At 68.2% G+C, this 56,576-nt stretch carries 53 protein-coding genes (1 of these 53 running past the window's edge); 30 read left to right on the forward strand and 23 right to left on the reverse strand.

Going from position 1 to position 56,576, the window contains the following annotated elements:
- Positions 1–234 precede the first annotated feature (234 nt).
- On the reverse strand, positions 235–1,128 hold the full coding sequence (locus DS843_RS15140) for an IclR family transcriptional regulator (RefSeq protein WP_149469730.1): 894 nt from the start codon (positions 1,126–1,128) through the stop codon (positions 235–237).
- Positions 1,129–1,295: 167 nt separating this feature from the next.
- Between DS843_RS15140 and DS843_RS15145 the strand changes: the two genes are divergently transcribed.
- The 7 genes from DS843_RS15145 to DS843_RS15175 all read left to right on the forward strand — a co-directional run bounded on the left by DS843_RS15145 (position 1,296) and on the right by DS843_RS15175 (position 10,037).
- The gene (locus tag DS843_RS15145) at positions 1,296–2,066 is read left to right on the forward strand and encodes an enoyl-CoA hydratase/isomerase family protein (protein WP_149469731.1); all 771 of its coding nucleotides are present in this window, start codon (positions 1,296–1,298) and stop codon (positions 2,064–2,066) included.
- 121 nt (positions 2,067–2,187) lie between these two features.
- Positions 2,188–3,261 carry a polyamine ABC transporter substrate-binding protein gene (locus DS843_RS15150; RefSeq protein WP_149469732.1) on the forward strand — a complete coding sequence of 358 codons (1,074 nt, stop codon included), beginning with the start codon at positions 2,188–2,190 and terminating at the stop codon, positions 3,259–3,261.
- Positions 3,262–3,291: 30 nt separating this feature from the next.
- Positions 3,292–4,395, forward strand: coding sequence for an ABC transporter ATP-binding protein (locus DS843_RS15155; protein ID WP_149469733.1), 1,104 nt, complete (start codon positions 3,292–3,294; stop codon positions 4,393–4,395).
- Positions 4,392–6,161 carry an ABC transporter permease subunit gene (locus DS843_RS15160; RefSeq protein WP_149469734.1) on the forward strand — a complete coding sequence of 590 codons (1,770 nt, stop codon included), beginning with the start codon at positions 4,392–4,394 and terminating at the stop codon, positions 6,159–6,161. The genes DS843_RS15155 and DS843_RS15160 overlap by 4 nt, the downstream gene beginning before the upstream one ends.
- Before the next feature lie 59 nt (positions 6,162–6,220).
- Positions 6,221–7,750: an AMP-binding protein gene (locus DS843_RS15165; RefSeq protein WP_149469735.1), complete on the forward strand. Its 1,530-nt coding sequence runs from the start codon at positions 6,221–6,223 to the stop codon at positions 7,748–7,750.
- 113 nt (positions 7,751–7,863) lie between these two features.
- Positions 7,864–9,567: a methyl-accepting chemotaxis protein gene (locus tag DS843_RS15170; RefSeq protein ID WP_149469736.1), complete on the forward strand. Its 1,704-nt coding sequence runs from the start codon at positions 7,864–7,866 to the stop codon at positions 9,565–9,567.
- A gap of 116 nt (positions 9,568–9,683) precedes the next feature.
- Positions 9,684–10,037 carry a DUF1285 domain-containing protein gene (locus tag DS843_RS15175; RefSeq protein ID WP_149469737.1) on the forward strand — a complete coding sequence of 118 codons (354 nt, stop codon included), beginning with the start codon at positions 9,684–9,686 and terminating at the stop codon, positions 10,035–10,037.
- Positions 10,038–10,109: 72 nt separating this feature from the next.
- On the opposite strand, the gene DS843_RS15180 is transcribed toward DS843_RS15175, so the two are convergent.
- Positions 10,110–11,603: an acetyl-CoA hydrolase/transferase family protein gene (locus tag DS843_RS15180; RefSeq protein ID WP_149469738.1), complete on the reverse strand. Its 1,494-nt coding sequence runs from the start codon at positions 11,601–11,603 to the stop codon at positions 10,110–10,112.
- A 275-nt stretch (positions 11,604–11,878) separates the two neighbouring features.
- On the opposite strand from DS843_RS15180, the gene DS843_RS15185 reads away from it, so the two are divergent.
- From DS843_RS15185 to DS843_RS15235, 11 genes are all read left to right on the forward strand, one after another.
- The gene (locus DS843_RS15185; RefSeq protein ID WP_149469739.1) at positions 11,879–13,057 is read left to right on the forward strand and encodes a pyridoxal phosphate-dependent aminotransferase; all 1,179 of its coding nucleotides are present in this window, start codon (positions 11,879–11,881) and stop codon (positions 13,055–13,057) included.
- A gap of 213 nt (positions 13,058–13,270) precedes the next feature.
- Positions 13,271–14,605 (forward strand): MdtA/MuxA family multidrug efflux RND transporter periplasmic adaptor subunit, encoded by a 1,335-nt coding sequence (locus DS843_RS15190; protein WP_149469740.1) that lies wholly within the window; start codon positions 13,271–13,273, stop codon positions 14,603–14,605.
- Between the two features lie 28 nt (positions 14,606–14,633).
- Entirely contained in the window at positions 14,634–17,735 is a 3,102-nt protein-coding gene (locus DS843_RS15195; protein ID WP_149469741.1) for an MdtB/MuxB family multidrug efflux RND transporter permease subunit, read from the forward strand.
- Positions 17,732–20,992 carry an efflux RND transporter permease subunit gene (locus DS843_RS15200; RefSeq protein ID WP_149469742.1) on the forward strand — a complete coding sequence of 1,087 codons (3,261 nt, stop codon included), beginning with the start codon at positions 17,732–17,734 and terminating at the stop codon, positions 20,990–20,992. Before DS843_RS15195 ends, DS843_RS15200 begins: the two co-directional genes overlap by 4 nt.
- Before the next feature lie 187 nt (positions 20,993–21,179).
- Positions 21,180–22,658 carry an efflux transporter outer membrane subunit gene (locus DS843_RS15205; protein WP_149469743.1) on the forward strand — a complete coding sequence of 493 codons (1,479 nt, stop codon included), beginning with the start codon at positions 21,180–21,182 and terminating at the stop codon, positions 22,656–22,658.
- A gap of 228 nt (positions 22,659–22,886) precedes the next feature.
- Complete coding sequence (locus DS843_RS15210; RefSeq protein ID WP_149469744.1) at positions 22,887–24,560, forward strand: FAD-dependent oxidoreductase; 1,674 nt, start codon at positions 22,887–22,889, stop codon at positions 24,558–24,560.
- 137 nt (positions 24,561–24,697) lie between these two features.
- Positions 24,698–26,227: a PAS domain-containing sensor histidine kinase gene (locus DS843_RS15215; RefSeq protein WP_286192116.1), complete on the forward strand. Its 1,530-nt coding sequence runs from the start codon at positions 24,698–24,700 to the stop codon at positions 26,225–26,227.
- Positions 26,214–26,924 (forward strand): response regulator transcription factor, encoded by a 711-nt coding sequence (locus tag DS843_RS15220; protein ID WP_286192117.1) that lies wholly within the window; start codon positions 26,214–26,216, stop codon positions 26,922–26,924. Before DS843_RS15215 ends, DS843_RS15220 begins: the two co-directional genes overlap by 14 nt.
- Positions 26,925–27,078: 154 nt before the next feature.
- Positions 27,079–27,459, forward strand: coding sequence for a response regulator transcription factor (locus tag DS843_RS15225; protein WP_149469745.1), 381 nt, complete (start codon positions 27,079–27,081; stop codon positions 27,457–27,459).
- Between the two features lie 188 nt (positions 27,460–27,647).
- Positions 27,648–28,373 (forward strand): helix-turn-helix domain-containing protein, encoded by a 726-nt coding sequence (locus DS843_RS15230; RefSeq protein WP_149469746.1) that lies wholly within the window; start codon positions 27,648–27,650, stop codon positions 28,371–28,373.
- A 101-nt stretch (positions 28,374–28,474) separates the two neighbouring features.
- Entirely contained in the window at positions 28,475–28,849 is a 375-nt protein-coding gene (locus tag DS843_RS15235) for a response regulator transcription factor (RefSeq protein WP_149469747.1), read from the forward strand.
- A gap of 8 nt (positions 28,850–28,857) precedes the next feature.
- Here DS843_RS15235 and DS843_RS15240 read toward each other — a convergent pair whose 3' ends face one another.
- Both DS843_RS15240 and DS843_RS15245 read right to left on the reverse strand, forming a co-directional pair.
- Complete coding sequence (locus tag DS843_RS15240; RefSeq protein WP_149469748.1) at positions 28,858–29,040, reverse strand: hypothetical protein; 183 nt, start codon at positions 29,038–29,040, stop codon at positions 28,858–28,860.
- Positions 29,041–29,125: 85 nt separating this feature from the next.
- Entirely contained in the window at positions 29,126–29,410 is a 285-nt protein-coding gene (locus tag DS843_RS15245) for an HU family DNA-binding protein (RefSeq protein ID WP_014241890.1), read from the reverse strand.
- Positions 29,411–29,588: 178 nt separating this feature from the next.
- On the opposite strand from DS843_RS15245, the gene DS843_RS15250 reads away from it, so the two are divergent.
- From DS843_RS15250 to DS843_RS15260, 3 genes are read left to right on the forward strand one after another with little or no spacing between them, the layout of a single operon-like run.
- Positions 29,589–30,122, forward strand: a complete 534-nt coding sequence (locus DS843_RS15250; RefSeq protein WP_149469749.1) for a sigma-70 family RNA polymerase sigma factor — start codon at positions 29,589–29,591, stop codon at positions 30,120–30,122.
- A 2-nt stretch (positions 30,123–30,124) separates the two neighbouring features.
- A complete protein-coding gene (locus DS843_RS15255; protein WP_149469750.1) occupies positions 30,125–30,997 on the forward strand; it encodes an anti-sigma factor family protein in 873 nt (290 codons plus the stop codon).
- 46 nt (positions 30,998–31,043) lie between these two features.
- On the forward strand, positions 31,044–31,766 hold the full coding sequence (locus DS843_RS15260) for a Bax inhibitor-1/YccA family protein (protein WP_149469751.1): 723 nt from the start codon (positions 31,044–31,046) through the stop codon (positions 31,764–31,766).
- Between the two features lie 80 nt (positions 31,767–31,846).
- On the opposite strand, the gene DS843_RS15265 is transcribed toward DS843_RS15260, so the two are convergent.
- Together DS843_RS15265 and oxlT are read right to left on the reverse strand one after the other, a co-directional pair.
- On the reverse strand, positions 31,847–32,305 hold the full coding sequence (locus tag DS843_RS15265; protein ID WP_149469752.1) for a hypothetical protein: 459 nt from the start codon (positions 32,303–32,305) through the stop codon (positions 31,847–31,849).
- A 139-nt stretch (positions 32,306–32,444) separates the two neighbouring features.
- Positions 32,445–33,779, reverse strand: a complete 1,335-nt coding sequence (gene oxlT, locus DS843_RS15270) for an oxalate/formate MFS antiporter (protein ID WP_149469753.1) — start codon at positions 33,777–33,779, stop codon at positions 32,445–32,447.
- 750 nt (positions 33,780–34,529) lie between these two features.
- On the opposite strand from oxlT, the gene napE reads away from it, so the two are divergent.
- Genes napE through DS843_RS15300 form a run of 6 tightly spaced genes read left to right on the forward strand, consistent with a single transcriptional unit; the run spans position 34,530 to position 39,315 of the window.
- Positions 34,530–34,778, forward strand: coding sequence for a periplasmic nitrate reductase, NapE protein (napE, locus tag DS843_RS15275; protein WP_149469754.1), 249 nt, complete (start codon positions 34,530–34,532; stop codon positions 34,776–34,778).
- Between the two features lie 13 nt (positions 34,779–34,791).
- Positions 34,792–35,319 (forward strand): ferredoxin-type protein NapF, encoded by a 528-nt coding sequence (gene napF / locus DS843_RS15280; RefSeq protein WP_149469755.1) that lies wholly within the window; start codon positions 34,792–34,794, stop codon positions 35,317–35,319.
- Complete coding sequence (locus DS843_RS15285; RefSeq protein ID WP_149469756.1) at positions 35,309–35,623, forward strand: chaperone NapD; 315 nt, start codon at positions 35,309–35,311, stop codon at positions 35,621–35,623. The genes napF and DS843_RS15285 overlap by 11 nt, the downstream gene beginning before the upstream one ends.
- A gap of 30 nt (positions 35,624–35,653) precedes the next feature.
- Entirely contained in the window at positions 35,654–38,146 is a 2,493-nt protein-coding gene (gene napA, locus DS843_RS15290) for a periplasmic nitrate reductase subunit alpha (RefSeq protein WP_149469757.1), read from the forward strand.
- 15 nt (positions 38,147–38,161) lie between these two features.
- On the forward strand, positions 38,162–38,644 hold the full coding sequence (locus DS843_RS15295; protein ID WP_149469758.1) for a nitrate reductase cytochrome c-type subunit: 483 nt from the start codon (positions 38,162–38,164) through the stop codon (positions 38,642–38,644).
- Positions 38,641–39,315, forward strand: a complete 675-nt coding sequence (locus DS843_RS15300; RefSeq protein WP_149469759.1) for a cytochrome c3 family protein — start codon at positions 38,641–38,643, stop codon at positions 39,313–39,315. The genes DS843_RS15295 and DS843_RS15300 overlap by 4 nt, the downstream gene beginning before the upstream one ends.
- 53 nt (positions 39,316–39,368) lie before the next feature.
- Here the strand turns inward: DS843_RS15300 and DS843_RS15305 are convergent, their stop codons facing one another.
- The 9 genes from DS843_RS15305 to cyoA form a co-directional block, all read right to left on the reverse strand.
- Positions 39,369–39,653, reverse strand: coding sequence for an HU family DNA-binding protein (locus DS843_RS15305; protein WP_014241890.1), 285 nt, complete (start codon positions 39,651–39,653; stop codon positions 39,369–39,371).
- Positions 39,654–39,819: 166 nt separating this feature from the next.
- Positions 39,820–40,173 carry a hypothetical protein gene (locus tag DS843_RS15310; protein WP_149469760.1) on the reverse strand — a complete coding sequence of 118 codons (354 nt, stop codon included), beginning with the start codon at positions 40,171–40,173 and terminating at the stop codon, positions 39,820–39,822.
- Between the two features lie 135 nt (positions 40,174–40,308).
- Complete coding sequence (locus DS843_RS15315) at positions 40,309–40,842, reverse strand: response regulator transcription factor (protein WP_149469761.1); 534 nt, start codon at positions 40,840–40,842, stop codon at positions 40,309–40,311.
- Entirely contained in the window at positions 40,832–42,106 is a 1,275-nt protein-coding gene (locus DS843_RS15320; protein ID WP_149469762.1) for an ATP-binding protein, read from the reverse strand. Before DS843_RS15320 ends, DS843_RS15315 begins: the two co-directional genes overlap by 11 nt.
- 183 nt (positions 42,107–42,289) lie before the next feature.
- The gene (locus DS843_RS15325; RefSeq protein WP_149469763.1) at positions 42,290–43,024 is read right to left on the reverse strand and encodes an SURF1 family protein; all 735 of its coding nucleotides are present in this window, start codon (positions 43,022–43,024) and stop codon (positions 42,290–42,292) included.
- Entirely contained in the window at positions 43,021–43,392 is a 372-nt protein-coding gene (gene cyoD / locus DS843_RS15330) for a cytochrome o ubiquinol oxidase subunit IV (RefSeq protein WP_149469764.1), read from the reverse strand. Before cyoD ends, DS843_RS15325 begins: the two co-directional genes overlap by 4 nt.
- On the reverse strand, positions 43,389–44,027 hold the full coding sequence (gene cyoC, locus DS843_RS15335; RefSeq protein WP_149469765.1) for a cytochrome o ubiquinol oxidase subunit III: 639 nt from the start codon (positions 44,025–44,027) through the stop codon (positions 43,389–43,391). The genes cyoD and cyoC overlap by 4 nt, the downstream gene beginning before the upstream one ends.
- Before the next feature lie 3 nt (positions 44,028–44,030).
- Positions 44,031–46,037 carry a cytochrome o ubiquinol oxidase subunit I gene (gene cyoB / locus DS843_RS15340; protein WP_149469766.1) on the reverse strand — a complete coding sequence of 669 codons (2,007 nt, stop codon included), beginning with the start codon at positions 46,035–46,037 and terminating at the stop codon, positions 44,031–44,033.
- 25 nt (positions 46,038–46,062) lie between these two features.
- The gene (cyoA, locus tag DS843_RS15345; protein WP_149469767.1) at positions 46,063–47,238 is read right to left on the reverse strand and encodes a ubiquinol oxidase subunit II; all 1,176 of its coding nucleotides are present in this window, start codon (positions 47,236–47,238) and stop codon (positions 46,063–46,065) included.
- Between the two features lie 210 nt (positions 47,239–47,448).
- Between cyoA and DS843_RS15350 the strand changes: the two genes are divergently transcribed.
- Positions 47,449–48,768 (forward strand): MFS transporter, encoded by a 1,320-nt coding sequence (locus tag DS843_RS15350; RefSeq protein WP_149469768.1) that lies wholly within the window; start codon positions 47,449–47,451, stop codon positions 48,766–48,768.
- 43 nt (positions 48,769–48,811) lie between these two features.
- Here the strand turns inward: DS843_RS15350 and DS843_RS15355 are convergent, their stop codons facing one another.
- Together DS843_RS15355 and DS843_RS15360 are read right to left on the reverse strand one after the other, a co-directional pair.
- Positions 48,812–49,162, reverse strand: coding sequence for a type II toxin-antitoxin system RelE/ParE family toxin (locus DS843_RS15355; RefSeq protein ID WP_149469769.1), 351 nt, complete (start codon positions 49,160–49,162; stop codon positions 48,812–48,814).
- Positions 49,163–49,165: 3 nt separating this feature from the next.
- Entirely contained in the window at positions 49,166–49,417 is a 252-nt protein-coding gene (locus DS843_RS15360; protein WP_149469770.1) for a type II toxin-antitoxin system ParD family antitoxin, read from the reverse strand.
- 196 nt (positions 49,418–49,613) lie between these two features.
- Between DS843_RS15360 and DS843_RS31210 the strand changes: the two genes are divergently transcribed.
- On the forward strand, positions 49,614–49,781 hold the full coding sequence (locus DS843_RS31210; protein ID WP_167525318.1) for a hypothetical protein: 168 nt from the start codon (positions 49,614–49,616) through the stop codon (positions 49,779–49,781).
- Between the two features lie 29 nt (positions 49,782–49,810).
- Here the strand turns inward: DS843_RS31210 and DS843_RS15365 are convergent, their stop codons facing one another.
- From DS843_RS15365 to DS843_RS15390, 6 genes are all read right to left on the reverse strand, one after another.
- Positions 49,811–50,719: an NAD(P)H-hydrate dehydratase gene (locus DS843_RS15365; RefSeq protein ID WP_149469771.1), complete on the reverse strand. Its 909-nt coding sequence runs from the start codon at positions 50,717–50,719 to the stop codon at positions 49,811–49,813.
- Positions 50,716–51,480, reverse strand: a complete 765-nt coding sequence (locus DS843_RS15370) for a histidine phosphatase family protein (RefSeq protein ID WP_149469772.1) — start codon at positions 51,478–51,480, stop codon at positions 50,716–50,718. The genes DS843_RS15365 and DS843_RS15370 overlap by 4 nt, the downstream gene beginning before the upstream one ends.
- 83 nt (positions 51,481–51,563) lie before the next feature.
- A complete protein-coding gene (locus tag DS843_RS15375) occupies positions 51,564–51,938 on the reverse strand; it encodes a hypothetical protein (protein ID WP_149469773.1) in 375 nt (124 codons plus the stop codon).
- Between the two features lie 104 nt (positions 51,939–52,042).
- Positions 52,043–53,794: a sensor domain-containing diguanylate cyclase gene (locus DS843_RS15380; RefSeq protein ID WP_149469774.1), complete on the reverse strand. Its 1,752-nt coding sequence runs from the start codon at positions 53,792–53,794 to the stop codon at positions 52,043–52,045.
- Between the two features lie 109 nt (positions 53,795–53,903).
- Positions 53,904–55,892: a BCCT family transporter gene (locus DS843_RS15385; RefSeq protein ID WP_149469775.1), complete on the reverse strand. Its 1,989-nt coding sequence runs from the start codon at positions 55,890–55,892 to the stop codon at positions 53,904–53,906.
- Between the two features lie 96 nt (positions 55,893–55,988).
- The gene (locus DS843_RS15390; RefSeq protein ID WP_149469776.1) at positions 55,989–56,225 is read right to left on the reverse strand and encodes a hypothetical protein; all 237 of its coding nucleotides are present in this window, start codon (positions 56,223–56,225) and stop codon (positions 55,989–55,991) included.
- Between the two features lie 105 nt (positions 56,226–56,330).
- Between DS843_RS15390 and DS843_RS15395 the strand changes: the two genes are divergently transcribed.
- A protein-coding gene (locus DS843_RS15395; RefSeq protein ID WP_149469777.1) for a lysylphosphatidylglycerol synthase domain-containing protein crosses the window boundary here: on the forward strand, positions 56,331–56,576 show its 5' portion. The gene runs 1,416 nt beyond the window's last position; only the first 246 of its 1,662 coding nucleotides appear in the window; the start codon lies at positions 56,331–56,333; the stop codon falls past the right edge of the window.

Genomic DNA, 56,576 nt, shown 5'->3' on the forward strand with positions numbered 1-56,576 from the left:
GGACCGCTGCCCGTTCCGCGCTGCGCTACCGGGGTCCGGTGCGGCGCGTCGGGGCGCTGTATCTAGAAGCTTCGACTTGCTCTGTCAAGCCTTTGTTTTCACGCCGGCCAAACTTTACTTCGTCTCACCTTCGGCACTTCTGCCGTTCCCTTGCCGCCGTCCCGCTTCTCAGCGGCCCCGGCGTCGTGGGAGCCGGGTTATAGGCCGCTCGGCCGAGCCCGGCAAGCGCTTTTTTCAGCGATGAGCGATTTTTCTCGGCGGGGCCGGGCGGCCGATGGTGGAGATCGACGCGGCGGCGGCGACGACTAGGGGAGCAAAGCGCTCCTCCGCCTCCTGCGGGGTGAAGCGGGAGCGTGAAACGGCGATGTTGATCGCCCCGATGGGCGCCCCCGCCGGATTGACGATGGCCGCCGCCAGCGACAGGTCGCCGTGGTAGTATTCCTCGAAGGCGGTGGCGTAGCCGAGACCGGCGCTCCGCTCGATCTTCGCCAGCAAATCCTCCCGCCGCCAGGTGGTGTTCGGCGTGTAGGGGTGCAGGTCCATGCGGTCGAGCCGGTCGCAAACCTCCTCCATCGGCATCCGCGACAGCATCGCCACCCCCGGCGCCGTGCAGTAGGCCGGCATCCGCATGCCGATGACGACGTCGGTGTTGAGCACATGGCGGCTCATGAAGCGCGACACGAAGACGATCTCCGTGTCGTCCAACTCCGTCAGGTTGATGGTTTCCTCGGTCGTCTTGCTGAGGTGCATCAGATACGGCATCGAGCGTTCGAGCAGCCCGTTGCCGCGCAGATAGTGGTGGCCGAGGTCCAGCGTCTTGACCGTCAGTTCGAACCGCTTCGTCTCCGGGTCCTTGCGCAGGTAGCCCAGCCTTTCCAACGTGTGGGTGAAACGCTGCGCCGCGCTTTTGTCCATGCCGACGATGGTCGCGATCTGGGTCAGACTCATCGCCGGGCGCGCGGCGTCGAACGCGTTCAGGACACGGAACGCCTTTTCCACGGACATCACCATCAGGGGATCGCCACTGCGGGCGGCGCCTTCCTCCTTCACCGGGGCGTCGCCGGAAGGCGCGTCGCCGGGGGGGAAATCCGTGTCGGACGGTCGGGAAGACGGACGGCGCGGGGCCATGGCGATCGGTCCTGTGGTTCGTGTGCGAGAGATACCGTTGACAGCCCTAACAAAGCAAGCCAAGCTATTCAATACATCGTATCGCATATCAATACGACGCGCAGCCCGACGAGGCGACGGATCGCCAGCACAAGGCGCGCGGAAGACCCGCTTACAGGAGTAGACCTGTGTTCAAATTCATCCTCACCGAGGTTCGGGGTCCGGTCGGCATCATCACGCTGAACCGCCCGGAGATCCTGAACGCCTGGAACAGCGCGATGCGCGACGAGCTGATCGTCGCCTTCGACCAGTTCGAGGGTCAGGACGGCGTCCGCGCGATCATCCTCACCGGGGCGGGCGACCGTGCCTTCGGCGCCGGGCAGGACCTGAACGAGACCAAGACCTTCGACGCCGACCGCGCCGAGGAATGGGTGGCGGAGTGGGAGCGGCTCTACCACCGCATGCGCACCCTCTCGAAGCCGTTGATCGTCGCGCTGAACGGCGTCGCCGCCGGCTCCGCCTTCCAGGTCGCTCTGCTCGGCGACTTCCGCGTCGGCCATGCCGGTGTGCGCATGGGCCAGCCGGAAATCAACTCCGGCATCGCCAGCACCACCGGTCCCTGGATCATGAAGGAGATGATCGGTCTGGCCCGCACCATCGATCTGACCCTATCGGGCCGGCTGATGGACGCGGAGGAATGCCACCGCATCGGCCTCATCAACCGCATCGTCCCGCAGGACCGCGTGATGGCCGAATCCCTGGCCCTGGCCGAGGAGCTGGCTGCCAAGCCGCCGGTCGCCATGCGGCTGGACAAGCAGCGCTTCCGCGAGATGACCGAGGCCGGCTTCCGCGACGCCCTGGCCGCCGGGGTGCGCATCCAGCGCGAGGCCTACGCCTCCGGCGAACCGGCCCGGATGATGGAGGAGTTCCTCGCCAAGCGCGCCGCGAAGCGCGCGTAATCGCGGCTTAATTCCCAGACGTTATTCCAGGGGCGCAACGAACCGCCCGACCATGCCGCATAAAGCGCGCCCACCCGCCGGGATAGAAGAGACAGCCCGGCCAAAGAACAGGGAGTTTCACATGCGTAAGACCTCCGGCTTCTCCATGGACCGCCGCAGCCTGATGAAGGGAGCCGCCGGCGTGGCGCTGGGCGCCACCCTGCCCGCCGGGCTGCTCCGCCCGGCCATCGCCGCGACCCAGATCACCGTCGCCGATCCCGGCGGCCCCTACAGCCCGGCCTTCCGCAAGGCCTTCTACGACCCGTTCGAGAAGGCCACCGGCATCAAGGTCGTCAACGTCGCCCGCGAGGCCGAGCCGACCGCCCAGTTCAAGGCCATCGTGGAAACCAAGTCCTACACCTGGGACGTCTGCACGCTGACCCTCTCGGCCCGCGACATCCTGATGAAGCAAAACCTTCTGGAGCCGCTGAACTTCGCGGCGGCGGACGTGCCCGGCCTGATGCCGGACTCGCTGACCAGCCATTGGATGGGCACCGACGTCTATTCGACCATTCTCGGCTACCGCGCCGACAAGTTCGCCTCCAACGCGCCGCAGAGCTGGGCCGATTTCTGGAACGTCGAGAAGTTCCCCGGCCGCCGCTCGCTGCGCAAGAACCCCATCGACACGCTGGAGCAGGCGCTTCTGGCCGACGGCGTGCCGCTCGACCAGCTCTACCCGCTCGACGTCGACCGCGCCTTCAAGGCGCTGGACCGCATCAAGCCGCACATCGCCGTCTGGTGGACCGGCGGCGCCCAGTCCAGCCAGCTCATCCAGAGCGGCGAGGTGGACATGATCGCCCTGTGGAACGCCCGCGCCCAGGCGGTGATCGACGGCGGCGCCCCGGTGAAGATCAACTGGAACCAGGGCCTCTACTCGATCGAAGGCTGGGGCATCCCGCGCGGCAACCCGCGTGCCGACGCCGCGCGCCAGTTCATCAAGTTCTGCGCCGACCCGTCCCGTCAGGCCGTCTTCACCGAGGTGCTGGCCTACGGCCCAACCAACCTCGACGCCTACAAGAGCATCCCGAAGGAGCGCGCCCAGGCGCTGCCCACCTATGAAGAGAACCTGAAGGTGATGACCATCGCGAAGGAGGATTGGTGGGGCGCCAACCGGTCGAAGATGAACGAGCGCTTCAACGCCTGGATTCTCGGCTAAGCCCGCCCGACGGAAAGGAGACCCGCCGCCATGCTCTCACCGCTCGCACGGGCGCGCACCGCGCCGGTTCAGGCCGGGGCCGCCGCCACGCCGAAACTGCTGGTCGATGGCCTGACCAAACGGTACGGCGCCATCACCGCGCTGGAACCCACCCGCCTGGAGGTTCCGGCGGGCGAGTTCCTGACGCTGCTCGGCCCGTCCGGCTCCGGCAAGACCACGCTTCTTCAGATGATCTGCGGGCTGGTGGAGCCGAGCGGCGGGCGCATCCTGATCGACGGGCAGGACGAGACCCGGACCCCCGTTCACAAGCGGGACATCGGCCTCGTCTTCCAGCATTACGCCCTGTTCCCGCATCTGACGGTGGCCGAGAACATCGGCTTTCCCCTGCGCATGCGCGGCGTCGCCGCGTCCGACCTGGAGCGGCGCGTCAAGGAGGCGCTGGAGATGGTCCATCTCGGCCATCTCGCCGGGCGCTTCCCGAAGGAGCTGTCCGGCGGGCAGCAGCAGCGCGTCGCGCTGGCGCGCTGCTTCGTCTACCAGCCCTCGGTCATCCTGATGGACGAGCCGCTGGGCGCGCTCGACAAGAAGCTGCGCGAGCACATGCAGTACGAGATCAAGCGCCTGCACCGTGAGACGGGCGCGACGATCATCTATGTTACCCATGACCAGGAGGAAGCCCTGGCCATGTCGGACCGCATCTGCCTGATGAACCACGCGCGGATCGAGCAGATCGGCACCCCGCACGACATCTACGCCCGCCCGAAGACCGCCTTCGCGGCGGACTTCATCGGCGTGTCGAACATCTTCCGCGGTCAGGTCCGGCGCGACGGGACCGGAGCGCCGATGCTGGTGACCGGCAACGGCAGCTTCCTCCTGTCCGCCGACACGCCGGACCGTCCGGACGGCGCGCTGGTCGTCCGTCCCGAGCAGCTCGACATCGACGGCGAGGGCGACAACGAGGTGCGGGGCGAGGTGGTGGACACCGTCTATGCCGGGTCCGAGACCCGGGTGCTGGTGTCGCTGGGCGGCGAGGAGACGATCACCGTCCGCTTGCGCCGCGGCACCGCTCCGCCGCGGCTGGGCGAGGTGGTCGCGGTGCGCTGGCGGGCCGACGCCGGGGTGCTGGTGTCATGAGCGCCGCGACCCTGCATCACGACGGCGCCTTCGCGGCGGCGCGGCGGAAGCTGCGCTTCGGCCCGCTGTGGCTGGCGGCCCCCGGCCTCGCCTTCCTCGCCATCTTCTTCCTGTTCCCGGTGCTGCGGCTGCTCGGCCTCAGCGTCCAGGACCTGGAGACCTCGGCCTGGACCGGCGACCATTACGCCCGCATCGTCGCCACGGACGTCTATTTCCGCGTCCTGATGAGCACCTTCCGCATCGCCGGGCTGACCGCCCTGCTGTCGCTGCTGTTCGGCTACCCGCTGGCCTATTGGCTGGCGCAGTTGCCGGAGCGTCAGCGCGGGCTGGCGATCCTGGCGGTGATGGTGCCCTTCTGGACCAGCTATCTGGTGAAGACCTTCGCCTGGATGGTCATCCTGGGGCGGACCGGCGTCATCAACCAGATCCTGTCCGGCACGGGAATGCCGCCCCTGCCGCTGCTGCACAACGAGTTCGGCGTGATGGCCGGCATGGTCCACGCCATGCTGCCGCTGGCCGTGCTGACCATGCTGCCGGTGATGACCACCATCGACCGCCGTCTGGTCCAGGCGGCGGAAACCTTGGGCGCGCCGCCGGCCAACGCCTTCTGGCTCGTCTACTTCCAGCTCTCCTTGCCCGGCGTGGCGGCGGCGGGGCTGCTGACCTTCATCTCCTCGCTGGGCTTCTTCATCGTGCCGGCTCTGCTCGGCGGGCCGCAGCAGACCATGCTGGCGCAGCTCATCATCACCCAGATCCAGGAGATGCTGAACTGGGCCTTCGCGGGGGCGCTCGCCACCTTCATGCTGGTCGCGGCTCTGGTCACCTGCTGGGTCTACGACCGGCTGTTCGGCCTGTCCTCCCTGTCGGGAGAAAGCTCCGGGCGGGCCGGCGGCGGCCAGGGCCGTCTGCGCGGCGCCGGGATGACCGTCCTGTCGGCGCTCGCCAAGGCGTCGAACGCGGTGGGCGGTCCGGTGGGGCGCCTGCTGGGGCCGAAGATGATGGACCGGCTGCTGCCGCTCTACTCCGCCCTGGTGATCGTCTTCCTGGTCGCCCCGGCGCTGGTCGTTGTTCCCATCGCCTTCACCACCTCGCCCTTCCTCGACTTCCCGCCGCCGGGCTATGGGCTGGAGTGGTTCCGGGTCTACTTCAACTCCGACCTGTGGGTGTCGGCGACGATCCGGTCGTTCGTGGTGGCCTTCGCCACGGCGATCCTGGCGACGCTGGTGGCCGGTCTGGCCGCGCTGGCGCTCGCCCGCTCCTCCTCGCGCTGGCGGGGGGCGATCTTCGCCTTCTTCCTGGCGCCGATGATCGTGCCGCGCATCGTCATCGCGGTCGGGCTGTTCTACCTGTTCGCCCAGATCGGGCTGGTCGCCACCGACCTCGGCCTCATCATCGGCCACACGGTGCTGGCCCTGCCCTTCGCCTTCGTTGCCATCTCCGCGGTGGTCAAGGGGCACGACTGGCGGCTGGACCAGGCGGCGGCGACGCTGGGGGCGAACCGCTTCAAGACGCTGATGCTGGTCACCGTTCCGCTGATCCGCGGCGGTCTGGTGGCGGCGTTCCTGTTCGCCTTCATCACCTCCTTCGACGAGCTGACCGTGGCGATCTTCGTCAGCGGCGGCGTCAAGACCACGCTGCCCAAGCAGATGTGGGACGACATGATCCTGCAATTGAACCCGACGCTGGCCGCCGTGTCCGTCGTGGTCTTCGCGATCGTGATGGCCCTGCTGCTGATCGCGGAATGGCTGCGCCGTCCGGCGCGGTGATCCGCGGCAACCCCTTTCGGCCGTAACCAACCGACCAAACGCATTCGAGACCACGCATCATGTCCGATTTCGAAGAAGGGTTCGTCCGCCTGTTCACGCAGGCGGCCCGGACCGGACGCGCCCGCCTGTTCGCCCGCTTCAACGGCGAGGCGCTGAGCTTCGCCACGCTCGACCGCCAATCCGACGGCGTGGCGGCGGAGCTGCGGCGGCTGGGGCTGAAGCCCGGCGACCGCGTGGCGCTGATGCTGCGCAACAGCCCGCTGGTGCTGTCCACCCTGTTCGGCCTCGCCAAGGCGGGGCTGGTCTGGGTGCCGATCAACGCCCAGCAGCGCGGCGAGGGCCTGCGCTACATCATCGAGCATTCGGAACCCGGCGCCATCATCGCCGAGGCCGAGTTCCTGCCGGTGATCGCGGAGACCGGGGCGGTGCCCGCGGGCACGCCGCTGATCGTCCAGGGCGATCCGGCGGCGGCGCTGCGGCTGGAGACCCTGCTGGAATCCGGCGCGGCCTTCGAGGAGGCTCCGCCCGCCCCCGACGACGTCTTCGCCATCATGTACACCTCCGGCACCACGGGGCGGCCCAAGGGCGTGCTGGTGTCGCACCGCATGATGCGGCTGGCCGGCGAGGCGGTGGCCCGCGTCTCCGCCGCCCGCGACGGCGACGTGCTGTTCGTGTGGGAGCCGCTGTACCACATCGGCGGCGCCCAGATGATCGTCATGCCGCTGATCCGCGCCGTGTCGCTCGCCATGGTGGACCGTTTCAGCGCCAGCCGCTTCTGGGATCAGGTGCGGGAGTATGGGGCGACCCACATCCACTATCTGGGCGGAATCCTGCAGATCCTGCTGAAGCAGCCCGTCTCCCCGCGCGACCGCGACCACCCCGTGCGCATCGCCTGGGGCGGCGGTTGCCCCAAGGAGACCTGGACGCCCTTCGAGGAGCGGTTCGGCGTGCAGATCCGCGAATGCTACGGCATGACCGAGGCGTCGAGCATCACCACCTGCAACGACGAGGGCGTGGTCGGCGCGGTGGGCCGCCCGATGCCCTGGTTCACCGTGGAACTGCTGGACGGCGAAGGCAAGCCGGTGCCGAAGGGCGAGCGGGGCGAGATCGTCGTCCGCACTGACCGGCCCGGCGCCATCTTCGCCGGCTACTTCCGCAACCCGGAGGCGACGGCCCGCGCGCTGAAGGACGGCGCCCTGCACACCGGCGACCTCGGTTCGCTCGACGACAGCGGCACGCTGCTGTTCCACGGGCGGATGACCGACAGCGTGCGGTGCAAGGGCGAGAACGTCTCGGCCTGGGAGGTGGAGCATGTCGCGGCCACCCACCCCTCCGTCGAGGACTGCGCCATCATCGGCGTCGCCGCCGATGTCGGCGAGCAGGACATCAAGCTGTTCGTGAAGCCAAAGGCCGGGGCGACGCTGGACATCCCGTCCCTGTCCGGCTGGCTCGGACGGCAACTCGCCCCCTATCAGAACCCCCGTTACATCGCGGTGGTGGAGGAGTTCGAGCGGACCCCCAGCCAGCGCATCATGAAACACAAGCTGTCCCCGGCCTTGGACGGCTGCTGGGACCGGCTGGCCCACTGACGGTGCGTCCCAACTTCCCCCGCGAGCCAACCCGGCCCGCGGGGGCTTTTTTTGGGGCCGGTTCCGCTCCTGCCGCTCCTTTGATCGAGCCTGCCTGACTGAAAGCCCTGGACATGCCGCTGCACCGCTGGTTCTCGAACCGCAAGTTATTGCACAAGATTCTGGTTCCGGTTCTCCTCCTGATGATCGTCATGGGCAGCGTCGTCTGGACCGCCCGGAGCGCGATCTCCGAACTGACCGGTTCCACCGCCCGCATCACCGATCTGGTCGCCGACCGGCTCGGCGCGGCGATCGCCGTCCAGTCGGCCCTCGGCGACGCGATGGACACCGAAGCGAACGCCATCGTCGCCCCGTCCCGCGAAGCCATCGACGCCGCCGACGCGCAGCTCAAGGCCAACATCGCCAAGGCGACCGCCGCCATCGACACGCTGGCGGCGGCCTACGACGATCCGGCGCAGCGCGAGAGCATCCAGGCCATCAAGTCCATCGTCGCGGAGTATGAGCGCGTCGCCCGGACGACCGTGGAACTGGCCCGCATCTTCGACACCGACGGCGCCATCCGCGTGTCCATCGACGTGGGCCGCCCAGTCCGGCAGAAGCTGACCGCGGCGCTGGGCGAGCGGGTCGAGCAGAGCATGGCGGAAACGCGGGAGGCCGAGCGGCGCGCCACCGCCCTGTCCGAACAGGTCATGACGCGGCTCTACATGGTCGCGGGCGCCGGATTGCTGTTCGCCTTCGGCCTGCTGGGGTCCATCGTCCTGATCTTCGTCGTGCGTCCGTTGAACCGCCTGACGTCGGAGATGACCTCCATCGCCGCCGGGGACCTGACCGTCGCCATCCAGGGCACGGAGCGCTCGGACGAGGTCGGCCTGCTCGCCCGCGCGCTTCAGGTCTTCAAGAGCAACGGGCTGGACATGCGGCGCCTCCAGGAGGAGAGCGACGCACAGAAGCGCCGGATGGAGGACGACCGCCGGGCCGCCATGCTCGCCCTGGCCGACCAGTTCGACGCGAACGTGCAGGGTGTGGTTCAGGCCGTGGCGCTGGCCGCCCGCCAGCTTCAGAGCAACGCGCAGACGATGACCGGCGCCGCCGAGACGACGACGGAACAGGCCTCCTCGGTCGCCGCCGCGACGGAGCAGGCGTCGGCGAACGTCGCGACCGTCGCCGCGGCGTCGGAGCAGTTGGGAAGCTCCATCGGCGAGATCGGGCGTCAGGTGAACGGCGCGGCGACGGTCGCCCGCGACGCGGTGGCCGAGGGGGAACGGACCAACGCGCTGGTGGAGCGGTTGTCCACCGCCGCCCAGAAGATCGGCGACGTCGTCAACCTGATCCAGAACATCGCCTCCCAGACCAACCTGCTGGCGTTGAACGCCACCATCGAGGCGGCGCGCGCGGGCGAGTCCGGCAAGGGCTTCGCCGTGGTGGCGGGCGAGGTGAAGGCGCTGGCCACCCAGACCTCGCAGGCGACCGAGGAGATCGCCAGCCAGATCACCGAGATCCAGGCGATCACCGAAGGCACCGTGACGGCCATCCGCAAGATCGCCCGGACCATCGCCGACGTGGACGCCATCGCCGGTGCCATCGCCGCCGCGGTGGAGGAGCAGACCGCCGCAACGCACGAGATCGGCCGCAACATCCAGCAGGCGGCCCAGGGCACCCGGCTGGTCTCCGGCAACATCGGCGGCGTCAGCCAGTCGGCCACCGACGTGCGCGCGGCCGCCGCGGAGGTGCTGGACGCCGCGACCGGCCTGTCCCGCGATTCCGACCTGCTGCGCGACGAGATCCAGGGCTTCATCGCCCGCGTCCGCGCCGGCTGACGTCTGGGCAAATGCGTGGCTCCCGCGTGACCATTTTTGCGCCACGCGGGGGCAGCGCCCCCGACGGCGGATTTCGTGGTAGGATGGCGGTCCACAGTCGGAAGCCTTTGGAACCCATGTCGAGCCTGTCCAGCGGCCTCAACGCCCTCATCGCCACGGTCCTGCGCAGCCACCCGTCGCTGCGGGTGCTGCCGGTGTCCCGCTACACCCAGGATCAGGCCGCCGCCTACGCCGCCGTCAACGGGCGGGCCATCGCGCACGCCGTCGACGGGCGGGGGCGGCAGTCGCTTCTGGTCGCCCTGACCGGGCTGGATTACGTCAGCGTCTGCGACCTCGACCACGACCTGACGGTTCCCGCCGAACAGCCGGTGTCGCTGGTCGTGCCCGAGCTGCGCGGCGGGCTGCTCGCCCGCTTCACCCCGCGCACCGCCGGGGACGTGTGCCGGATCGTCGAGGCCGTCTGCCCCTGATCCGGCGCAACAGTCCTCGCGTTGGGCGCCCACCCAACCCTCCCCCACTTCGCGGGGGAGGGCATTGGGACCTCAGGCGGGCTGCATGCTGCCCGTCTGCTGGAAGCGCAGGTGCCAGGAGAAGGCCTCCTCCAGCAGGTGCGGCGTGTGGCCGCCGCGCTGGAGCGCACGGCGGTGATAATCCATCGCCAGCTCGCGGTAGCTGGGATGGACGCAGTTGCGGATGATCGTCTCCGCCCGCTCCCGCGGGGCGAGGCCGCGCAGGTCGGCCAGACCGGTTTCCGTCACCAGAACGTCCACGTCATGCTCGTTGTGGTCGGTGTGGGTGACCATCGGCACGACGCTGGAAATTTTCCCATCCTTCGCCAAAGACTTGGTGACGAAGATGGCGAGGTGGGCGTTGCGCGCGAAGTCGCCGGACCCGCCGATGCCGTTCATCATCTGCGTGCCGTTGACGTGGGTGGAGTTCACGTTGCCGTAGATGTCGCACTCCAGCGCCGTGTTGATGCCGATCACGCCCAGCCGGCGGATGACCTCCGGATGGTTGGAGATTTCCTGCGGGCGCAGCAGCAGCCGTCCCTTGTAGCTCCCGATCCTTGGCAGGACCTCTGCGTATTTCCCGGCGCTCAGCGTGATGGAGGAGCCCGACGCGAAGGTCAGCTTGCCCGCGTCGAACAGTTCGAAGGTGCTGTCCTGGAGGACCTCGCTGTACATGGTCAGGTCGTGGAACGGGCTGTCGATCATGCCGTGCAGCACGGCGTTGGCAATGGTCCCGATCCCGGCCTGGAGCGGATTCAGCGAGCGGCCCAGCCGGCCCTGCCGCACCTCGCGGTCGAGGAACTCGATCAGGTGGCCGGCGATGTCCTTCGTCTCCCCGTCCGGCGGCAGGATGGTGGCGCTGCTGTCCTGCTTGCGCGTCACCACGATGGCCGCGATCCTCGACGGGTCGATGGGGATGTAGGGCAGCCCGGCGCGGCTTTCCGCCGTCACCACCGGGATCGGCTCGCGGAAGGGGCGGCGCGTCGGGATGTAGACGTCGTGCATCCCCTCCAGGTCGAGCGGCTGGGTCAGGTTCAATTCGACGATGACCTTCTCCGCCAGGATGGCGAAGGTCGCGGAGTTGCCGATGGAGGTGGTCGGGACGATCCCGCCCGTCTCCGTGATCGCGCAGGCCTCGATCACCGCCACGTCCACCGGACCCATCTGGCGGGAGCGCAGAAGCTCCACCGTCTCCGACAGGTGCTGATCGACGAACATCACCTCGCCGCGGTTGATCGCCTTGCGCAGCACCGGGTCGGCCTGGAACGGCAGGCGGCGGGCCAGCACCCCGGCCTCCGTCAAAATCCGGTCCACGTCGTTGCCGAGCGAGGCGCCGGTCATCAGCGTGATCTTCAGGCGCTCCGTCGCGGCGCGTTCGGCCAGCGCCAGCGGAACCGCCTTGGCGTCCCCGGCGCGGGTGAAGCCGCTCATGCCGATGGTCATGCCGTCGCGGATCAGCAGAGCCGCCTCTTCCGGCGTCACCACCTTTCCCCACAGGGACTTCAGGCGAATACGGTCGCGGTACATGGTTGTCCTTTGAACATTCTCGGGCGTTTGCGGCGGCGTTTGCGGCGGATGATCCGCTCGTTTTGTCGTTGCAGGCAGTCATAAGACCCCGTTTCGCAGCGCTGCAATTGCCCGTCCAACATATCAGGGCGACCTAATGGGCATGAATGGCCGCCCTGCGCCGCCGCTTCCGAACGCCCGGTTGTGCCCCGGCACCGCCCTGGGGCATATGGATGAGTCTTCCCGCCGCGAGCCGTTTGCGGCCAATGAGAAGTCCATTCAGGGAGTTTCCGCCGATGCGTTTCTCGTCCCTCACCGACCGCATCCGCGGCGACCGCGTCGCGGCCTGGGACATCCATTTCGCCGCCTGGGCCGCCAAGGGGCGCGGCGAGGACGTGATCGTGCTGAGCGTCGGCGACCCGGATTTCGACACGCCGGCCCCGGTGCGGGACGCCGCCATCGCCGCCCTGCACGCCGGGGACACCCACTACACCCCCATTCCGGGCCGGCCGGAGCTGCGCGCCGCACTCGCCCGCGACGTCGCCCGCCGCACCGGCCTGCCGGTCGAGCCGGAGAACGTCATCGTCTGCGCCGGGGCGCAGAACGGCCTGTTCAACGCCACCCTCTGCCTCGTCGAGGCGGGGGACGAGGTGCTGGTGCCGGAGCCGATGTACCTGACCTACGAAGCCTGCGTCCGCGCGTCGGGCGCCGCGCTGGTCCCGGTGGCCCCGGACGCCGCCACGCTGCGGCTGGACCCGGCGGCGCTGGCCGCCGCGGTCACCCCGCGCACCCGCGCCATCTTCCTGGCGACCCCCGCCAACCCCACCGGCATCGTGATGTCCATGGAGGAACTGGAGGCCGTGGCCGACCTCGCCCGCCGCCACGACCTGTGGGTGGTCGCCGACGAGGTCTACGCCAGCCTGACCTTCGACCGTCCGCACATAAGCATCGCCACCCTGCCCGGCATGGCGGAGCGCACCGTGACCATCAACAGCCTGTCCAAGTCGCACGCCATGACCGGCTGGCGCGCCGGCTGGGTGGTCGCCCCGGCACCGCTGGTCGCCCATATGGGCACGCTGGCGCTGTGCATGCTCTACGGACTGCCGGGCTTCGTGCAGCAGGCGGCGCTGGTCGCCGTCGAGCAGGGCGACGAGGCGGTGGCGGCGATGCGCGAGGGCTACCGCCGCCGCCGCGACATCGCGCTGGAGGCGCTCGGCTCCGTTCCCGGCCTGCGCTGCCTGAAGCCGGAGGCGGGCATGTTCATGCTGGTGGACGTGCGCGGCACCGGCCTTCCGACCATGGAGTTCGCGTGGCGGCTGTTCCGCGAGACCGGCGTGTCGGTGCTGGACGCCGGCGCCTTCGGCCCGGCGGCGGCGGGCTGCGTCCGCCTGTCCTTCGCGGTCGGCGAGGCCGAGCTTGCCGAAGCCTGCCGCCGCATCGCCGCCTTCGTGACGGGGTTGGAGGGGGTGCTCTGATGACATAGCCCTCTCCCCGGAGGGGAGAGGGGACTCTCGACGCCCCCTCGACTCTGTTACCGAGCGTTACAAATCTAACCCCTTCTGGACATATTCCGCGCGCGGCGCCGTGATAGCGTCCCGCCGGGATCGGGGCCCGGGATCGGAGCTGGGCCGCCGGCCTCCCTCCCGACGCGACTTTCCGGACGACGCCCGCAGGCGATGAAGGACCCGATGGATTTGGATACGCCCCTCAAACCGCCCCCCGCGCCCGGGACGGACAACCCCGCCACGGCAGCACCGGAGTCCCGCAGGGACCAGCGGACCGGCGCGCCGAAGCGCCGCTCGATCCTGGGCCGGGTGGTGGCGTGGCTTGTGGTGCTGTCCCTGATCGGCGGCGGGGTGTGGTGGTTCGCCTTCCGCCCGGCGCCGGAGATGGCGGCGCGCGGCGGCCCCGGCGGCTTCCGGCCCGGCATGCCGACCGCCTCGCCGGTGGTGACCGCCACGGTGGAGAAGGGCGACATGCCGATCCGGCTGAACGGGCTGGGCACCGTCTCGTCGCTCGCCACCGTCACGGTGCGCCCGCAGGTCGGCGGGCAGCTCACCCAGGTCGCCTTCACCGAAGGGCAGACCGTGCAGAAGGGCGACTTCCTGGCGGAGGTGGACCCGCGCCCCTTTCAACTCGCCGTCGAGCAGGCGGAGGCCCAGCTTCTGCGCGATCAGGCGCTTCTGAAGAACGCCCGGCTGGACCTGGAGCGCTACCGGCTGCTGGTCAAGCAGGACTCCATCGCCAAGCAGCAGCGCGACACCCAGGAATCGCTGGTCCAGCAGTATGAAGGCACGGTGAAGGCCGATCAGGTCGCGGTGGAGAACGCCAAGCTGAACCTGTCCTACACCCGCATCACCGCACCCGTCTCGGGCCGCGCCGGGCTGCGGTTGGTCGATCCCGGCAACTACGTCACGGCGGGGGAGGCCGGCGGCATCGTCGTCATCACGCAAGTGCAGCCGATCTCCGTCCTGTTCACCCTGCCGGAGGACAACATCCCGGCCATCATGAAGCGGCTGCGCGACGGGGCGCACCTGCCGGTGACCGCCTACGACCGGACGCGCGACCGCGTGCTGGCGACCGGCACCCTGACCACGGTGGACAACCAGATCGACGTGACCACCGGCACGGTCAAGCTGCGCGCCCAGTTCGACAACGCCGACCAGTCGCTGTTCCCCAACCAGTTCGTCAACGTCCAGCTTCTGGTGGACACGCTGGCCGGTGTGCCGATGGTCCCGGTGGCCGCGGTGCAGCGCGGCGCGCCCGGCACCTACGTCTATGTGGTGAACCGCGAGGACAGCACGGCTTCGGTCCGCCCGGTGACGCTCGGTCCCAGCGACGGGGCGAAGACCGTGATCACCAAGGGCCTGCGCCCCGGCGAGACGGTGGTGACGCAGGGTGCCGACCGGCTGCGCGAGGGCGCGAAGGTCGCGGCGACCGATGGTTCGGCCCAGCCGGCGGCCCCCGCACCGTCCAGCGAGGGGCCGCGCCCGCAACGCCGCCCCCAGCGCAACGCATCGTGACGGCGGCGCAGCGCGGCGGACCTTCCCCATGAACATTTCCCACCCCTTCGTCGTCCGCCCGGTCGCCACCTCGCTGCTGATGCTGGCGATCCTGCTGGTCGGGGCGGTGTCCTACCGCTTTCTGCCGCTGTCGGCGCTGCCGGCGGTGGAATACCCGACGATCCAGGTCCAGACCTTCTTCCCCGGCGCCAGCCCGGAGGTGATGACGTCCTCCGTCACCGCCCCGCTGGAACGCCAGCTCGGCCAGATGCCGGGGCTGGTCCAGATGTCCTCGGTCAGCGCCGCCGGGGCGTCGGTCATCACGCTCCAGTTCGGGCTGGAACTCAGCATCGACATCGCGGAGCAGGAGGTGCAGGCGGCCATCAACGCCGCCGGCAACCTGCTGCCCTCCGACCTGCCGGCCCCGCCGATCTACGCCAAGGTCAACCCGGCGGACGCGCCGATCCTGACGCTGGCGCTGACCTCCAAGACCCTGCCGCTGACCCAGGTGCAGGATCTGGCGGACAGCCGCTTCGCCCAGAAACTCTCGCAGCTTCCCGGCGTCGGTCTGGTCAGCCTCAGCGGCGGGCACCGGCCCGCGGTGCGCATCCGCGCCAATGTCCAGGCGCTGGCCGCCTATGGCCTGAACATCGACGACCTGCGCAGCACCATCAACACGGCCAACGTCAATTCGCCGAAGGGCACCATCGACGGGCCGACCCGCAACTACACCATCAACGCCAACGACCAGCTCCGCCGGGCCGACGAGTACAAGGACCTCGTCATCGCCTACCGCAGCGGCGCCCCTGTGCGCCTGTCCGACGTGGCCGACGTGCTGGACAGCGCCGAGAACACCCGGCTGGGCGCCTGGATGAACGACACGCCCGCCATCCTCCTGAACATCCAGCGCCAGCCCGGCGCCAACGTGATCGAGGTGGTGGACCGGGTGAAGGAGATGCTGCCCAACCTGACCGCCGCCCTGCCGGGCTCCGTCGAGGTCGCCGTCCTGACCGACCGCACCGTGACCATCCGCGCCTCCGTCGAGGATGTGCAGACGGAGATGATGGTGGCCATGGGGCTGGTGGTCCTGGTGATCTTCCTGTTCCTGCGCAACATCCCGGCGACGGTGATTCCCAGCCTGTCGGTGCCGCTGTCGCTGGTCGGCACCTTCGCGGTGATGTATCTGGCGGGCTTCAGCCTGAACAACCTGTCGCTGATGGCGCTGACCGTCGCGACCGGCTTCGTCGTGGACGACGCCATCGTGATGATCGAGAACATCGCCCGCCATGTGGAACGCGGCGAATCTCCGCTCCAGGCCGCGCTGAAGGGATCGAAGCAGATCGGCTTCACCATCGTGTCGCTGACCGTCTCGCTGATCGCGGTGCTGATCCCGCTGCTGTTCATGGGCGACGTGGTGGGCCGGCTGTTCCGCGAATTCGCCATCACGTTGGCCGTCACCATCCTGATCTCCGCCGTCGTCTCGCTGACGCTGGTGCCGATGCTCTGCGCCAAGCTGCTGCGCCACCGCGAGCCGCGGGAAATGTCCGCCATCGCCCGGCGCAGCGAGGCGTGGTTCGACGCGGTGATCGCCGGCTATGGCCGCACTTTGCGCTGGGTGCTGGACCGTCAGGGGGCGACGCTGCTGGTAGCTGCCGGGACGCTGGCGCTGACGGTGGTGCTCTACGCCGCCATCCCCAAGGGCTTCTTCCCGGCGCAGGACACCGGCCTGATCCAGGGCGTGACGGAGGCCACCCAGTCCGTCTCCTACGCCGCCATGGCGGAGCGGCAGCGGGCGCTGGCGGTGGAGGTGCTGAAGGACCCCGACGTGGTCAGCCTGTCCTCCTTCATCGGGGTGGACGGCACGAACACCACCATGAACAGCGGGCGCTTCCTCATCAACCTGAAGCCGAAGGAGGAGCGGACGGACCATGTGGCCGACATCATCCGCCGCATCCGCCACAACACCGCCCAGGTTCCCGGGATCGAGCTGTTCATGCAGCCGGTGCAGGACCTGACCATCGACGCCACGGTCAGCCGCACCCAGTACCAGTTCGTCCTTGAGGACGCGAACCCCGACGAACTGCGCGTCTGGGCGCCGAGGCTGCTCGGCCGGCTGGCCGAACTGCCGGAGATCACCGACGTCACCAGCAACCTTCAGGAAAAGGGCCTGTCGGCCGCCATCACCATCGACCGCGACACCGCCGCGCGCTATGGCGTCACCACGGCGGCCATCGACAACGCGCTCTACGACGCCTTCGGCCAGCGCATCGTCTCCACCATCTTCACCCAGGCCAACCAGTTCCGCGTGATCCTGGAGGCCGACCCGGACCGCATGTCGGTGGACGAGCTGCTGACCTCCATCCACCTGCCCTCGGCGGGCGGCGGGCAGGTGCCGCTGGCCGCCTTCGCGCGGATGGAGGTGCGCAACGCGCCGCTCCAGATCAACCATTACGGCCAGTTCCCGGCGGTCACCGTCTCCTTCAACCTCGCGCCGGGGGTGTCGCTGGGCGCCGCGGTCGAGGCCATCGAGGCGGCGGAGCGGGAACTCGGCCTGCCGGCCAGCGTGCTGACCCGCTTCCAGGGCGCCGCGCTGGCCTTCCAGGCGTCGCTGGGCAACCAGCTTCTGCTGATCCTGGCGGCCATCGTCACGATGTACATCGTGCTGGGCGTCCTCTACGAGAGCTACATCCACCCGATCACGATCCTGTCCACCCTGCCCTCGGCGGGCGTCGGGGCGCTGATCGCGCTGATGCTGGCCGGGCACGATCTGGACATCATCGCCATCATCGGCATCATCCTGCTGATCGGCATCGTGAAGAAGAACGCGATCATGATGATCGACTTCGCGCTCGACGCCGAACGGGAGGAGGGCAAGCCCCCGCGCGAGGCGATCTATCAGGCCTGCCTGCTGCGCTTCCGCCCGATCCTGATGACGACCATGGCGGCGCTGCTGGGCGCCCTGCCGCTGATGCTCGGCACCGGCACGGGGTCGGAGCTTCGCCAGCCCATGGGCGTGTCCATCGTCGGCGGGCTGATCCTCAGCCAGCTTCTGACCCTCTACACCACGCCGGTGATCTATCTGGCCTTCGACCGGCTGGCCGCGCGTTTGCGCGGGCGCCCCGACGGGCAGACGGAAGGGGCCGCACGATGAGCTGGGCGGCCAACCTGTCCGCGCCCTTCATCCGGCGGCCCGTCGCCACCACCCTGCTGACGCTGGGGCTGGCGCTGGCCGGGGCGCTGGGCTTCCTCGGGCTGCCGGTGTCGCCGCTGCCGCAGGTGGATTTCCCGACCATCTCGGTCAGCGCCTCGATGCCCGGCGCCAGCCCGGAGACGATGGCGGCCAGCGTCGCCACACCGCTGGAACGGCATCTGGCGCAGATCGCCGACGTGACGGAGATGACCTCCTCCAGTTCCGCCGGATCGACGCGCATCACGCTCCAGTTCGGGTTGAGCCGCGACATCGACGCCGCGGGCCGCGAGGTGCAGGCGGCCATCAACGCCGCCCGCGCCGACCTGCCGTCCAGCCTGCGGAGCAACCCGACCTACCGCAAGGTCAACCCCGCCGACGCGCCGATCATGATCCTGACCATGACCTCGGCCACGCTCAGCCAGGGTCAGCTTTACGATTCCGCCGCGACGGTGCTCCAGCAGAAGCTGTCGCAGGTGGAGGGCATCGGGCAGGTCACCATCGGCGGCAGCTCGCTTCCCGCCGTGCGGGTGGCGCTGAACCCCCGCGCGCTGTTCCAGTACGGCATCGGGCTGGAGGACGTGCGGGCGGCCATCGCGTCGGCCAACGCCAACGCCCCCAAGGGCGCCGTCGAGGACGGGGATCTGCGGTTCCAGATCTACACCAACGATCAGGCCCGCAAGGCGGAAGAATACCGCTCCCTCATCATCGCCTACCGCAACGGGGCCGCGGTCCGCCTGTCCGACGTGGCCGAGGTGTCGGACAGCGTGGAGGATCTGCGCCACGCCGGCATCACCAACGGCAAGCCCTCCGTCCTTCTGATCCTGAACCGCCAGCCGGGGGCGAACATCATCGAGACGGTGGACCGGGTGAAGGCCATGCTGCCGGAGCTTCGGGCCTCCATCCCCGCCGACATCGACCTGTCGGTTTCCAGCGACCGCACCACGACCATCCGCGCCTCGCTGGCGGAGGTGGAGCACACTTTGATCATCGCCGTCGGGCTGGTGGTGATGGTGGTGTTCCTGTTCCTGCGCAACGCGCGGGCCGCCCTGATCCCCAGCGTGGTCGTGCCGGTGTCGCTGGTCGCCACCTTCGGCGCCATGTATCTGCTCGGCTACAGCCTGAACAACCTGTCGCTGATGGCGCTGACCATCGCCACGGGCTTCGTGGTGGACGATGCCATCGTCGTGCTGGAGAACATCGCCCGCCACATCGAGAACGGCATGTCCCGCACCCAGGCCGCGCTGCGCGGCGCGCGGGAGGTGGGGTTCACCGTCCTGTCGATGAGCGTGTCGCTGGTCGCCGTCTTCATCCCGATCCTGCTGATGGGCGGAATCGTCGGGCGGCTGTTCCGCGAATTCGCTCTCACGCTGTCCATCGCCATCCTCGTCTCGATGGTCGTCAGCCTGACCACCACGCCGATGATGTGCGCCGTCCTGCTGCGGGAGCCGCGCAAGTCCAGGGAGCCGGGCCGCGTCGTCGGCGCGTTGCGGCGCTTCGGTGCCCGGATCGGCGGCGGCACGCTGCGCCTCTACGACCGGACGCTGACGGCGGCGCTCGACAACAGCCTGCTGACCATGGTGGTCTTCGCGGCGACCGTGGTGCTCTCCGTCCATCTCTTCACGATCATTCCAAAGGGCTTCTTCCCGCAGCAGGACACGGGCCGCCTGAACGGCTTCGTCGTGGCGGACCAGAGCACCTCCTTCGCCCTGATGAAGGAGAAGATGGAGCGCTTCGTGGCGCTGGTGCAGGCCGACCCGGCGGTGGACACGGTGGTGGGCTACACCGGCGGCAGCCGGACCAACAGCGGTTACATGGCCGTCTCGCTGAAGCCATTGGCGGAGCGCGGCGTGACGGCGGACGAGGTGATCGCCCGGCTGCGCACCCAGCTTTCCCAAGTGCCCGGCGCCAACCTGTATCTGTCGGCCATGCAGGATCTGAGGGCGGGGGCCAGACAGGCCAACGCCAATTACCAGTTCACCCTTCAGGGCGACACGCTGGACGAGTTGCAGACCTGGGCGCCCCGCCTGACCCAGGCGCTTCAGCAGGTCCCGGAACTGACGGAGGTGAACTCCGACCAGCAGCAGCGCGGGCTGGCGCTGGAGGTCACGGTGGACCGCGACGCCGCGGCGCGGCTGGGCCTGTCCTACAGCCAGATCAACAACACGCTCTACGACGCCTTCGGCCAGCGCTCCGTCTCGACCATCTTCAACCCTCTGAACCAGTACCGCGTCATCATGGAGGTCGCTCCCCAATACCGTGAGGACCCGGAGATGATGAAGGACCTCCTCATCAGCACCTCGGGCGGGGCGGTCAGTGGGACGCAGGCGACCAGCGGCATCGCCGGGGCGGCCACGGCCGACACCGAGGCCGCGCGCAACCAGCGCATCAACCAGATCGCCAGCACCGGGCGCACCGCCGCCTCCACCGGATCGGCGCTCAGCACGGGGGTGGAGACGATGATCCCGCTCTCGGCCTTCGCCCGCGTCTCGCTGGAGAACACGCCGCTGTCGGTGAACCACCAGGGACCGTTCGTCGCGACCACCCTCTCCTTCAACCTCGCCCCCGGCGTCTCGCTGGGGGAGGGGCTGGCCGTCATCCGCCACACCATGGACCGCATCAGCGTGCCGACCACCATCCAGGGCAGCTTCCAGGGCACCGCGCGGGTGTTCCAGCAGTCCATCGGCGATCAGCCGGTGCTGATCCTGGCCGCGCTCCTGGCCGTCTACATCGTGCTGGGCGTGCTGTACGAGAGCTACATCCACCCGCTGACGATCCTGTCCACCCTGCCCTCCGCCGGGGTGGGAGCGCTGGTCGCGCTGATGGCGTTCAACAAGGAGTTGAGCATCATCGCGCTGATCGGCGTCATCCTGCTGATCGGCATCGTCAAGAAGAACGCGATCATGATGATCGACGTGGCCCTGGAGGCGGAGCGGAGCGAGGGGCTGGACCCGCGCACCGCGATCCACCGCGCCTGCCTGCTGCGCTTCCGCCCGATCATGATGACCACCGTCGCCGCCCTTCTGGGCGCCCTGCCGCTCGCCATGGGCAGCGGCGACGGGGCGGAACTGCGCCAGCCGCTGGGCATCGCCATCGTCGGCGGTCTGGTCGTCAGCCAGATGCTGACCCTCTACACGACGCCGGTCACCTACCTGTACCTCGACCGCTTCCGGCTGTGGTGCCGGCGGCGGCAGCGGCCCGGCGCGAGTGTCGCGGTATGATGGCGGCGTTCGCCGACCAATCCCTCTCCCGCCCCGGGAGAGGGTGCCCGCGACAGCGGGCGGGTGAGGGTCGTGCGAGGATCGAGGCGCTGATCCTCGGCGGCACCCTCACCCTTCCCACGCCTGCGGCGCGGGCCCCTTCCCTCTCCCGGGGCGGGAGAGGGGATTGACCGTGGATGGACCTGACATGACGACGACGTTCGGGCGGCGCGCCCGTCTCCTGGGCACGGCGCTCGGCGCCCTCACCCTGCTGTCGGCCTGCGCGGTGGGGCCGGATTACGAGCGGCCCTCCGCCCCCGTGCCGCCCGCCTACAAGGAGGGCGGCGTCACCCCCGTGGCCTTCGCCCCCGCCATCCCACGGGAGGACGGCTGGCGCCCCGCCGCACCCGGACAGACGGAGGCCGGTCCCTGGTGGACCGTCTTCCGCGATCCGGTGCTGGACGGGCTGATGCAGCGGGTGGAGGTGGACAATCAGAGCCTGAAGGCGGCGGAGGCCGCCTACCGGCAGGCGAAGGCGCTGGCGGACCAGGCCCGCTCCGGCTACTTCCCCATCCTGTCGGCCAGCGGCGGGGCGGACCGGGCGGGCACCGTGGGATCGGGCAACCGCAACAGCTCCGGCATCACCGGCGGCCGGATCGGCAACCCGGTGACCACCTACGACGCCGGACTGGGAGCGAGCTGGGCGCCGGACCTGTGGGGCCGCATCCGCCGCTCGGTGGAGAGCAACGACGCCAACCTCCAGGCCAGCGCCGCCGACCTCGCCGCCGCCCGCCTGTCGGCGCAGGCGCAGTTGGCCTCGGCCTATTTCCAGTTCCGCGTGGCGGACGAGCGCAAGGCGCTGCTGGAGCGGGCCATCGCCGCCTACCGTCAGTCGCTGGAGATCGCCCGCAACCGCCACGCCGTGGGCACGGCGACGCTGGCCGACGTCTTCACGGCGGAAACGCAGGTCCGCTCCACCGAGTCGCAACTCGTGGCGCTGGGGGTGCAGCGCGCCCAGTTCGAACACGCCATGGCGGTGCTGGTCGGGCAGGCGCCCGCCGCCTTCGCGCTGGCCCCGGCGCCGCTGACCGCCACGGTTCCGGCGGTCCCGCCCGGCGTGCCCTCGGCCCTGCTGGAGCGCCGCCCGGACATCGCCGCGGCGGAGCGGCAGATGGCCCAGGCCAACGCCCAGATCGGCATCGCGGAGTCGGCCTGGTATCCCGACGTGGTGCTGACCGGCTCCCTCTCCAACAGCGCGACGATCCTGCCGCGGCTGTTCCAGGCGCCGACCGCGATCTGGGCGGTCGGGGCGCAGATCGCGCAGACCCTGTTCGACGGCGGCACGCGGGAGTCGGAGGTGGCGCTGCGCCGCGCCGTCTTCGACCAGAGCGTGGCGCAGTACCGCCAGACAGTGCTGACCGCCTTCCAGGAGGTGGAGGACCAGCTCGCCGCGCAGCGCATCCTGGCGCAGCAGGCCACCGTCCAGGACGACGCCGTGCGGCTGGCGCGGGAGGCCGAGCGGCTGACCCTGAACCAGTACCGGGCCGGCACCCTGCCCTACAGCAGCGTCCTGACCGCCCAGACCGCCGCGTTGTCGGACGAGGAGAGCGCCTTGTCCGTCCGGCAGAGCCGCCTTCTGGCCGCCGTGGCTCTCCTCCAGGCGCTGGGCGGTACGCCGGATTTTTAATCCGGATATAGGCTGGACTACCCCTTCGGATTCGGCGTCGGAAGGGGTGCGGCGGCGGTCCGGCCAATTCCTTGGAAAAACTGATGAAATCCACGCTTTTGCGACGGAGGGAGGCGGCGCCGGGGTCATCCGGCTGGACGGGCTAGCCCGCAATTTCAGTAACGGGGGCGGGAACTTGCGATTTATCTGAGTCCCGTGCATTCAACCCCCAAGAAGAGCAGGCGTAGCATGATCCTCGATGCTCGCTCGGTGTCGTCCGACACCAAACTAGACGCCGACCTCTGCATCGTTGGCGCCGGCGCCGCGGGGCTTGCCATAGCCCGTGCGCTGGCCGGTTCCCGCTGGAAGATCGTTCTTCTGGAAAGCGGCGGGCTCGACCCCGACGGCCACACCCAGTCGCTCTACGCCGGGGAGAATCTCGGCCTGCCCTACGAGCGCCTCGCCACCGCGCGCAGCCGCTATTTCGGCGGCAGCACCAATTGCTGGGGCGGCTTCTGCCGGCCCTTCGAGCCGATCGACATGGAGGCGCGGCCCTGGGTGCCGAACAGCGGCTGGCCCTTCGGGCCGGAGATGCTGGCCCCCTACCACGCCCGCGCCCACACCCATCTGAACCTGCCGTCGCGCATCTACGACAACGCCCATTGGGAAAAGGCCCTCGCCCCCGAGGGGATCGGCTTCCTGCCCGTGGAGGGCGGCGCCCTGGAGAACCGCGTCGCCCAGATCAGCGACCAACCGCGCGTCGGCGTCTCCTCCGTGGACGAGATCGTCCAGGCCACCAACATCGCCTGCTACCTGAACGCCAACGTCACCGAGTTCGAGACCAACGACACCGCCACGGTGGTGGAGCGGGTCCGCTGCGCCGCCCTGAACGGCGCCCGCTTCACCGTCAGCGCCCGGCAGTTCGTCCTGTGCTGCGGCGGCATCGAGAACGCCCGCCTGCTGCTGCTCTCCAACCGGGTGCAGAGCGCCGGGCTGGGCAACACCCACGATCTGGTCGGGCGCTACTTCACGGATCACCCGCGCATCAAGGCCAGCTCCGTCCGTCTGACCGATCAGGCGCGCCATCGCCGCCTTTACGACATGACGCTGACCCTGTCGCGCCGCCGGCTGAACGCCAAGCATCTGCCCATCGCCGCCTCGCTCTCCCCGACGGCGGAGGCGCAGCGCCGGCTGGGGCTGCTGAACTCCCGCAGCTATCTGGTGGCGCAGTACCATGGCGAGGCGACCGCCGGGGTGCGGGCGCTGCACGACCTGCGCATGCTGATGTCCGACCGGCGCAAGTTCGGCCACGCCGAGGGCGACCTGCGCGCCCTGCTGCGCGAGGCGATGCCGCAGATCGCGCTGCATCTGCCGAACCTCGCCTACGCGCTGTTCGACAATGTGGTGAACCCGGCCTGGGTGGCGCGCAGCTTCCTTCTGGAAACCATCGTGGAGCCGGTACCCAACCCCGACAGCCGCGTGACCCTGGCGGCGGAGCGCGACGCGCTGGGCCTGAACCGGGCCGACACCATCTGGCGGCTGACCGCGCAGGACCGCGACAACTTCCTGCGCACCCACGAGCTGGTGCGGACGGAGCTGACCCGCCACGGCCTGATCACGGTGACGGAAGCCGACCCGCAGGAGGCCGCCGAGCGCGCCTGGGCGGAGCGCATCTCCTGGTGCTGGCACCATATGGGCACGACCCGCATGCACGATGACCCGAAACAGGGCGTGGTGGACGCGCGCTGCAAGGTGCACGGGGTGCACAACCTCTACATCGGCGGCAGCTCCGTCTTCCCCAGCATGGGCTGCGACCATCCGACCATCAACCTCGTGGCTCTGGCCTTCCGGCTGGCCGAGGAGATGTCGGCCCGCCTGCAGCACGACCGCGCCGTCACCGTGGAGGACCAGCAGGCCGCCTGAACGGGAGCCGCCTGAACGGGAGCCGCCCAAACGGGAACCGGCGGCCTCCTCAACCCCAATCCCCATTGACCAAGAAATCAGCTCAACTACTCTTGAACCAGATTGGGTCCAAAGGACAAGAGAAGTTGGGGACGGGTATGGCGGACGATATCGGAACGGGAAGCCCGGACCTCTTGCTGCGATTCCAGGCCATGCTGGACACGGTGCCGGACGGGATCGTCATCATCGATTCCCAAGGGCTGGTCCAGACCTTCAACCCGGCCTGCGAGCGGCTGTTCGGCTGGACCGCGGCGGAGGTCGTCGGGCGGAACGTCAAGATGCTGATGCCGCCCCCCTACCGGGAGGAGCATGACGGCTATCTGGAGCGCTACCACCGGACCGGGGAGCGCCGGATCATCGGCATCGGGCGGGAGGTGACCGGCCTGCGCCGCGACGGCACCACCTTCCCCATGGAGCTGTCGGTGGGCGAAGCCTGCCGGGAGACCGAGGGCGGAGGCGGGGTCTACATCGGCATCATCCGCGACATCAGCGAGCGCAAGCGGGCCGAGACCGCCCTGCGGGAGCGGGAGGCCCGTCTGACCTCCATCCTGGAAACCGTGCCCGAGGCGATCATCGTCATCAGCGAGCAGGGGCTGATCGAGTCCTTCAGCCCGGCGGCGGAGCGGCTGTTCGGCTACGGCGCCGCGGAGGTGAAGGGGCGGAACGTCAGCATGCTGATGCCCTCCCCCTACCGGGAGCAGCACGACCGCTACATGGACCATTACCTGACCACGGGCGAACGGCGGATCATCGGCATCGGGCGGGTGGTTTCCGGCCTGCGCCGCGACGGTTCCGTCTTCCCCATGGAGCTGGCGGTCGGCGAGGTGCAGTTGGCCGGGCACCGCTGCTTCACCGGCTTCATCCGCGACCTGACCGAGCGGCAGGCGACCGAGAAGCGCCTTCAGGAGCTTCAGGCGGAGCTTCTCCACGTCAGCCGGGTCAGCGCCATGGGCCAGATGGCCTCGACCCTGGCGCACGAGCTGAACCAGCCGCTGACCGCCGTCATCAACTACGCCAAGGCGGTGAAGCGCCTGCTGGACCGCCCGGACGGGGCGGACAAGGCGCGGGAGACGATGGACAAGGCCACCGCCCAGGCCGCCCGCGCCGGCCAGATCATCCGCCGCCTGCGCAACTTCATCGAGAAGGGCCAGACCGAACACACGGTGGAAAGCATCGGCAAGGTCGTGGAGGAAGCCAGCGCCCTCGCCCTGGTCGGCGCCAAGGAGCGCAGCGTCCATGTCCGGCTGGAGATGAGCGGCGACGAGCGGCCCGTGCTGATCGACAAGATCCAGATCCAGCAGGTCGTCCTGAACCTCGTCCGCAACGCCATCGAGGCCATGGCCGAGTCGGAGGTTCGGGAACTGACGGTCGCCACCGGCCCCGACCCGGATTCCGCGGCGCTGATGCGCGTCACCGTGCGGGACACCGGCCCCGGGCTGGACGGGAGCGTGCTGGCCCAGCTCTTCCAGCCCTTCGTCACCACCAAGGAGAAGGGCATGGGGCTCGGCCTGTCCATCTGCCGGTCGATCATCGAGGCCCATGGCGGCCGCCTGTGGTTGGAACCGGGGGACGGAGGGGCCACCTTTGCCTTCACCGTGCCGGTTGCCGGAGAGGATGATGCACCCTGACCCGCCAACGCCCGACCTGTCCCCGTCGAACATGCCCCCGTCGGACATAACGGTCTTCGTCCTGGACGACGACGAGGCGGTGCGCGATTCGGTCGTGATCCTTCTGGAATGCGAGGGGTTCCGGGTGGAAAGCTTCGCGTCACCCGTCGCCTTTCTGGAATCGGACGCGCCGTCGCGCCGCGGTTGCCTGCTGGTCGATGTGCGGATGCCGCAGATGAGCGGGCTGGACGTCCAGGAGCGGCTGGCCCGGGACGGGCGCGCCCTGCCGGTGATCGTCATGACCGGCCACGCCGACGTGCCGCTGGCGGTGCGGGCCATGAAGGCCGGAGCGGTCGATTTCGTGGAGAAGCCCTTCGACGAGCACGCCCTGATCGGCAGCGTGAAAGCCGCCCTTGCCCGCGCCGTCCCTGCGCCGGCTCCCCCGGCCGCCCCGGCGCCGTCTCCCGCCGCAGCGCCCGCGCCCACCGCCTCTCCGGAGGTGATGGAACGGCTGTCCAGCCTGACGCCGCGGGAACGCGACGTGCTGCAATGGCTGGTCCAGGGCAAGTCGAACAAGGTCATCGCCTTCGAGCTGTCCATCAGTCCGCGCACGGTCGAGATCCACCGCGCCCGGGTGATGGAGAAGATGCGCGCCGACAGCCTGCCCACCCTGGTCCGCATGGCCCTGTCCGCCGGCATCGCTCCCCCCAGCGAGTGAAGACGGCGGGTGATGAAAGCGGCGAGTGATCCACATCAAAACCGCGTCCGATAAGGGGAACTCCGTATTCCGGCACCGCCGGGGGCCTTCTATCTTCCCTGAAGCGCCCCGGAACGGGCGTGGTTCCGCGTGATTCCCTATGCTGGAGGCAGTCTTGGCCGAGCCGGGCGATGGCATCGTCTACATCGTCGACGACGATGAGCCGGTGCGGGACTCGATGAAGGCGCTGCTTGAAGCCTGTGCCTTCGAAGTGCGCGACTACGCGTCGTGCCAGAGTTTCATCGATCAGTACGACGGGAGGCCGGCGGGCTGCCTCGTGCTCGACTTGCATCTGCCCGTCATGAGCGGTCTGGAGTTCATCGAGCGCTTCGGAGAGAGCCTCCACGGCCTGCCGGTCATCATGGTGTCGGGGCGCGGCGATCCCGCGACTTTCGCCCGCGCCCGGGAAGCCGGCGTGACCGCTTTCCTGGAGAAGCCGTTCGAAGAGGACCAACTCCTCGACGCCGTTCAGCGCCTGCTGCCGTCCGCGGCGTAAGGTCTCCGGCGCAGCCCCTACGCAAAGCCCCGCCCCCTACGCAAAGCCCCGTAGGTAGTCTTACGTACGCAAAGCCCCTTAGGTACAAGACCGAACTGCACAGGGTACCTCGGAGCGCATAACTTCGGCTCATCAAGCGGTTGCCCCACGGTGGGCGGGCCGCTTCCACGAAAGCCGAGGGTTCCGACATGCTCGCTCACACCGCCATCGCCGCCCAGCCGACGCGCGTTCTGCCCGGTCCCTTGGCCTCCGCGATGCCGATGCCGCGTGTCGCCCCGTCCCGCACCCCTACCACCACCAACGACATCGATCCGCTGGCCACCATCGCCCAGCTCCGGGTGTTCGACCGCGAGCAGGCCATCTTCGCCGAGGGCGAGGCCGCCGACGCCGTGTTCCGCGTGGTGGACGGCATGATCCGCCTCTACAAGCTGCTGCCGGACGGGCGCCGTCAGATCATCGGCTTTCTTCAGGCGGGCGACATGGTCGGGCTGGCCTTCGCCGACCGCTACCTCTATTCCGCCGAGGCGATCACCGCCTCCACCGTCCAGCGCATCGCGCGCAGCCAGCTCGACGCGCTGCTGGACGCCCAGCCCGCGCTGGCCCGCCGGCTGCTGTCGGTGACCACCTCCGAACTGGTGGCGGCGCAGGACCAGATGCTGCTGCTGGGCCGCAAGTCGGCGCTGGAGAAGCTGGCCAGCTTCCTGCTGGCGCTCGGCCGCCGGGCCGGCGCGGGCCGGGCCATCGCCCTGCCGATGAGCCGTTGCGACATCGCCGACCATCTGGGCCTGACCACGGAAACCGTGTCCCGCGGCTTCACCAAGCTGAAGACCTCGCGCCTGATCCGCATCCTGGACGGCGGCCGGGTCGAGCTGCTGGACGCCGAAGCCCTGGCCGATCTGGCCGACTGCGCCTGATCCCGATCACAGCCCCCCGATCACAGCCCTGACCAGGGAAATCCATCCGGCCGTCCGCAACGTATCCATACTTCCTTTGCGTTGCATTTGCAGGCCGACCCATGGAGTCCGTTCCCCACATCCTCATCGCCGAGGATGAACGCCTCGAAGCCCTGGCCCTGGCCGACACGCTGGAAGGCCAGGGGCTTCGCGTCACGCTCGCCCACGATGGGCTGGAAGCCGTCACCGCCCTGGATCGCAGCCCGGCGTCGCTGCTGATGACCGACCTGCGGATGCCGGTGATGGATGGGAACGAACTGATTCGCCGGACGCGGGCACAGCGGCCCACCCTGCCCGTGATCGTCATGACCGCCGACAGCGGCGCCCTGCGCCATCCGGAATCGGACCGGCTGCGGGTGCTGCACAAGCCGTTCAGCCTCCACGCCGCGGTCGGCGCCATCCGCGCCATGCTCGACCGCGCCCAAAAACCCGATTAGGGGCCGGGTCAGCCTTCGTCCTTGGGACCGGCGTTGCGGGGCGGGGGCTCGATCACCGGCCCGACCTTCACGCTGCGGGCGGACAGAGGCACGATGTCCCCGATCGGCATGAAGGACCCGTCGGCCAATTGCTGCGCCGGTTCCCACCGCCCATCGACCTTGATCCAGCGATAAACGCTGCTGTTGCTCATGAATTCACCAAAAGGATAGGAAAAGGAAAGGGGCGGCGTTACCGCCGCCCCTCCATCCCTTGCAGGATCGGCCCTTGCGGCAGGCTCACTCGGCCTTGCCGTTGACGGCGTCCTTGAGGGCCTTGCCGGCGGAGAACTTCGGCGCCTTGGAGGCGGCGATCTTGATCTCCGCACCGGTCTGCGGGTTGCGGCCCGTGCGCTCGCCGCGCTCGGCGATCTCGAATTGGCCGAAGCCCGGCAGCTTGACCGTCTCCCCCTTGACCAGCGCGTCCTGCAGGCTCTCCAGAACCGCGTCCAGCGCCTTGCCGGCATCCGCCTTGGTGCCGCCCAGCTTGCCGGCGATCGCGTCGATGAGATCGGCCTTCGTCATTCCCTACTCCCCTTGTTCATGGCGGAACCCCAGCATCCTCCAGGGCTCCAGGCGCTTCTGACCTACTCCGCCCTGCGTCCGTGCGCAAGCCCATCCCGCGCCGAATTTTTCCCCCGGCACGGATTAAGCCGGAGCATGATCCGTATGCCAGGATGTTAGGAACCAATCAGGGACGGTGATGAGAGACGAGCTGGGACAGCATTTGGACGTTCTGCGACGCTACGCCCTGGTCCTGATGCGCGACCCCGACCAAGCCGAGGATCTTGTCCAGGAGGCGCTCGTCAAGGCCATCGAAGGGGCGTCCTCCTTCACGGATGGGCGCGACCTGCGAAAGTGGCTGCTCGCCATCGTCCACAACACCTTCGTGGACCGCTGGCGGCGCCAGCAGGCCGAACGCCAGGCGACCGGCGAACTCATCTCCATGGCGGAGGAAGGCTCTCCGCCGGCGCAGATGAGTCACGTCCATCTGGGCCAGACCATCGCGGCCCTGATGACCCTGCCGGTCGAACAGCGGGAGGCGCTGGTGCTCGTGGCGCTCGACGGCATGTCCTACCGGGACGCCGCCGAATGCCTGGGAATCCCCGTGGGCACGCTGATGTCCCGCCTGGGCCGCGCGCGCGACGCGCTGCGGGCCAAGACGGGCGGCGGACGGCAGCCCGCATCAGATCAATCGGACCGGGATCAGCGCCCCCCGTTGCGCGTGGTGAAATAGCGATGAACGAACCGATCAGCGACATCGACCTGAACGCCTATGTGGATGGCGAACTCGACGCGCAGCGCCGCATCGAGGTCGAGGCCTACCTGGAGTCGAATCCGGGAGTTGCCGCGCGCGTCATGCACGACATGCGTGTGCGTGACGAAATCCGGCTGTTCATGTCCGGCCCGGCCGTGGAGAAGGCGGCACCGGGAATGGCCTCCCCCGAACCGGTGGCCTCCCCCCAGCCGGCGGTGGGCGTCAACGGGCCGCTGCCGCGGCGCAAGCAGTGGGGTGCCCTGTGGCGCCGTCCGGCGGCGGAGCTGATGAACCGGGCGCGGGCGCGCGCTGCATCGGGGTCCGGCCGCGGGCGGCAGACGGTGGCGGCGCTGTGCCTCGTCGGGCTCGGCTGGACGGCGCATGGCGCGGTGTCCTCCATTTCCGTCAACCCCGTCGCGACCGCCCACGCGGCCACCCACTACATCACCATCGCGGCGCAAACCCACCAGCAGGCGCTGCACAGCGGGATCGACTTCAAGCCCTTCGCCGAAGCGGCCAGTTCCCTGGTGAACCGCCTGTCCTCCCACAATCCGGAGGTGGCGGTGCCCATCCCGCAGCTCGACATCGGGCAATCGCCGGACGGGCTGCGCACGGTGGCGTGGGACGGCGGGGTCGCGGTGCAGGCGGCCTATCGCCACGGCGGACCCGGCCTCATCACGCTGTTCGCCAGCGAAGTGGACCGCTTCGCCGTGACCGAACCCCAGGCGGAGCGGATCGGCAACGTCTCGGTCGCCTACTGGCAGGTCGGGACGACGGTCTACGCGCTGTGCGGCGAACAGCCGGAAAAGGAAATCCTGGCCCACGCCCGCGACGCCCGCATGGCGTGGTTCTGAACCAAGCATTTTGATTATTGAAGCATCCGAAGGACATGGTGAGACAATGAGCGGACCCTTCTACGGCAACCAATTCGGCACCGCCGCGCCGGCCTATGGCGCGGCGTTCGACGAGGGCCTGCGCAAGCACATGCTGCGGGTCTACAACTTCATGATGCTTGGGCTGGGCGTGACCGGCCTCGTGGCGTTCTTCGTGGCGAGCACGCCGGCGCTGTACGTGCCGATCTTCACCACGCCGCTGAAGTGGGTGGTGATGCTGGCGCCGCTGGCCTTCATCATGGTTCTGTCCTGGCGCTTCCACGCGATGTCGGCCAGCGCCCTGCAGGGGCTGTTCTGGGCCTTCTGCGCGGTGATGGGCGTGTCGATGGCGTCGATCTTCCTGGTCTTCACCGGGGCCAGCGTGGCGCGGGTGTTCTTCATCACCGCGGCGATGTTCGCGGCGATGAGCCTGTGGGGCTACACCACCAAGGCCGACCTGTCGAAGATGGGCTCGTTCCTGATGATGGGCCTGATCGGCATCGTCATCGCCAGCCTGGTCAACATCTTCGTCGGCTCCAGCGCGCTGCAGTTCGCCATCTCGGTGATCGGCGTGGTGATCTTCACCGGCCTGACCGCCTACGACACCCAGCGCATCAAGGAAGAGTACGCCGAGGGCTACGGCCACGAGGGCAACACCAAGCTCGCCGTCATGGGCGCCCTCTCGCTCTACCTGAACTTCATCAACCTCTTCCAGATGCTCATGCAGCTCATGGGGCAGCGCGAGGAGTAAGGGCGGCACCGTTATCCGCATTGCCGTCATGGGGCCGGCCGCGTCACGCGGCCGGCCCTTTTCGTTTCAGGCTTTCGTTTTTAGGGCTTGCCCGCTTCGCCCGCCTTGGGCGCCTGCTCGACCGAGACGATGTGCAGGGAGTTGTTGAGGAAGGAGCAGGCCGCCTCCGGTGCCGCCTGCAAGGCCGGGTCGAAGGCGTAGGGCCGCGGCGAACGGCCGCTCCCCGTCCCGGCCCAGGCCGCCTCGATGCCCGGCCCCGTCACCCGCGACGTCCAGGGCGCCCCCGTGAAGACCCCCGGGGTCGATTCCTCCGCCCACAGCCACAGCACGCGGGTCCCCGCCGGCTGCGGCTGCGTGAAGGAGTACAGAATGCGCTCGCAGGTCTGCCGGTCCATGTTGTGGATGGCCCGCTCGACCACCGCATTCTCCGCCCGCGGCGTCCATCGGGACAGGAGAAGCGAGCCCAGGAGCACGCTGACCGCCACGCCGCCCAGCGAGCAGGCGGCCACCAGCCGGAAACTGCCGTCGTCCTTCTCCATGCGCCGCCCAATCCTTCGATCGTCCATGCCCCCTCCACCGCATGATCCAGAACCGTGCCTTGACCGCAGGACCGCCCGCAACGGCGAAAAGGGGGCCACGCGCGTGGCCCCCCTTCGGTCGGTTCCGCCGGAGCGGAGGTTACGGGCTGGCTGCCGCGGTGGCCGGACCCGTGCTGCCCTGCTGGGCGGCGAGGAGTTCGGCGTTGCGGGCATGGTGCTTGCGCAGCATGGGTTTCAGGACCGCGATGGCGCAGAAGGCGGCGATCAAGTCCATGGTGGCGCAGATGTAGAGCACGGTCGCCCAGGTGCCGGTGGCTTCCATCAGCAGGTTGCCCAGCGGGACCAGCAGGGCCGCGATGCCCTTGGCGCAGTACAGCACGCCGTAGATCTTGGCCGCATGCTTGGTGCCGAAGGTGTCGGCCGAGGTCGCGCTGAACAGGCTGTACACTTCGCCCCAGGCCAGGAACACCAGGCCCGACAGGATCAGGAACATGATCGGGTCGTGGCCGAAGCGGCTGAGCATCAGGATGCCGATGCCTTCGAAGGTGAAGGCGATGAACATCGTCGCTTCACGGCCGATGTGGTCGGAGATGAAGCCGAACAGCGGACGGGAGATGCCGTTCATCACGCGGTCGAGCATCAGCGCGAAGGGCAGAGCCGCCATGGTGATGCCGAACAGGCTGATCGGGGCTTCCTTGACGCCCAGATCGTGGGCGATCACGCCGAGCTGGGCCACCGCCATCAGGCCGCCCGACACCGTGCAGATGAACATCACCATCATGACCCAGAACACCGGGGTCTGCAGGGCTTCCTTCAGCGTGTAGTCGCGGCGGGACTGCAGGACCTTGGTCGAGGCCTTGACCTGATCCTTTTGCGGGGCGCGCAGGAAGAAGGCGGCGCACAGGATGATCGCGCCCTGCAGCAGGCCGAACCAGAAGAAGGTCGCCTGATAGCCCGAGGAGTGGATCATGTTGGCGATCGGCAGGATGGTCAGGGCCGAGCCGGCGCCGTAGCCGCCCGCGGTCAGGCCGACGGCCAGGCCGCGCTTGTCGGGGAACCACTTCAGGGCGCTGTTGACGCAGGTGGCGTAGACGCAGCCGACGCCGACGCCGCCGATGGCCGAACCGAAATAGAGCATGCCGAGCGAGCCGGCGTAGCTGTCGATGATCCAGGACAGCCCGGTCATCACGCCGCCGAAGGCGACGATGACGCGGGGGCCGTAACGGTCGATGAAGTAGCCTTCGATGGGGGTCAGCCAAGTCTGGACGACGACGAAGACGGTGAAGGCGGTCTGGATCGAGGCGCGGGTCCAGCCATGCGTGGCCTGGATCTCCGGGACGAACAGCGTCCAGGCATACTGGATGTTCGCCGCCGCCACCATGCAGACGATGCCGACGACGATCTGCATCCAGCGCGCGCCCTCGGAAATGGGCGCCTTCGAGCCGCCAGGCGGTGCGGCGATGGACTGACTCATTACTCTTCCTCCCCAATGCGGTGATCGAACGTTTCGTTTCAGCCGGGCGGGGCCGATGGTCGTTGTTCGCATTGCCTTTTTTTGGGGGCTTGCGTGCCCTTCGCGTCTTGGCGAAGCCACCGGCGCCGCCTCTTGGGGAGGCTTGGTGTTTCGCATTCAGTACTTGGTATACCACACAATCCGCGAAACGCAAGATGCCATATTCGGGAATCAGAGCACGATAATCCCTTCCAGCGCACAAAAAGTTCTGGATAGGACACATCATCCGAACTATCGGGCGACACCCGACTTCCGTACTATACCTCGCAAGCACGAAAAAAAGGCCGCGCCAAAGCAGGCGCGGCCTCGAAAAGAGTTCGCTTCACTTACGATCACAACAGTGGAGAAGCCGTTACACCAAAAACGGCTGTCTCTATCTTACACAGCTTCAGACCATCGGCAACCTCATATTTGGACTGCTCTGGACGTTCACCGTGACTTAGAAATAAATCATTCGGCCGGGCCAAATCACACCGGAGCCCGCCGACCTCCTTATTCCCTCATCACACAGTTTACGAACCGGAAGAGCGCTTAATCCGCGCTCCCTCAAAAAAAGTTCGGTTGGCGAATCGTCCGTTTTGCGTATCGTTGGAGAGGCGCTGCCGGTGCCGCATGGACGCTCGTCCGGTCACTCGCAGTGCAGCAAGGAACCGGAAGGGCGCTCAACCTGTTGTTGGACCGTCCGACCGCCCGCCGAAAACGGGAGCCTTCATGAGCCGCCTTCAGTCCCAGGGTTCGCAACGGGAACCCGCCCGCTTTCCGTCCCGTGCCGCCGCCAGCCAGCCCGCGGCCGATCCCGCCTTGCCCGACCCGGGTGCGAAGCGGCGGGAAATCGCCATGTTCGTCCTTTTGGCGGTGGTGATCTGGCCGATCCTGTCCATCGCCATCGTCGGCGGCTATGGCTTCCTGGTCTGGATGTCGCAGCTCATCATGGGGCCGCCGGGACCGCCGCCGGTCTGAACGGAGGCGCGCCATGGCCGAAGACTCGGTCGATCTGGGAAGGCGTGGCTTCCTGCGTGGCCGGACACGCGCCGCGCCCGCCGCGCTGCGTCCGCCCTGGTCGCGCACCGAACGCTTCACCGACCTGTGCAGCCGCTGCGGCGCCTGCGCCGACGCCTGCCCGGAAGGGATCATCCGTGCCGGAGACGGCGGCTTTCCGGAAATCGACTTCCGACGGGGCGAGTGCAGCTTCTGCGCCGCCTGCGCCGACGCCTGCCCGGAGCCGGTCTTCGACCGCACCGCCGCCCGTCCCTGGGCGCTGGCGGTGCGGATCGGCCCGTCCTGCCTCGCCGTCAACCGCATCGTCTGCCGGAGCTGCCGCGACGCCTGCCCGGAGGCCGCCATCCGCTTCGCTCTGGCTCCCGGCGGCGTGGCGGTTCCCGCCGTGGACGGGGACGCCTGCACCGGCTGCGGCGCCTGCCAGGCCGCCTGCCCCGCCGACGCCGTCACCCTGCAACCCGGCTCCCTGCGAGCCGAACCGGAGAACGCCCATGCCTCCTGACGTCCCAGACCGTCTGGCCGGCCGTCTGGCCGCTCCACCGGTGGACAGGCCGGCGGAATGGCACATCGCCTCCATCCTGGTCCATCTGCGCCCGGAGCGCAGCGCCGACGTGCGGGCCTCCATCGCCGCGCTGGGCGATGTGGATGTGCATGTGGAGGAGCGGGGCCGGATGGTGGTGACCGTCGAAGGCCCCCATGAGGGCCGCATCGCCGACCGCATGACCGCCATCCACCTGATGGACGGCGTGCTGTCGGCGGTCATGGTCTTCCACCACGCCGAAGCCGTCGCGCCTCGGAACAGTTGATTACGTGAAGAATAAGGGGGGAGAGAACCCATGCTCGACCGGCGGGATTTCATCAAGGCGCAGGCGGTGGCAACCGCCGCGGCGGCGGGGGGCATCAGCCTGCCCGCCATGGCCCAGCCTTCCATGGTGGCGGGCGAGGACGCCCAGCTCACCTGGTCCAAGGCGCCTTGCCGCTTCTGCGGCACCGGATGCAGCGTCATGGTCGCCACCAAGGACAACCGCGTCGTCGCCACCCACGGCGACATGCAGGCGGAGGTCAACCGCGGCCTGAACTGCGTGAAGGGCTATTTCCTGTCCAAGATCATGTACGGGCAGGACCGGCTGACCCAGCCGCTGCTGCGCATGCGCGACGGCAAGTACCATAAGGACGGGGAATTCCGCCCGGTCACCTGGGACGAGGCCTTCGACGAGATGGCCCGCCAGTGGAAGCGGGTGCTGAAGGAGAAGGGGCCGGAGGCCGTGGGCATGTTCGGCTCCGGCCAATGGACGATTTGGGAGGGCTACGCCGCGTCCAAGCTGATGCGCGCCGGCTTCCGCACCAACAACCTGGACCCCAACGCCCGCCACTGCATGGCGTCCGCCGCCGTGGCCTTCATCCGCACCTTCGGCATGGACGAGCCGATGGGCTGCTATGACGATATGGAGCACGCCGACGCCTTCGTCCTCTGGGGCTCCAACATGGCGGAGATGCACCCCATCCTGTGGACGCGCATCACCGATCGCCGGCTGGCCCACAACCATGTGAAGGTCGCCGTCCTCTCCACCTTCGAACACCGCAGCTTCGAGCTGGCCGACATCCCCATGATCTTCGAGCCGGGGACCGATCTGGCCATCCTGAACTACATCGCCAACCACATCATCCAGACCGGGCGGGTGAACAAGGAATTCGTCGAGAAGCACTGCAACTTCCGCCTGGGGCAGAAGGACATCGGCTACGGCCTGCGCCCCGAGAGCGTGCTGGAGGTGCGCGCGGCGAACGCCAAGGACCCGACCGATTCCAAGCCCATGAGCTTCGACGAATTCGCCGCGTTCGTCAGCGAATACACGCTGGAGAAGGCCTCGGAGCTGAGCAAGGTGCCGAAGGAGCGGCTGCTGGCGCTCGCCGAGATGTACGCCGACCCGAAGGTCAAGGTCATGTCGCTGTGGACCATGGGGTTCAACCAGCACGTCCGCGGCGTGTGGGTGAACCATATGGTCTACAACATCCACCTGCTGACCGGCAAAATCTCGGAGCCGGGGAACAGCCCCTTCTCGCTGACCGGCCAGCCCTCGGCCTGCGGCACGGCGCGCGAGGTCGGCACCTTCGCCCACCGCCTGCCCGCCGACATGCAGGTGACCAACCCCACCCACCGCTCCTACGTGGAGGACGGCTGGAAGATCCCCAAGGGCCTGCTGCCGGGCAAGGTCGGTTACCACGCGGTGCTGATGGACCGGATGCTGAAGGACGGGAAGCTCAACGCCTACTGGATCATGGTGAACAACAACCTCCAGGCGGCGCCCAACACCGACCAGGAGACCTATCCCGGCTACCGCAACCCGAACAACTTCATCGTCGTGTCGGAAGCCTACCCGACGGTGACCGCCGCCGCCGCCGACCTGATCCTGCCCGCCGCCATGTGGGTGGAGAAGGAGGGCGGGTACGGCAACGCGGAGCGGCGGACCCATTTCTGGCACCAGCTCGTCGACGCGCCGGGTGAGTCCCGGTCCGACCTGTGGCAGCTCATGGAATTCTCCAAGCGCTTCACCACCGACGAGGTGTGGCCGAAGGAGATCCTGGACGCCAACCCCGGCTTCCGCGGCAAGAGCCTGTTCGACGTGCTGTTCCGCAACGGCAATGTGGACCGCTTCCCCCTGGCGGAGCTGAACCCCGCCTATGGCAACCACGAGTCGAAGGCGTTCGGCTTCTATGTCCAGAAGGGTCTGTTCGAGGAATACGCCGCCTTCGGGCGCGGCCACGGCCACGATCTGGCGCCCTTCGACACCTATCACGAGGTGCGCGGGCTGCGCTGGCCCGTGGTGGAGGGCAAGGAGACCAAGTGGCGCTACCGGGAAGGGCTCGACCCCTATGTTCCGAAGGGCGAGGGCGTGCGCTTCTACGGCAATCCCGACGGCAAGGCCAACCTGTTCGCCTTCCCCTACGAACCCCCGGCGGAATCGCCGGACAAGGACTTCGACCTGTGGCTGGTCACGGGGCGCGTGCTGGAGCACTGGCATTCCGGCTCCATGACCATGCGGGTCCCCGAACTCTACAAGGCCATGCCGATGGCCCTGGTCTACATGCATCCCGACGACGCCCAGGCGCGGGGTTTGCGCCGCGGATCGGAGGTCAAGGTGATGTCCCGGCGCGGCGAGATGCGCACGCGGGTGGAGACGCGCGGGCGCAACCGGCCGCCGCGCGGGGTGGTCTTCGTTCCCTGGTTCGATTCGGCGCGCCTCATCAACAAATGCACGCTGGACGCCACCGACCCGATCAGCAAGCAGACGGACTTCAAGAAGTGCGCCGTCAAGATCGTGGCCGTCTGAGGGAGGACCGGACCCATGCGACGCCATCTCATGCTCGCGCTGGCCGCGGCCCTGCCCTGCCTCGTGCCCGCCCTCCTCGCCGCCCAGGGAACCGGGCAGGTGAAGGAGCCCTTCCGCCCGCCGATCCAGTTCACGGATGAGAACCCGACCCCGCCGGTCCCCGCCGACGTCACCGACGACCGGCGGGTCGCCCGCAACTATCCGGAGCAGCCGCCGGTCATCCCGCACAACATACGCGACTATCAGGTCAGCCTGAACAACAACCAGTGCCTGACCTGCCACAGCCGCCAGTTCACCGGGGCCACCCAGGCGCCGATGATCAGCATCACCCATTACGTGGACCGCGACGGGCAGACCCTGGGTGCGGTGGCGCCGCGCCGCTATTTCTGCACGCAGTGCCACGTCCCCCAGACCATGGCCCAGCCCATCGTCCCGAACACCTTCAAGGACATGGACAGCCTCATCAGCCGCCCGTCGGACGGGGGTGACCGGCGATGAAGCTGCCCGACTTCCTGCTGCGGCCCTGGCGGATCATCGCGGGCCCCAGCCGCTATCTCAGCCTTGGCTTCCTGACGCTGGGCGGCTTCCTGGCCGGCGTCATGTTCTGGGGCGGCTTCAACACCGCGCTGGAGGTGACCAACACCGAGAAATTCTGCACGAGCTGCCACGAGATGCGGGACAACGTCTTCGAGGAGTTGAAGACCACCATCCACTTCACCAACCGCTCCGGCGTGCGGGCGACCTGCCCGGACTGCCACGTCCCCCACAACTGGACCGACAAGATCGCCCGCAAGATGCAGGCCTCGAAGGAGGTCTGGGGCAAGATCTTCGGCACCATCGACACGCGCGACAAGTTCCAGGAGAAGCGGCGCGAACTGGCCGAGCATGAATGGGCGCGGCTGAAGGCCAACAATTCCCTGGAATGCCGCAACTGCCACACCGCGGAATCGATGGACATCACCAAGCAGGGGGCGCGGGCGGCGCGCATCCACCAGCAATATCTGTTCACCGGGCAGCGCACCTGCATCGATTGCCACAAGGGCATCGCGCATCAACTGCCGAACATGGAGGGCGTTCCGCCGGGCTGGAGCGAGGCCTCGATCGAAAGCGACGACCCGCTCCGCCGCTGGCTGGCCGACGCCACCCCGGGGCCTGCGAACCCGCACTGAGGAATGCCGTAAAGCCCCTCTCCCCTTGTGGGAGAGGGGCTGCCGACAGGTGGTTACTCGGCCTTGCCGTTGACGGCGTCCTTGAGGGCCTTGCCGGCGGAGAACTTCGGCGCCTTGGAGGCGGCGATCTTGATCTCCGCACCGGTCTGCGGGTTGCGGCCCGTGCGCTCGCCGCGCTCGGCGATCTCGAACTGGCCGAAGCCCGGCAGCTTGACCGTCTCCCCCTTGACCAGCGCGTCCTGCAGGCTCTCCAGAACCGCGTCCAGCGCCTTGCCGGCATCCGCCTTGGTGCCGCCCAGCTTGCCGGCGATCGCGTCGATGAGATCGGCCTTCGTCATTCCCAATTCCCCTTGTTCGTGGCGGAACCCCAGCATCCTCCAGGGCTCCAGGCGCTTCTGACCTACCCTGCCCGGCGCCCGCGCGCAAGATGCTCTCGCCCGGAATCGACCGGGCGCGACGCTGTGACCCGCAAAAAAACGTCAATCCGCCGGAATTTCGCCGGAATCAGCCGACCAGGGCGGCCTTGACCAGCACGGCGGCGCTCTCCGTGGTGTCGCGCTTGTCCAGTTTCTTGGCGACCTCCTCGATATCGGCCACGGGCATGACGCGGCGGGCCTGCTTGGCCGCGGTGACGAGGCGGCGCTGCGCCAGACGCACCTGATCGCCCAGTTCGGTGAGCGTCTGGTAGGCCTTGCGGCGGGCCTGGGTGTCGATGCTGCCGCTCGTCTCGGTCGCGCGCTCGGTCGCAGCAGCCAAGTCCTTGCACGACTGAAGGTACGTGGAGATGGCGTCCGTCAGAAGACGGCGGGCCTCGGTCCGGGGATCGGCGGGGCTGCTGCTCGACGTGGAAAGAGACACTTCACTCTGCTCCTTGAATGCTGCGAATGCTGCGTGTGACACACGACTGTAACAAGCCGTCGAAAATGGGCGGAGCGGGCGCCGTTGTCCAGCGGCCATGCGCACCTTCGACCGACTGGACAGGGGGCGCCCGGTTCAGGGCACCTGCTTCTTCTCCAGCTTGCGGGCCAGGGTGCGACGGTGCATGCCCAGGCGGCGGGCGGTTTCGGAGATGTTGAAACCGGTCTCCGCCAGGGTTTCGTGGATGCGTTCCCACTCCAGCGTCTTCAGCGAGGTCGTCCGGGCGGCCAGCGCGATGGAGGGGTCGCCCTCGGTCCGTTCGAAGGCCGCCTCGATGTCGTCGGTGTTGGACGGCTTGGCGAGGTAATGGCAGGCGCCCAGCTTGATCGCCTCCACCGCCGTGGCGATGCTGGCGAAGCCGGTCAGCACGACGATCCGCGTCTCCGGGTCGTGGGCGTGCAGCTCCTTCACGCATTCCAGGCCGGACCCGCTGCCCAGCTTCAGGTCCACCACCGCGTAGGCCGGCGGCACCGTCTCCAGCAGAGCCCGCAGGCCGTCCAGGCTGTCGCACCAGTGGACGCGGTAGCCCCGGCGCTCGAAGGAGCGGCGCAGGACCTTGGCGAAGGCGGCGTCGTCCTCCACCAGGACGAGCGAGCGGTCAGTCTCCATGGGTCTCTCCCGCGGACAGGGCGGCGAGCGGCAGGGTCATGGTGACGGAGGCGCCGCCACCGGGGCGGTTGCGCGCGGCGACCGTGCCGCCCAGCTTGCGCACCACGTTGACCACCAGGAACAGGCCCAGCCCGCCGCCGGGCCGCCCCTTGCTCGACCGGTAGGGTTTGCCGAATTCCGCCAGCATGCCGTCCGCGAAGCCGGGGCCGGCGTCGTTGACCGTCAGGACGAGGCTGTCCCCCTGCCGCCCGGCGGCGATGCCGACCCAGGCGGGGGAGACCTCCAGCGCGTTGTCCAGCACGTTGAAGATCACCTGCTTCAGAGCGAGGTCGGAGATGATCCCCTCCCGCGAGCGGACGCTGTTGTCGTAATCGACGCAGGCCGGGGAACGGCTGGCCTTCCACTCCTCCACCAGATCGTCCAGGAAGTCGGTCACGGTGGTGCGCACCGTTCCCTCCCCCCGCGCCTCGCCGGAGGACAGCAGGATGCCCGACACGATGGCTTTGCAGCGGTCGATCTGGTTCTGCATCTCCGCGATGTCCTCGGCCATGTCCGGATCGGCCTTCACGGCGGGCATCCGCCGCCAGTCGTTCACGATCACCGACAGGGTGGCGAGCGGCGTCCCAAGCTCGTGCGCGGCGCCGGAGGCCAGGAGGCCCAGCCGCACGATGTGGTCCTCCTCCATGGAACGCTGGCGCAGGTCCGCCAGATGGGCGTCGCGGGCGCGCAGGTTGCGGGTGATTTGCGTGATGAAGGGGACGATCAGGCTGGCCGTCAGCACGAAGCACAGGAACATGCCCTGGATGTGCAGCCCCAGCAGAAGCCCCTCGCGCCCCGGCGGCAGGGCCAGCGGGCGGTAGGCGCCGATCAGCAGCGTGAAGCAGGCCGTGGCGACCAGGACCAGCGCCCAGGCCGACCACGCCTCCAGCAGCACCGCCCCCAGCGTGATCTGGAGAAGATAGAGCGAGATGAAGGGATTGGACGCCCCGCCGCTGAGGTAGAGCTGAACGGTGAGCGCTGACACGTCGATCAGCAATTCCAGGAAGAGCTGCGTGTTCGACACCGCGGTCTGGCGGCGCAGATGCAGCATGCTGGCGATGTTCAGCGCGACCAGGAACAGGATCACCGCGCCCATCTGGTCCAGCGGCAGGGTGATGCCCATCGGATAGTGCACGATCAGGATCGTCACGACCTGCCCGGCGACGGCGAGCCAGCGCAACTGCACCAGCAGGAACAGGTTCTTCTTGTCGGTGGTGTCACGCACGGGAAACGTCTGGCCCTTCGCCGGCTTCGTTCGGTCAGACCCTATATGGGTTTGGCGCCCCGGCTTGGCAGCCTCGTCATGTGAACCGGTTCCTGTCGATAGCACAAAATAGCCGGACGGAAAGACCGGCAAGCAGCCTGTTCCGTCCGGCGAAAAACCATGAAGAAAAAGCGTGTACCCGCTTCAGCGCCGACGCTTCCATTCACTGCGCGCAACATAGATGGCGGCGGCGATCAGCATCAGATCAAGCGCGACCCACGTCAGCGCATACACGAGGTGGTTGTTCCGGAACTTCAGGACGGTCAGACCGCCAACCGGATAGCCGCCTTCCGGGCTGGCCTCCGCGTCGATGAAATAGGGGGCCGCCTCCGTCACGCCGCGGGCCGCCGCGATGGCCGCCACGTCGCGCGAATACCAGCGCTCCCCGGCGGGATCGTTGGAGCGCAGGAAGCCGCCCCCCGGCTCCGTCACCCGCAGCAGGCCGGTGACGGTGGTGTCCGAAGCGACCAACCCGGCGGTGCGGCTGTCCGGAGCACGTCGGTCCGGCGGCACGAAGCCGCGGTTGACCAGGACGGTGAAGCCCCGGTCGGTCCGCAACGGGGTGAGCACCCAGAAGCCGCCGCCACGCTCGGTCACCGCCTGGACCAAGGTTTCCCGGTCGTTCAGGAATCGCCCGGTGACGCTGACCCGCCGGTATTCCTGGCTGGCCGCCGTGACGGCGGGCCAGTCCTCCGGGCCGGGGGCGGAAACGGGCGCGGCCTGCGCCCGCTCCTCCACCCGCTGGATCAGGTCCAGCTTCCAGAACAGCCGCTCGACCTGCCAGACGCCGAGCGACGTGAAGAGGGCGACGCCCGCCAGCGCCAGGATGCCGAGAAGGATCAGCCCCCGGCGCGGGCGGGCGGTCGCCGTTCCGGTCACGGCAACTGGCTCGGATCGTGGATCGGCATCATGTTGGTGTTCAGGTGGTACATCACCCAAAGCGAACCGGCCAGCATGATGACCACGACGATGACCGTGAAGATCAGCGACAGCATGATCCAGCCCCCTTCCGCACGTCCGTTCATGTGCAGGAAGAAGATCATGTGGACGACGACCTGGACCGCGGCGAGCGCCATGATCGCGATCGCGGTCATGTTCTTGTCCAGGATCGTCCCATCCATGACCAGCCAGAAGGGAATGACCGTCAGGATCACCGACAGGACGAAGCCGATCACGTAGCTGCCGAGCGAGCCGTGGGCGTGCCCGTCATGCTCCCCATGGCCATGGTGTTCCGCGTGAGAGCTCATCGCAGCATTCCCATCAGATAGACGAAGGTGAAGACGCCGATCCAGATGACGTCCAGGAAGTGCCAGAACAGGCTGAGGCACATCAGGCGGCGCCGGTTGGCCGGGACCAGACCGCGCTTGTTCACCTGAACCATCAGGGTCACCAGCCAGACGAGGCCGAAGGTGACGTGCAGGCCGTGGGTGCCGACCAGCGTGAAGAAGGACGACAGGAAGGCGCTGCGCTGCGGGGTCGCCCCGATGTGGATCAGGTGGGCGAACTCGTACAGCTCGATGGCCAGGAAGGCGGCGCCGAACAGGCCGGTCACCCCCAGCCAGAGCTGGGTCTGCGACACCCGCCCCTTCTCCATCGCCAGCATGGCGAAGCCATAGGTGATGGAGGAGAACAGCAGCATCGCGGTGTTCAGCGCCACCAGCGGCAGGTCGAACAGGTCCTTGGGCGCGGGCCCGGCGGCGTAATTGCCGCCGAGCACGCCGTAGGTCGCGAACAGCACCGCGAAGATGAGGCAGTCGCTCATCAGGTAGATCCAGAAGCCCAGCATGGTGCTGGAGCCTTCGGGATGCGCATGCTCCTCCACGACGTGGAAGACGGGAGCCTGTTGGGCGCGGCTCCGTTCGGCTGTCAGGGTCGTGCTCATGCTTTACACCTGCCCGGAGAGGAGACGGGTCCGCTCGTTCTCGGTCCGCACGACCACGTCCGCGGGGATGTGGAAGTCGCGGTGGTAGTTGAAGGTGTGGTGGATGGCGACCGCCAGCAGGGCGACGAAGCTCACCGCCGCAAGCCACCAGATGTACCAGACCAGGGCGAAGCCGAGGACCACGCTGATCCCGGAGAGGATGACCCCCGTTCCGGTGTTGCTGGGCATGTGGATCGCCTTGAACCCGCCCATCGGGCGCTTGTAGCCGCGCTTCTTCATGTCCCACCACGCGTCGTTGTCGTGGATCATCGGCGTGAAGGCGAAGTTGTAGTCCGGCGGCGGCGAGGAGGTCGCCCATTCCAGCGTGCGACCGTCCCACGGATCGCCCGTGCGGTCCACCAGTTCACGGCGCTTCCAGACGCTGACGGCGATCTGGACCAGGAAGGCGCCGATGCCCGCCGCGATCAGAACGGCGCCGAAGGCCGCGATCTGGAACCAGATCTGGAGCGACGGGTCCTCGAACACGCGCAGGCGGCGGGTGACGCCCATCAGGCCCAGGACATAGAGCGGCATGAAGGCGACCCAGAAGCCGATCACCCAGCACCAGAAGGACACTTTGCCCCAGAACGGCTCCAGCCGGAAGCCGAAGGCCTTGGGCCACCAGTAGTAGATGCCGGCGAACAGCCCGAACAGCACGCCGCCGATGATGACGTTGTGGAAGTGGGCGATCAGGAACAGGCTGTTGTGCAGGACGAAGTCCGCCGGCGGGACGGCCAGCAGAACGCCCGTCATGCCGCCGATCACGAAGGTCAGCATGAAGGCGACGGTCCACATCATCGGCAGTTCGTACCGGATGCGGCCGCGGTACATGGTGAACAGCCAGTTGAAGATCTTCGCACCTGTCGGGATCGAGATGATCATCGTCGTGATGCCGAAGAAGGAGTTCACGCTGGCGCCCGACCCCATGGTGAAGAAGTGGTGCAGCCACACCAGATAGGACAGGATCGTGATGACCACCGTCGCGTAGACCATGGAGGTGTAGCCGAACAGCTTCTTGCCCGAGAAGGTCGAGGTGACTTCGGAGAAGATGCCGAAGACCGGCAGGATCAGGATGTAGACTTCCGGATGGCCCCAGATCCAGATCAGGTTCACGTACATCATCGGGCTGCCGCCGAGATCGTTCGTGAAGAAGTTCGTGCCGACATAGCGGTCCAGCGACAGCAGGACCAGAGTGGCGGTCAGGATCGGGAAGGAGGCGACGATCAGCACGTTGGTGCAGAGCGACGTCCAGGTGAAGACCGGCATCTTCATCATGGTCATGCCGGGGGCGCGCATCTTGACGATCGTGCAGATCAGGTTGATGCCGGACAGTGTCGTTCCGACACCCGCGATCTGCAACGCCCAGATGTAGTAGTCCACACCCGTCTCGGGACTGTAGGCGATGTTGGACAGCGGCGGATAGGCCAGCCAGCCGGTGCGCGCGAACTCGCCGACGAACAGCGAGACCATGATCAGCACCGCACCGCCCACCGTCATCCAGAAGCTGAAGTTGTTCAGGAACGGGAAGGACACGTCGCGGGCGCCGATCTGCAGCGGCACCACGTAGTTCATCAGGCCCGTGACGAAGGGCATCGCCACGAAGAAGATCATGATGACGCCGTGGGCGGTGAAGATCTGGTCGTAATGGTGCGCGTTGAGGTAGCCCTCGCTGCCGCCGAAGGCGATGGCCTGCTGGAGACGCATCATGATCGCGTCGGCGAAGCCGCGCAGCAGCATGATCAGGCCCAGCACCATGTACATGATGCCGATGCGCTTGTGGTCGACGGTGGTGAACCACTCTTTCCAGAGATAGCCCCACAGCCGGAAATAGCTCAGCGCCGCGACCAGCGCGATGCCGCCCAGCACGACCGCGACGAAGGTCGCGACCACGATGGGCTCGTGATAGGGGAAGGACTCCAGGGTCAGACGCCCGAAGACCGGATGGGTGACGACGGTCGATGTGTCGATCATGGCACTTGGCATGGCGGTTGGCCGCTCACGGATTGGCCGTCAGCCGCGGCCCGAACGCAGAGGCGGGCGCGGAGATCGGCGTGATGGAGGAGCGCGGCAGACCCGCGCCGGAAATCGGGGACACGTCGGCGGGAGCGTTCAGCACGCCCAGCGACGACTCGACGGCGCGGCCGGTCAGCTCTTCGGTCGAGCAGATGCCCGCCACATAGACCGGCGCCGGGCCGAGAACCGCGGTGCCGCGGCGGGCCAGCTTGTCGTGCATCAGCGGCATCACGTTGTCGATGCCCGCCAGGCCGAGGCCGCCCTTGGCGTCGATGGCCATCATGTCGTGCATGCACATCTTGCCCGGTTCCACGCACATCCCGACGATGGCCTTGAACAGGCCCGAATCGACGGTGCCGTAGCGGCGCACCGGCTCGTTCTCGCTGGGCCGTTCGAGCTGGAGGTAGCCGTCGCGGTCCAGCTTGCCGCCGCCCGCCTTGATGTCCGCCACCCATTTGTCGAAGCCGTCGTCGGCCAGACCGTGGAAGGTGAAGCGCATGTGCGAGAAGCCGGCGCCGCTGTAGTTGGCGGAGAATCCCTTGTAGCTGCCCGGCTCGTTGATGACGGCGTGCAGCTTCGTCTCCATGCCGGCCATGGCGTAGATCTGGCCCGCCAGCGCCGGGATGTAGAAGGAGTTCATCACCGTGGAGGAGGTGATGTTGAAGCGGATCGGGCGGTCCACCGGAGCCGCCGCCTCGTTCACCGTGGCGATGCCGTATTCCGGGTAGATGAACAGCCACTTCCAGTCCAGCGCCACGACGTTGACGTCCAGCGTCTTCGCGTCGGCGGGGACCGGGCGCCCGGCGGCGATGCGGTCCAGCGGGCGGTAGGGGTCGAGCAGGTGGGTCGCCATCCAGGTCAGGGCGCCCAGGCAGATGATGATGAGCAGCGGGGCCGCCCAGATGACCAGTTCGAGCTGCGTCGAATGGTCCCAGTCCGGATCGTACTCGGCCGTGTTATTCGACTGGCGGTAGCGCCACGCGAACAGCACCGTCAGCACCATCACCGGCACGATGATGAGAAGCATCAGCAGGGTGGAAATGGTGATGAGATTGGCTTGTTGGTTCGCCACGTCGCCGGACGGGCTCATCACCACAAGGTTGCAGCCACTCAGCACTGCCATCAAAGGCAGCAGGGCGAGAATGCGGAAACGGGTCAAGGCAGGACCTGTCGGCAGGGGTTCGCTTTGGATTTGGGGGAAGAGCTAACCCCCAGGGCGCCGGTCGGACATTGGACAATTTGTCCAATGCGCCGCGATTCCGCGCACCCATTGACGCACATCAAGGCAAAACGTCCTTGGATGTGGCAGGATGCCGTTGCGGTGCCTATTTCATTCCTTCTGTCGCAACTGCCAGACGGTGGGGGGATCATGGGATCATCGACCACGGCGGCGTCCTCTGCGGCCGAACGGGACGCAAGGCTGGTCAACGCTCGCGACCATCGGGTGAATCCGGGTGAAATCGCGATCGGTGTCATCATCGGACGGACGTCCGAATTCTTCGATTTCTTCGTGTATGCCATCGCTTCGGTGATCGTCTTTCCGAAGCTCATCTTCCCTTATCTGGACCCGCTGACTGGAACGCTCTGGTCCTTCGCCATCTTCGCGCTGGCCTTCGTCGCGCGTCCGGTGGGCAGCGTGTTGTTCATGGCGATCGACCGCGCGCATGGGCGAGGGGCGAAGCTGACCCTGGCGCTGTTCCTGCTGGGCACCTCGACGGTCGCCATCGCCTTCCTGCCGGGTTACGAGCAGATCGGCGCGGCGGCGATCTGGCTGCTGGCGGCGGCCCGGATCGGGCAGGGTCTGGCGCTGGGCGGCACCTGGGACGGCCTCGCCTCCCTTCTCGCATTGAACGCGCCGCAGAACCGCCGCGGCTGGTACGCGATGATCCCGCAGCTCGGCGCACCCATCGGGCTGATCGTGGCGAGCGCGCTCTTCGCCTATTTCGCCGGCAACCTGTCGGCGGAGGATTTCTTCAGTTGGGGCTGGCGCTATCCCTTCTTCGTGGCCTTCGCCATCAACGTGGTGGCGCTGTTCGCGCGGCTGCGCATCGTGGTCACGCCGGAATACACGCGCCTGTTCGAAAGCCGGGAACTTCAACCGGTCCCGGTGACCGAGATGCTGCGCAACGAGGGCATGCGCGTGGTGCTGGGGGCCTTCGCGCCGCTGGCCAGCTTCGCGCTGTTCCACATGGTCACGGTCTTCCCGCTGTCCTGGATCTTCCTCTACACGCAGGACACCCCGGCGGATTTCCTGCTGATCGAGGTCGTCGCCGCCTTCTTCGGCCTGGGAGCCATCGTCGCCTCCGGATGGATCGCCGACCGGGTCGGACGCCGCACCCTGCTGGGAAGCTGCGCCGCGGCCATCGCCGTGTTCAGCGGCGTGGCGCCCCTTCTGCTGAACGGCGGGCCGGTGGGCGAACTGGTCTTCATGATCGTCGGCTTCGTGATCCTGGGCCTGTCCTTCGGCCAATCGTCGGGCGTGGTGACGTCGGGCTTCACCCTGCGCTACCGCTACACCGGTGCTGCCATCACCTCCGACCTCGCTTGGCTGTTCGGGGCGGGCTTCGCGCCGCTGGTGGCGTTGGTTCTGTCCAGCAACTTCGGCCTCTTCTCGGCGGGAGCCTACCTGCTGTCGGGCGCTGTCTGCACGCTGCTCGCCCTGTGGCTCAACAAGACGCTGGCGAAGTGAGCTGATGAAGTAAACTGAGTGAGCATCGGGAGCCGGACCAGCCTCATACGCTTTGCGGAATGCGGCGGTCCGGTTCCATTCTTTCGTGCAGAAGGCGCAGGATCACGATGCCCTGCGGCTCTCCGGCCAGCCGCTCCACCGTGTAATAAAGCGTATGGGCCGCCGCACCGCGCCGACCGGCAGCCTGTTCCAAGTGAAAAGCGCGAAGACCTGGAACAATGCGCCCACGGTCCCAGGAACCTCCCCGGTCGGGATCTTCGGCAACCATTTCGACCGCTTTCGCGATCAGTTCCTTGTATGCGCCCCTTTGCTGCGCTCCAAAACGCTCGCCGGTTTCGCGCAGAACCATCCTGAAGTCCATCTTTGCCGCATCGGTGACGCGGTAGGCAACCACCGCTCAGTCCCCGATATCGTTCAGGATGTCGGCAATGGGGCGGTCATCCAAGCGACCATTCTTCCAATCGTCGACGCCAACCATGATGGCGCGCCGAAGCATCTCCTGCTTCTCAAACTCGACCGCCTTTTCCCGATGGAGCAGGCGAAGCGCTTCACGCACGACTTCGCTTTGCGAAGAGTAGCCTCCGCTTGCCACTTCCCGTTCCACAAAGGCGGCCAAGCCTTCAGGCAGGCTGATGTTCATGGTCGGCATGGGACACCTCGTCGTCTGAAAAGCATTTCGGGACGATTGGCAAACTTTGTCAAGGCACTGCCGCACCCCGAAGCGTTTCCCACAAGCTCGCCCGACCGCGGTACGCCGAAATCCCTTACGGCGACTACCCCCGACTTTAATCGCCGTTAAGGGATCGGCGCGCATCCTGCCTTCACACACAGATCGGCAGGTCATCATGTCCCAGTACACTCCCGCTGTCGGCTCCACCGAAACCGTCGCCTTCCCCCTCCCTCTCCCGAAGCCGGCCCGGAAGCTGCGCGGCCTGCCCCTGGTCGCCGTCTGGGGCGGCCTGATCGCCGCTCCCTGGGTCATCCTCTATCAGGCCGCCAAGCTGGTGTTCTGAGCGCCACGGGCGGAGTGGGGCGGCCCGCCCTATACCGCCAACTCCGCCATGATCTCCGGCACCTGGGCCAGCAGTTCGCGGGCCAGGAAGCCCAGCGGGCCGCGGCGGGCAAGACGGTTGCCGGCCTCTCCATGCAGATGGACGCCCCAGACCGCCGCCTGGGCCGGATCGGCGCCGCGCGCCGCCAGCCCGGCGATGACTCCCGCCAGCGTGTCGCCGGACCCCGAGGTGGCGAGCCCCACATTGCCGCCGTCATAGGCCCACATCCGCCCGTCCGGCGTGGCGATGTGGGTGCAGGCGCCCTTCAGCACGACGATCACCCGATGCAGTTCCGCGACCCGGCGGGCGGCGGCGGGCGGATCGGCCTCCACATCCTCCCGGCTGATCCCGGACAGGCCGGCCATCTCCCCCGCGTGCGGGGTGATGATCGTCCGCCCGTCGCGCCGGCACAGCGCCTCGTTGGCACCGTCCAGGCCCATCAGGGCCTCCGCGTCGATGACCAGGGCGGGGCCGCCCTCCCCGTCCAGCCCGGCGATCAGGGCGGCGGTCAGGTCGGCGACGGCCCGTTTGTCCATCATGCCCGGGCCGATCAGCACCGCGTTGCAGCGGGCTGCCCGTTCGCACAGCATGCCCACGCAATCCGGGGCGATGCCGCCCTCCGCCGTCTCGGACAGGCCGAGCACCAGCGCTTCCGGAACGGCCAGCCCGAGATGCGGGGCCACGCTGCGGCAGGTCGCCATCTGGAGCTTGCCCGCCCCGGCGCGCAACGCCGCGGTCCCGGCCAGCAGCAGGGCGCCCGGCACCTCCACGCTGCCGCCGATCACCAGCACCCGGCCCCGCCCGTCCTTGTCGGCGCCCTCACCCGGATGGGGAAGCGGCATGGCGCGCAGCAGGTCGCGCGTGACGGGGATCGCGTCGTTCTTATGGAAACCGCTCATCGGGCGGCCACATTGGCATCGGGTTCGGAGGTCAGCGGTGCTCCGGCCTCCGCCAGCGGGGCAACGAAGTTGTAACGCTGCAACCGCATCCGCCCGCTGTGCCCCTGGGCGGGATCGAAGGCGTATTCGGTGACCGCGCAGTTCGCCACGTCGCCCTCCCGGTCGATGGCGAGGATCTCATCCTCGGTCATGCCCTCCAGCAGATAGCGCAGGCACAGCACGACGACCTGATGGCTGACCACCAGCACGCGCTGCCCCCCATGGTGCAGGCTGATCGTGTCGAGCGCGCTGCGCAGACGCAGGATCACGTCGCACCAGCTCTCCCCGGCGGGCGGGCGGAAGTAGAACTTGCCAAGGACGCGGCGGAACTCCGCCTGATCGGGATGCTCCTCGGCGATGCCCACGGCGGTCAGCCGGTCGAGGATGCCGAATTCCTTCTCCCGCAGCCGCTCGTCCACCACGAACTCCGCGGGCTCGACCGGCAGACCGCCCCCGGCGTGGATGATCTCCGCCGTCCGCCGGGCGCGCAGATAGGGGGAGGTCAGCACGACGTCGGGCCGCTCCCCCGGCGGAAGGGAGGCGAACCAGCGCGCCAGCGCTTCCGACTGCTGCTCTCCCTGCCGGCTGAGCGGCACGTCCACGTCGCGTTCCGCGATGTCGATCCGCCCCAGCCCCGCGGCGTAGGCGGCGTCCCGCGCGACGTTCCCGGCACTTTCCCCGTGACGGACGACCCAGAGCCTTTGCGGCCAACGCTGCTGCATGATGAACGACCCTTTCCCGCCTCAACCATGCCTTTCAACGGGGAAAAGGCCGTTCCGTCACGCCGCTCCGGACCTTTGCGCGATCAGGCCGTGCGGCGCTCGAAGATGCGTTCGGCGGTGGATTTGCCGGGGCGCCAGGGGACGATGCTGATGGGAAGCGCGGGATCGAGGCTTCCGTTGGCCCGCAGGACGTCGATGGCCGCCAGCGGCTCGTCGCCCTGGGGAAGGCCGGGCTGTTCGAGCAGATATTGCCGGCGGTTCTCCGTCACCGCCCAGCCGGGCGGACGGCCCAGCGGGCTGGTCGCGACCACCCCGATGGGTTCGGAGACGAGCCACGCCTCGTCCGTGACGCTCCAGCCGACGAGACGGCGCTCGCCGGGGCCTTCTCCGGAACCGATGTCGAGCCAGGCCCACTGGCGCAAGCGGGTGGTGCGGTCACCATCGACGCAGACGAACATGATCCCATCCTTTCCCGTCAAAACCGGCTGGATGGGTATTGTTCTTCTTTTGTTCTTTCCCTGCAAGCGGATTCTGCAAGCGGTTTCCGGGTCGGTTCGCCGGGTCAGTGCGGATCGCCGCAAAAGACGAAGGTTCCCCGGCCCGCCTGTTTGGCCCGGTACATGGCGCCGTCGGCGGCGACCAACAGGGCGCGGGCGTCCACCCCGTCGGCGGGGAACAGGGCGATGCCGACGCTGGCGCCGATGGACGCGGTCTTCTCCTCCGCCGGGCCCTGCACCGGTATCGGCAGCGCCACGGCCTCCACGATCTTGGCGGCCACGCCCCCGGCGTCCTCGGCGGAGCCCAGTTCCTCCAGCACGACGGTGAACTCGTCGCCGCCCACGCGGGCCACCGTGTCGCTGCGGCGCAGGCAGCCGGCGATGCGCGCGGCGGCGATGCGCAGCACCTCGTCCCCGCAGTCGTGGCCCAGCCGGTCGTTGACCGCCTTGAAGCCGTCCAGGTCGATGAACAGCAGGGCGAGCATCCGCCCGGACCGCCGCGACCGCGCCAGCGCCACGTCCAGCCGGTCGAAGAGAAGACGGCGGTTGGGCAGGCCGGTCAAGGCGTCGTGGTTGGCGAGATGGTCCTTTTCCGCCTCGCTGCGCCGCAACGTCTCCTCCGCGGCCTTGCGGAGCGTGATGTCCCGCCCGACGCCGACCAGCCCCAGCAGTTCGTTGCCCGCGTCGCGAATCGGCGCCTTCAGGATCTCCACCCAGATTTGCCCGCCGTCGGGCAGCGGGATGGTCTCCTCGTTGCGGCGCGGCGCATCCCCGGCATAGACCAGCGCGTCGCCGGCCCGGATGCCGTCCGCCATCTCCGGCGGCCAGATCCCGTGGCTGTCCAGCCCGATCAACTGCTCCAGGGGCCGCCCGGTCCAGCCGGCGAAGGCACGGTTGGCCTTGCGCAGCACGCCGTCGCGGTCCTTGAAGAACACGGCGTCGGGGATGGTGTCGATGATCCCCTGCAACAGGGCGTGCTGCCGCAGAAGCTGCTTCTCCGTCTGCCGCCGCTCCGTGATGTCGCGGGCGATGCCGACGACGCCCAGCATCTTGCCGCTGCGGTCGAGGCAGACGGCCTTGGCGGTCTCCATCAGCACGCGGCGCCCGTCCGGATGGATGAACCACTCCTCGCTGCGGGAGAAGCCCTTCTGCATGGCGATCTGGTCGGTCCGCCGCCGCCGCGCCGCCGTCTCCGCGTCGAACAGCCGGTGGTCGGTCAGCCCCAGCGGCGGGCGTCCCGCGTACTCCAGCATCGCCCGGTTGACCTTCAGATAGGTGCCGTTCACGTCCTTGAAGAAGACGATGTCCGGCATCGAATCGATCAGGCTTTGCAGCATGGCGCGCTCGCGATGGAGCGCCTCCGTGTCGGCGCCGCCCTTGTCCGACTCGGCAGGCTGGGGGACGATCTGCGCTTCGTGCAGAATGCCCAGGCGTCCGTCCGCCAGCGCCATGCCGCTGCGGCGCACCCAGGCCGTGACCGGACGCCCCTTGGGATAGAAGGTCCAGCGGCCCGTCGCCGTTTCCCCGTCGGCCCGCGGACCGCCCTCCGGCTGGGAACCGAAGTCGCGGGTCTGGAATTCGGCCAGCGAAGCCGCGTTCCACAACTCCAAAGCGGCGCGGTTGCCCCAGACCATCCGCCCGCGCCCGCCGTCATAAAGCCAGACCGGCGCCGACAGGCGGTCGAGCAGGGGAAGCTCGGCGGCGGTCATCAGCTCAAGGGGCATCGGCCCAAGGGTCATCGGCTCATCCGACGGCGCGCGCGCCTCCGCACCGGCGGCGCCGGCTCCGGAGTGGTTCGGATCTGCCTGATGACGCATGGTGGGGTTTGCCGCCTCGGCACGATGAGTGCACCGGACGGCTTTCTATCATATTTTGAAGAAACCTTCTCCTTCTACCACGCGGAACCGGAAGCCGCCGTTCTGTCCATCACCAGCCCATCCACTTTCCGTATTCCTGCACGAAGTCATGGACGATGGCTTCGCGGCCGGTGCGGTCCGGCGGCAACTGCTTGTGCAGGCCGCCGCGCAGGATCACCTCGACGCGCATCTGCCAGCGCTCGTCGCCCGCCTGCATCTCGGGAAAGGCGAAGGTCAGGGGGTGATAGGCCCGCGCCCGGATGTCGTAGCTGAACTCCTCCTCCCCGTCGCGCAGCACGACCAGTCCAGCGTTGAAGGGGCCGACGTCGAGTTCGGCGCGGCGCCCCAGCCGCTCCAGCTCCGCCGCGATGTCGCGGAAGGCCGGCTCCACCGTCTCCGCGATGAAGCGGGCCACCTGCCGCCGCGCTCCGGCGGCGCCGGGCGGGGCCGCCACCGCGATGGCCGCCTTGCGCCCGACCATGGCGGCCAGCCGCTGGCGCCAGTCGCCGTCGCCCACCGGCTCCGCCGGGGCGCCGCCCGCGGCGGGGGTCGCCACCCGCGCCACCCGCCGGTCCGGCCCCATCCGGCGCTCCGCCCGCAGGCTGGTCACCAGCCCGACGCACATCAGCACCATGACCACCGCGAAGGGCAGCGCCGTCGTGACCGCCGCCGTCTGCAACGCCTGCAACCCGCCGACCAGAAGAAGAAGCGCCGCCACCACGCCGGACAGGACCGCCCAGAAGATGCGCGTGGCGATGGGCGGGTCCTGGTTGCCGCCGGAGCCGATGATGTCGATCACCAGGGCGCCGGAATCGGCGGAGGTGACGAAGAAGGTAATCACCATCAGCGTCGCGATGGCCGAGGTGACGCCGCTGAGCGGCAGGCGGTCCAGCATGACGAACAGGGCGGTCGGCACGCTGCTCCGCACCGCGTCCGCCATGCCGCCGCCCTCGAACATCTCCATATGGATCGCCGTCTCGCCGAACACGATGAACCAGACGAAGGTCATGGCCACCGGCGCGAACAGCACGCCGCCGACGAACTCGCGGATGGTGCGCCCGCGCGATACCCGCGCGATGAACATGCCGACGAAGGGCGCCCAGGAGATCCACCAGCCCCAGTAGAACATCGTCCAGCTCGCCTGCCATTCCGCCCCGGCATAGGGCAGCGTGCGGAAGCTGGTGTAGGGCAGCGTCCACAGGTAGCGCCCGATGCTCTCCACGAGCGTGGACAGAAGGAACACCGACGGTCCGAGCAGGAAGACGAACAGCAGGAGAAGAAGCCCCGCCAGCATGTTCAGCTCGCTCAGGCGGCGGATGCCGCGCCCGACGCCGCTGACCGCCGAGACGGTGGCGATCGCCGTGATGACCGCGATCAGCACCATCTGCTGCACCGTTCCCACGCCGACCAGCCCCAGATAGTCGAGGCCGGCGTTGATCTGCATGACCCCCAGCCCCAGCGAGGTGGCGATCCCGAACAGCGTGCCGAAGATCGCCACGATGTCCACCAGATGGCCGGGCCAGCCGCGCAGCCGGTCGCCCAACAGCGGGTAGAGCGCCGACCGGATGGTGAGCGGCAGGTCGTGCCGGTAGGCGAAATAGCCGAGCGAGAGCCCGACCACGATGTAGATGCCCCAGGCGTGCAGCCCCCAATGAAGGAAGGCCAGGTTCATCGCCTCCCGCGCCGCGTCGGGCGTTCCCGCCTCCCCCACCCGCGGGTTGGAGAAATGCAGAATCGGCTCCGCCACCCCGTAGAACAGGAGACCGATCCCCATGCCCGCGCTGAACAGCATGGCGAACCATGACGGGTAGCTGAATTCCGGCTCCTCGCCGTCCTTGCCGAGCTTGATCGATCCGTACGGGCTGAAGAACAACCAGAGAGAGAACAAAAGAAAGCCCGCGACGGTCAGAATGTAGAACCAGCCGAAGTTGCCGACGATCGTGGCCTGGAGAGCCGAGACGCGGGCACCGAACGATTCGGTGAAGGTTGCCGCCAGGACGACGAACAGCAGGATCAGGCCACCGGCGGTGAAGGAGACCGTTTTGTTGATCCCGCTCATGGTTCTTCTCCGGTTCCGGGCAGCTTATCCGAAGCGAGGCCGTGGCATCGCTGCCGGATCAACGATCCGTCAAGCCGGGAGTTTCGGAAAAATGCGCTACCGGTCCGGATTGCAGGATTTTGCCGTCCGGAGCCGCCGCCGCAGGATCAGCGCGTACCAGAGCAGCAGGACCGTGGTGAACAGCGACAGGGTGAAGGACACGCCGTCCGGCCGCAGACCATAGCCGGTGGCACCGCCGAACAGCGTCACGGAGCTGTCCCAGAGATAGGCGAGCAGCAGGATCACCGTGTTGGCCGACGACAGTCCGGTGGCGGCATAAAGCACGAGATGCATCGATTGCCCCCGATGGCCCTCCCCGGCCATGCGTTTTTTCGTTGCGCGGTGTTGTTCTTGTCCGAAGCCATCTCATCCTAGGCGCCCGGAGCGATCCTGTCAGCCATGGTCCACACCGCACAGCCCCCGGATTCCAGCGAAGACGAGCAGCCGTCCGGGTCCCCGACCTGGGCCCAGCGCCTCTTGCGCTATGGCACGGGGATGCTGATCCTGGCCCTGCTGGCCGGCGCGCTGGTCATCCTGGACCGCTGGCTGGACCAGTACAGCGTCGCCGACATCCGGCGGGCGCTGGGGCGGATCACGGGCGGACAGCTTCTGGCGGCGGCGGGGGCGGCGGCGGTCAGCTACTGG

Origin of the sequence: Roseomonas genomospecies 6 (genome assembly GCF_008365375.1) — a bacterium.
Taxonomy (GTDB): domain Bacteria; phylum Pseudomonadota; class Alphaproteobacteria; order Azospirillales; family Azospirillaceae; genus Azospirillum.

Bases quoted from the DNA above. Each gene is read 5' to 3' on its own strand.
- DS843_RS15140 (WP_149469730.1), bottom strand. From the start codon at position 1,128: ATGGCCCCGCGCCGTCCGTCTTCCCGACCGTCCGACACGGATTTCCCC.
- DS843_RS15150 (WP_149469732.1), top strand. From the start codon at position 2,188: ATGCGTAAGACCTCCGGCTTCTCCATGGACCGCCGCAGCCTGATGAAG.
- DS843_RS15155 (WP_149469733.1), top strand. From the start codon at position 3,292: ATGCTCTCACCGCTCGCACGGGCGCGCACCGCGCCGGTTCAGGCCGGG.
- DS843_RS15160 (WP_149469734.1), top strand. From the start codon at position 4,392: ATGAGCGCCGCGACCCTGCATCACGACGGCGCCTTCGCGGCGGCGCGG.
- DS843_RS15165 (WP_149469735.1), top strand. From the start codon at position 6,221: ATGTCCGATTTCGAAGAAGGGTTCGTCCGCCTGTTCACGCAGGCGGCC.
- DS843_RS15170 (WP_149469736.1), top strand. From the start codon at position 7,864: ATGCCGCTGCACCGCTGGTTCTCGAACCGCAAGTTATTGCACAAGATT.
- DS843_RS15175 (WP_149469737.1), top strand. From the start codon at position 9,684: ATGTCGAGCCTGTCCAGCGGCCTCAACGCCCTCATCGCCACGGTCCTG.
- DS843_RS15180 (WP_149469738.1), bottom strand. From the start codon at position 11,603: ATGTACCGCGACCGTATTCGCCTGAAGTCCCTGTGGGGAAAGGTGGTG.
- DS843_RS15185 (WP_149469739.1), top strand. From the start codon at position 11,879: ATGCGTTTCTCGTCCCTCACCGACCGCATCCGCGGCGACCGCGTCGCG.
- DS843_RS15190 (WP_149469740.1), top strand. From the start codon at position 13,271: ATGGATTTGGATACGCCCCTCAAACCGCCCCCCGCGCCCGGGACGGAC.
- DS843_RS15195 (WP_149469741.1), top strand. From the start codon at position 14,634: ATGAACATTTCCCACCCCTTCGTCGTCCGCCCGGTCGCCACCTCGCTG.
- DS843_RS15200 (WP_149469742.1), top strand. From the start codon at position 17,732: ATGAGCTGGGCGGCCAACCTGTCCGCGCCCTTCATCCGGCGGCCCGTC.
- DS843_RS15205 (WP_149469743.1), top strand. From the start codon at position 21,180: ATGACGACGACGTTCGGGCGGCGCGCCCGTCTCCTGGGCACGGCGCTC.
- DS843_RS15210 (WP_149469744.1), top strand. From the start codon at position 22,887: ATGATCCTCGATGCTCGCTCGGTGTCGTCCGACACCAAACTAGACGCC.
- DS843_RS15215 (WP_286192116.1), top strand. From the start codon at position 24,698: ATGGCGGACGATATCGGAACGGGAAGCCCGGACCTCTTGCTGCGATTC.
- DS843_RS15220 (WP_286192117.1), top strand. From the start codon at position 26,214: ATGATGCACCCTGACCCGCCAACGCCCGACCTGTCCCCGTCGAACATG.
- DS843_RS15230 (WP_149469746.1), top strand. From the start codon at position 27,648: ATGCTCGCTCACACCGCCATCGCCGCCCAGCCGACGCGCGTTCTGCCC.
- DS843_RS15235 (WP_149469747.1), top strand. From the start codon at position 28,475: ATGGAGTCCGTTCCCCACATCCTCATCGCCGAGGATGAACGCCTCGAA.
- DS843_RS15240 (WP_149469748.1), bottom strand. From the start codon at position 29,040: ATGAGCAACAGCAGCGTTTATCGCTGGATCAAGGTCGATGGGCGGTGG.
- DS843_RS15245 (WP_014241890.1), bottom strand. From the start codon at position 29,410: ATGACGAAGGCCGATCTCATCGACGCGATCGCCGGCAAGCTGGGCGGC.
- DS843_RS15250 (WP_149469749.1), top strand. From the start codon at position 29,589: ATGAGAGACGAGCTGGGACAGCATTTGGACGTTCTGCGACGCTACGCC.
- DS843_RS15255 (WP_149469750.1), top strand. From the start codon at position 30,125: ATGAACGAACCGATCAGCGACATCGACCTGAACGCCTATGTGGATGGC.
- DS843_RS15260 (WP_149469751.1), top strand. From the start codon at position 31,044: ATGAGCGGACCCTTCTACGGCAACCAATTCGGCACCGCCGCGCCGGCC.
- DS843_RS15265 (WP_149469752.1), bottom strand. From the start codon at position 32,305: ATGGAGAAGGACGACGGCAGTTTCCGGCTGGTGGCCGCCTGCTCGCTG.
- oxlT (WP_149469753.1), bottom strand. From the start codon at position 33,779: ATGAGTCAGTCCATCGCCGCACCGCCTGGCGGCTCGAAGGCGCCCATT.
- napE (WP_149469754.1), top strand. From the start codon at position 34,530: ATGAGCCGCCTTCAGTCCCAGGGTTCGCAACGGGAACCCGCCCGCTTT.
- napF (WP_149469755.1), top strand. From the start codon at position 34,792: ATGGCCGAAGACTCGGTCGATCTGGGAAGGCGTGGCTTCCTGCGTGGC.
- DS843_RS15285 (WP_149469756.1), top strand. From the start codon at position 35,309: ATGCCTCCTGACGTCCCAGACCGTCTGGCCGGCCGTCTGGCCGCTCCA.
- napA (WP_149469757.1), top strand. From the start codon at position 35,654: ATGCTCGACCGGCGGGATTTCATCAAGGCGCAGGCGGTGGCAACCGCC.
- DS843_RS15295 (WP_149469758.1), top strand. From the start codon at position 38,162: ATGCGACGCCATCTCATGCTCGCGCTGGCCGCGGCCCTGCCCTGCCTC.
- DS843_RS15300 (WP_149469759.1), top strand. From the start codon at position 38,641: ATGAAGCTGCCCGACTTCCTGCTGCGGCCCTGGCGGATCATCGCGGGC.
- DS843_RS15305 (WP_014241890.1), bottom strand. From the start codon at position 39,653: ATGACGAAGGCCGATCTCATCGACGCGATCGCCGGCAAGCTGGGCGGC.
- DS843_RS15315 (WP_149469761.1), bottom strand. From the start codon at position 40,842: ATGGAGACTGACCGCTCGCTCGTCCTGGTGGAGGACGACGCCGCCTTC.
- cyoD (WP_149469764.1), bottom strand. From the start codon at position 43,392: ATGAGCTCTCACGCGGAACACCATGGCCATGGGGAGCATGACGGGCAC.
- cyoC (WP_149469765.1), bottom strand. From the start codon at position 44,027: ATGAGCACGACCCTGACAGCCGAACGGAGCCGCGCCCAACAGGCTCCC.
- cyoB (WP_149469766.1), bottom strand. From the start codon at position 46,037: ATGATCGACACATCGACCGTCGTCACCCATCCGGTCTTCGGGCGTCTG.
- DS843_RS15350 (WP_149469768.1), top strand. From the start codon at position 47,449: ATGGGATCATCGACCACGGCGGCGTCCTCTGCGGCCGAACGGGACGCA.
- DS843_RS15360 (WP_149469770.1), bottom strand. From the start codon at position 49,417: ATGCCGACCATGAACATCAGCCTGCCTGAAGGCTTGGCCGCCTTTGTG.
- DS843_RS31210 (WP_167525318.1), top strand. From the start codon at position 49,614: ATGTCCCAGTACACTCCCGCTGTCGGCTCCACCGAAACCGTCGCCTTC.
- DS843_RS15365 (WP_149469771.1), bottom strand. From the start codon at position 50,719: ATGAGCGGTTTCCATAAGAACGACGCGATCCCCGTCACGCGCGACCTG.
- DS843_RS15370 (WP_149469772.1), bottom strand. From the start codon at position 51,480: ATGCAGCAGCGTTGGCCGCAAAGGCTCTGGGTCGTCCGTCACGGGGAA.
- DS843_RS15375 (WP_149469773.1), bottom strand. From the start codon at position 51,938: ATGTTCGTCTGCGTCGATGGTGACCGCACCACCCGCTTGCGCCAGTGG.
- DS843_RS15380 (WP_149469774.1), bottom strand. From the start codon at position 53,794: ATGCGTCATCAGGCAGATCCGAACCACTCCGGAGCCGGCGCCGCCGGT.
- DS843_RS15385 (WP_149469775.1), bottom strand. From the start codon at position 55,892: ATGAGCGGGATCAACAAAACGGTCTCCTTCACCGCCGGTGGCCTGATC.
- DS843_RS15390 (WP_149469776.1), bottom strand. From the start codon at position 56,225: ATGCATCTCGTGCTTTATGCCGCCACCGGACTGTCGTCGGCCAACACG.